Source organism: Clostridium sartagoforme AAU1, assembly GCF_000401215.1.
GTDB lineage: Bacteria > Bacillota > Clostridia > Clostridiales > Clostridiaceae > Clostridium > Clostridium sartagoforme.
On record NZ_ASRV01000213.1, the window covers coordinates 1 to 48,175 of the forward strand.

The 48,175-nt window shown below is 27.6% G+C and carries 42 protein-coding genes, 1 tRNA gene and 1 pseudogene; 8 read left to right on the top strand and 36 right to left on the bottom strand.

What is annotated here, in order from left to right; genetic code table 11:
• Positions 1-165 precede the first annotated feature (165 nt).
• The 13 genes and pseudogenes from A500_RS16850 to A500_RS16910 form a co-directional block, all read right to left on the bottom strand.
• Positions 166-915 carry a response regulator transcription factor gene (locus tag A500_RS16850; protein ID WP_016208776.1) on the bottom strand — a complete coding sequence of 250 codons (750 nt, stop codon included), beginning with the start codon at positions 913-915 and terminating at the stop codon, positions 166-168.
• Between the two features lie 11 nt (positions 916-926).
• Positions 927-2,678: a cache domain-containing sensor histidine kinase gene (locus A500_RS16855; RefSeq protein ID WP_016208777.1), complete on the bottom strand. Its 1,752-nt coding sequence runs from the start codon at positions 2,676-2,678 to the stop codon at positions 927-929.
• A gap of 677 nt (positions 2,679-3,355) precedes the next feature.
• Positions 3,356-4,957, bottom strand: coding sequence for a CTP synthase (locus A500_RS16860; protein WP_016208778.1), 1,602 nt, complete (start codon positions 4,955-4,957; stop codon positions 3,356-3,358).
• 167 nt (positions 4,958-5,124) lie between these two features.
• On the bottom strand, positions 5,125-5,427 hold the full coding sequence (locus A500_RS16865) for a hypothetical protein (RefSeq protein ID WP_016208779.1): 303 nt from the start codon (positions 5,425-5,427) through the stop codon (positions 5,125-5,127).
• A gap of 188 nt (positions 5,428-5,615) precedes the next feature.
• Positions 5,616-6,032, bottom strand: coding sequence for a YwiB family protein (locus A500_RS16870; RefSeq protein WP_016208780.1), 417 nt, complete (start codon positions 6,030-6,032; stop codon positions 5,616-5,618).
• A gap of 196 nt (positions 6,033-6,228) precedes the next feature.
• Entirely contained in the window at positions 6,229-6,891 is a 663-nt protein-coding gene (gene spoIIR / locus A500_RS16875) for a stage II sporulation protein R (RefSeq protein WP_016208781.1), read from the bottom strand.
• Between the two features lie 58 nt (positions 6,892-6,949).
• On the bottom strand, positions 6,950-7,792 hold the full coding sequence (ispE, locus tag A500_RS16880) for a 4-(cytidine 5'-diphospho)-2-C-methyl-D-erythritol kinase (RefSeq protein WP_016208782.1): 843 nt from the start codon (positions 7,790-7,792) through the stop codon (positions 6,950-6,952).
• A gap of 118 nt (positions 7,793-7,910) precedes the next feature.
• Positions 7,911-10,538, bottom strand: coding sequence for a cyanophycin synthetase (cphA, locus tag A500_RS16885; RefSeq protein ID WP_016208783.1), 2,628 nt, complete (start codon positions 10,536-10,538; stop codon positions 7,911-7,913).
• Positions 10,519-11,354: pseudogene (locus A500_RS16890) on the bottom strand (cyanophycinase). The gene cphA and the pseudogene A500_RS16890 overlap by 20 nt, the downstream one beginning before the upstream one ends.
• Before the next feature lie 150 nt (positions 11,355-11,504).
• Positions 11,505-13,088 carry a DUF3794 and LysM peptidoglycan-binding domain-containing protein gene (locus tag A500_RS16895; protein WP_016208784.1) on the bottom strand — a complete coding sequence of 528 codons (1,584 nt, stop codon included), beginning with the start codon at positions 13,086-13,088 and terminating at the stop codon, positions 11,505-11,507.
• Between the two features lie 374 nt (positions 13,089-13,462).
• Complete coding sequence (locus A500_RS16900; protein WP_008676552.1) at positions 13,463-13,699, bottom strand: Veg family protein; 237 nt, start codon at positions 13,697-13,699, stop codon at positions 13,463-13,465.
• Positions 13,700-14,105: 406 nt separating this feature from the next.
• The gene (gene yabG, locus A500_RS16905) at positions 14,106-14,996 is read right to left on the bottom strand and encodes a sporulation peptidase YabG (protein ID WP_016208785.1); all 891 of its coding nucleotides are present in this window, start codon (positions 14,994-14,996) and stop codon (positions 14,106-14,108) included.
• 175 nt (positions 14,997-15,171) lie between these two features.
• A complete protein-coding gene (locus tag A500_RS16910; RefSeq protein ID WP_016208786.1) occupies positions 15,172-16,173 on the bottom strand; it encodes a CotS family spore coat protein in 1,002 nt (333 codons plus the stop codon).
• Positions 16,174-16,278: 105 nt separating this feature from the next.
• On the opposite strand from A500_RS16910, the gene A500_RS16915 reads away from it, so the two are divergent.
• Positions 16,279-17,397, top strand: coding sequence for a glycosyltransferase family 4 protein (locus A500_RS16915; protein ID WP_016208787.1), 1,119 nt, complete (start codon positions 16,279-16,281; stop codon positions 17,395-17,397).
• Positions 17,398-17,541: 144 nt separating this feature from the next.
• Here the strand turns inward: A500_RS16915 and A500_RS16920 are convergent, their stop codons facing one another.
• Genes A500_RS16920 through A500_RS16930 form a run of 3 tightly spaced genes read right to left on the bottom strand, consistent with a single transcriptional unit; the run spans position 17,542 to position 20,272 of the window.
• On the bottom strand, positions 17,542-18,498 hold the full coding sequence (locus A500_RS16920) for a CotS family spore coat protein (protein WP_016208788.1): 957 nt from the start codon (positions 18,496-18,498) through the stop codon (positions 17,542-17,544).
• A 15-nt stretch (positions 18,499-18,513) separates the two neighbouring features.
• Complete coding sequence (locus A500_RS16925) at positions 18,514-19,266, bottom strand: hypothetical protein (protein ID WP_040437093.1); 753 nt, start codon at positions 19,264-19,266, stop codon at positions 18,514-18,516.
• A 13-nt stretch (positions 19,267-19,279) separates the two neighbouring features.
• Entirely contained in the window at positions 19,280-20,272 is a 993-nt protein-coding gene (locus tag A500_RS16930; protein WP_016208790.1) for a CotS family spore coat protein, read from the bottom strand.
• 153 nt (positions 20,273-20,425) lie between these two features.
• Here A500_RS16930 and A500_RS16935 point away from each other — a divergent pair, with 153 nt between their 5' ends.
• Positions 20,426-21,547 carry a glycosyltransferase family 4 protein gene (locus A500_RS16935; RefSeq protein ID WP_016208791.1) on the top strand — a complete coding sequence of 374 codons (1,122 nt, stop codon included), beginning with the start codon at positions 20,426-20,428 and terminating at the stop codon, positions 21,545-21,547.
• A gap of 24 nt (positions 21,548-21,571) precedes the next feature.
• Here A500_RS16935 and A500_RS16940 read toward each other — a convergent pair whose 3' ends face one another.
• The gene (locus A500_RS16940; RefSeq protein ID WP_016208792.1) at positions 21,572-22,657 is read right to left on the bottom strand and encodes an ABC transporter substrate-binding protein; all 1,086 of its coding nucleotides are present in this window, start codon (positions 22,655-22,657) and stop codon (positions 21,572-21,574) included.
• 201 nt (positions 22,658-22,858) lie between these two features.
• Between A500_RS16940 and A500_RS16945 the strand changes: the two genes are divergently transcribed.
• Positions 22,859-23,746, top strand: coding sequence for a LysR family transcriptional regulator (locus A500_RS16945; RefSeq protein ID WP_016208793.1), 888 nt, complete (start codon positions 22,859-22,861; stop codon positions 23,744-23,746).
• 8 nt (positions 23,747-23,754) lie between these two features.
• Here A500_RS16945 and A500_RS16950 read toward each other — a convergent pair whose 3' ends face one another.
• The 4 genes from A500_RS16950 to A500_RS16965 form a co-directional block, all read right to left on the bottom strand.
• Entirely contained in the window at positions 23,755-24,720 is a 966-nt protein-coding gene (locus tag A500_RS16950) for a polyprenyl synthetase family protein (protein WP_016208794.1), read from the bottom strand.
• Between the two features lie 121 nt (positions 24,721-24,841).
• Positions 24,842-25,354, bottom strand: coding sequence for a Gx transporter family protein (locus A500_RS16955; RefSeq protein WP_016208795.1), 513 nt, complete (start codon positions 25,352-25,354; stop codon positions 24,842-24,844).
• 9 nt (positions 25,355-25,363) lie between these two features.
• Complete coding sequence (locus A500_RS16960; RefSeq protein ID WP_016208796.1) at positions 25,364-25,744, bottom strand: NusG domain II-containing protein; 381 nt, start codon at positions 25,742-25,744, stop codon at positions 25,364-25,366.
• A 131-nt stretch (positions 25,745-25,875) separates the two neighbouring features.
• Positions 25,876-27,765, bottom strand: coding sequence for an FAD-dependent oxidoreductase (locus A500_RS16965; RefSeq protein WP_016208797.1), 1,890 nt, complete (start codon positions 27,763-27,765; stop codon positions 25,876-25,878).
• 317 nt (positions 27,766-28,082) lie between these two features.
• Between A500_RS16965 and A500_RS16970 the strand changes: the two genes are divergently transcribed.
• Both A500_RS16970 and A500_RS16975 read left to right on the top strand, forming a co-directional pair.
• Positions 28,083-28,517, top strand: coding sequence for an FMN-binding protein (locus tag A500_RS16970; RefSeq protein ID WP_016208798.1), 435 nt, complete (start codon positions 28,083-28,085; stop codon positions 28,515-28,517).
• Between the two features lie 106 nt (positions 28,518-28,623).
• Entirely contained in the window at positions 28,624-29,667 is a 1,044-nt protein-coding gene (locus A500_RS16975; RefSeq protein WP_016208799.1) for an FAD:protein FMN transferase, read from the top strand.
• A 32-nt stretch (positions 29,668-29,699) separates the two neighbouring features.
• On the opposite strand, the gene eutH is transcribed toward A500_RS16975, so the two are convergent.
• The 5 genes from eutH to tsaD all read right to left on the bottom strand — a co-directional run bounded on the left by eutH (position 29,700) and on the right by tsaD (position 34,943).
• Positions 29,700-30,788, bottom strand: coding sequence for an ethanolamine utilization protein EutH (gene eutH / locus A500_RS16980; protein WP_016208800.1), 1,089 nt, complete (start codon positions 30,786-30,788; stop codon positions 29,700-29,702).
• Between the two features lie 119 nt (positions 30,789-30,907).
• Positions 30,908-31,318 (bottom strand): hypothetical protein, encoded by a 411-nt coding sequence (locus tag A500_RS16985; RefSeq protein ID WP_016208801.1) that lies wholly within the window; start codon positions 31,316-31,318, stop codon positions 30,908-30,910.
• A 189-nt stretch (positions 31,319-31,507) separates the two neighbouring features.
• Positions 31,508-32,764: a S1C family serine protease gene (locus A500_RS16990; protein ID WP_016208802.1), complete on the bottom strand. Its 1,257-nt coding sequence runs from the start codon at positions 32,762-32,764 to the stop codon at positions 31,508-31,510.
• Positions 32,765-32,849: 85 nt separating this feature from the next.
• Entirely contained in the window at positions 32,850-33,878 is a 1,029-nt protein-coding gene (locus tag A500_RS16995) for an alpha/beta fold hydrolase (protein WP_016208803.1), read from the bottom strand.
• A 54-nt stretch (positions 33,879-33,932) separates the two neighbouring features.
• Positions 33,933-34,943, bottom strand: coding sequence for a tRNA (adenosine(37)-N6)-threonylcarbamoyltransferase complex transferase subunit TsaD (tsaD, locus tag A500_RS17000; RefSeq protein ID WP_016208804.1), 1,011 nt, complete (start codon positions 34,941-34,943; stop codon positions 33,933-33,935).
• Positions 34,944-35,168: 225 nt separating this feature from the next.
• Here tsaD and A500_RS17005 point away from each other — a divergent pair, with 225 nt between their 5' ends.
• On the top strand, positions 35,169-35,801 hold the full coding sequence (locus tag A500_RS17005) for a RusA family crossover junction endodeoxyribonuclease (protein ID WP_016208805.1): 633 nt from the start codon (positions 35,169-35,171) through the stop codon (positions 35,799-35,801).
• 15 nt (positions 35,802-35,816) lie between these two features.
• The gene (locus A500_RS17010) at positions 35,817-36,404 is read left to right on the top strand and encodes a GDSL-type esterase/lipase family protein (protein ID WP_016208806.1); all 588 of its coding nucleotides are present in this window, start codon (positions 35,817-35,819) and stop codon (positions 36,402-36,404) included.
• Positions 36,405-36,504: 100 nt separating this feature from the next.
• Here the strand turns inward: A500_RS17010 and A500_RS17015 are convergent, their stop codons facing one another.
• Entirely contained in the window at positions 36,505-37,458 is a 954-nt protein-coding gene (locus tag A500_RS17015) for an NAD(P)/FAD-dependent oxidoreductase (RefSeq protein ID WP_016208807.1), read from the bottom strand.
• Positions 37,459-37,734: 276 nt separating this feature from the next.
• On the opposite strand from A500_RS17015, the gene A500_RS17020 reads away from it, so the two are divergent.
• The gene (locus A500_RS17020) at positions 37,735-39,528 is read left to right on the top strand and encodes an LTA synthase family protein (RefSeq protein ID WP_083935718.1); all 1,794 of its coding nucleotides are present in this window, start codon (positions 37,735-37,737) and stop codon (positions 39,526-39,528) included.
• A gap of 79 nt (positions 39,529-39,607) precedes the next feature.
• Here the strand turns inward: A500_RS17020 and A500_RS17025 are convergent, their stop codons facing one another.
• From A500_RS17025 to A500_RS17065, 9 genes are all read right to left on the bottom strand, one after another.
• Complete coding sequence (locus A500_RS17025; protein WP_016208809.1) at positions 39,608-40,204, bottom strand: hypothetical protein; 597 nt, start codon at positions 40,202-40,204, stop codon at positions 39,608-39,610.
• Positions 40,205-40,333: 129 nt separating this feature from the next.
• On the bottom strand, positions 40,334-41,677 hold the full coding sequence (locus A500_RS17030) for a TldD/PmbA family protein (protein ID WP_016208810.1): 1,344 nt from the start codon (positions 41,675-41,677) through the stop codon (positions 40,334-40,336).
• A gap of 14 nt (positions 41,678-41,691) precedes the next feature.
• A complete protein-coding gene (locus A500_RS17035; RefSeq protein WP_016208811.1) occupies positions 41,692-43,071 on the bottom strand; it encodes a TldD/PmbA family protein in 1,380 nt (459 codons plus the stop codon).
• Position 43,072: 1 nt separating this feature from the next.
• Positions 43,073-44,029 carry a hypothetical protein gene (locus tag A500_RS17040; protein WP_040437090.1) on the bottom strand — a complete coding sequence of 319 codons (957 nt, stop codon included), beginning with the start codon at positions 44,027-44,029 and terminating at the stop codon, positions 43,073-43,075.
• Positions 44,023-44,556: a hypothetical protein gene (locus tag A500_RS17045; protein ID WP_040437092.1), complete on the bottom strand. Its 534-nt coding sequence runs from the start codon at positions 44,554-44,556 to the stop codon at positions 44,023-44,025. Before A500_RS17045 ends, A500_RS17040 begins: the two co-directional genes overlap by 7 nt.
• A gap of 1 nt (position 44,557) precedes the next feature.
• Entirely contained in the window at positions 44,558-45,886 is a 1,329-nt protein-coding gene (locus A500_RS17050) for a sensor histidine kinase (RefSeq protein ID WP_047000218.1), read from the bottom strand.
• A gap of 56 nt (positions 45,887-45,942) precedes the next feature.
• Positions 45,943-46,623 (bottom strand): response regulator transcription factor, encoded by a 681-nt coding sequence (locus A500_RS17055; protein WP_016208813.1) that lies wholly within the window; start codon positions 46,621-46,623, stop codon positions 45,943-45,945.
• A gap of 90 nt (positions 46,624-46,713) precedes the next feature.
• Entirely contained in the window at positions 46,714-47,799 is a 1,086-nt protein-coding gene (locus A500_RS17060) for a polysaccharide deacetylase family protein (RefSeq protein WP_016208814.1), read from the bottom strand.
• A 204-nt stretch (positions 47,800-48,003) separates the two neighbouring features.
• Positions 48,004-48,078 (bottom strand) — tRNA-Asn (locus tag A500_RS17065).
• Positions 48,079-48,175 lie beyond the last annotated feature (97 nt).

Consider the following 48,175-nt stretch of genomic DNA (forward strand, 5'->3'; position numbering starts at 1 on the left):
ATAATTATACAATAAATTAACCTTTACTTATATAGAGAATTAGTTAGATTAATTAAATTATTAATTTATTTGGATTATTAATTTTATTTATCAAATATGTTTTTTTATATCTATTTATAAAATATTGATTTTTTATAATTTATTTGACATTTAGTTATAAACTTATCAATACCTATCTTCTTCTGGAGAAACTCCAGTGTATTTCTTATAATTCTTAGAAAAATACCCTGCATTAGAATATCCTACTTCAGATGCAATCTGTGATATTTTCATATCTGTATTTTTTATTAATTCTTTTGCTTTTTTAATTCTATATATTGTTAAATAAGTACTAAAATTTTCTCCTACCTCTTCTTTAAAAAGTCTTGAAAAATATTCATGAGATAGATATATATGTTTAGCTACATCCATTAAAGAAATATGATTCTTATAGTTATTATCTATATACTTCAACGCCTTATCAATTGATCTAGAATAAGATTTGTTTTTATTTATATCTTTTTTCTCTAATCTTTGCTCTTTAGTATTATCTCCTATAGCTTTTATTTTATTATTTATCTTAGTTAATATTTCGCTTAATTCCTTGGGTCTAATATCTGATTTTATTAAATACTCATAGACTCCGCAACTTATTGCTTCCTTTGCATATGAGAATTCAGCAAAATTAGTTAATATTATTATATAAATTTCCGGAAATAACTCTTTTATTTTTTTAGATAATTCTATTCCATCCATAACTGGCATTTTTATATCCGTTATTATTACATCAGGCTTAGAGTTTAAGGCTAATTCGTAAGCTTCCTTACCATTATTCACGCTACCTATAACATTAAATTCTTCCGATATATTTTTTATAGTATATCCTATCCATTCCCTTATTGGAGCTTCATCCTCTACAATTAATACATTTAGCATAAAAACCCTCCTTATTTAGGTAATTTAAATATAACTTTAGTTCCGATTCCCTCTTTGCTACTTACTTCTATTCCATATTCTTTACCATAGTTTAACTGTATTCTCTCGTGAACATTTATCAACCCTACTCTATTTATAGATTCTTTATTATTAAAAACCTTGTCTATTTGGCTACTGCTCATCCCCTTACCATTATCGCTTATTTCTATAAGTATATTTTGATTTTCTATATATCCCTTTATTTTTATTTCACCTTTTCTATTCTCACCTTCCATGCTATAAAAAATTGCATTTTCTACAATTGGTTGTAATATTAATGCTGGAACCATTGTATGTTTTATTTCATTATCTATATCTATATTTACAACAAAACTATCTGGATATCTTATTTTCTGAAGATCCGTATAAGTCTTGATCATTTCTATCTCATCTTCTAGAGAGATTAATTCACTAGCTTTTGGTAATATACTTCTTAAAAGCTTAGAAAACTTATATAACATCTCTTCTGCTTCTTCATTTTTATTCATTGATACAAGAAATCTAACGCCACTTAATGTATTATATAGAAAATGTGGATTAATTTGAGCCTGAAGAAAACTCAATTCTGCAATACGTTTTTGCTTTTCTTTTTCCTTTATCTCTTCTATAGAGTCATCTAGCCATTTAACCATATTATTAAAAGATTCCTCTAAATCACCTATTTCATCATTTCTATCAATTTCAACTTTAACTTTTAAGTTTCCTTTCATTACTTTTTCTATTGTATTTTTTATATTAATTACAGGTTTAGTAACCCAAACAGAAATCTTATATACTACTACTGATGAAACTATTATTACTAAAGCTAAAGTCAAAAGAAACTTTTGTGTTATTTGTTTTATAGGTTGTCTAACTATATGTAATGGTATTTCCTCTATTATAGACCATTCATATCTATCTAATGTATCTATTAACTTCATATAATCTGTATTATCTCTTTTAAATATAGAGTACCATTCTTCTGTTTTTAAATAATCTCCATAATCCAATTCTTTATAGTAATTTTTTCCTATAAGTCTTTTATCTCTTCCTGATATTATATTTCCTTCTTTGTCTATAATATAAATACTTCTTCCATCTTTGATAATTCTATTATATCTATCATATAACATTTTTTCACTTACATCCATTATAAGTACGCCTAAGGTTTCATCTGTAATCAAATCCTTAATTAATCTTCCCATTCTAAATATGCATTTGTACGGACCTATTCCATCTTCATCTTCAAATGTACTTATAAGCACGGTATTTCCATTAGCTTTTACTATTTCATTATACCAGACTTCATTTTTTATGGATTTCATTGTGTACTTATTTTTTGAATAAGTTCCAAAACTAAAACCGTTTTCAGAAATTACATATAGCTCAGGCTTCATATTATATTTTCCATATCTCCATACTTGCTCATTTAATAGACCTTCTACATATTTATCAGCATCTATTGCTTCTTGAGTATTGTTCAAAACATCTTCCTTTTTAATAGATAAAATACTTACTAACTTATTGTCTTCCACAATATTATTACCTATTTCTTCAATATTAGATAAAAGTATTGAAATATTATCTGCTACCTCTTCCAATATTTCATTATTCATTTTCCCTATTTCTATTTGAACTATATTATTAGTATCTTTTATAGACCAAGTTCCTATAATTATTGAAACTACAATTATAAATGTTACTAGTAGTAAACATAATTTTAAAGTTATACTTTTTATTTTCATTATTTAATACCTCAATACTTATTTTAGTTCACAAGGCACAGTTCACAGTTATTTTCATTTTATAGGTAACAAGGAACAGATAACAAGTAATAAGTGTAAAATATATAACAAAAATTAAGAAACATCTGTCTCTGAGCAAGTTTCAGTAGATAGGCTTTCATACTAAGTTCAATTGTAACTGCGTTCAACTTCACTAAGTGTATTCGTCAAATGAACATCTACTTCAGACAAGCTTCAGTAGATGGGCTTTCATACTAAGTTCAGTTATCGTTACACTCAACTTCACTAAGTATTCAATGCCTGCTATTTAAAACTTAAAATTTACTTGACATAAGGTAGATTTTATTTAAAAACAAATTAAGCTTTTCCTTGTATATCTAGTCATTATTTCGCCTTGAAAAATCTAATATTTCTTTCATCTTCCCTCACACCTGTTACCTGTTACCTATTACTTCATTCTAAAAACTGTGAACTGTGAATTGTACACTGTGAACTAACTAAAATTACTTCGCAATTTATTATTAATTTTACTAAACTTCTATTATCTATGTCTATGATTATTGTAATAATATTTTAATTTTCTAAATTTTCAATTTTAAGAATTAAATAAATTAATTAATATATACTGAAAAATATAAGCTAAGAACATAAAATTCTTAGCTTATTTATATTACACTTTATTTTTTATTTAATGAAGCATTAATTAATCCTATGAATAATGGATGTGGTCTGTTTGGTCTTGATTTTAATTCCGGATGGAATTGTACTGAAACGTACCACGGATGATCCTTCACTTCCACAATCTCAACTAACCTTCCATCCGGGCTTGCTCCTGTAATACTCATGCCTGCATCTGTTATAACTTTTCTAAATTCATTATTAAATTCATATCTATGTCTATGTCTTTCATATATTAATAAGTCATTATAAACATTATATGAATTGCTATTTTCATCCAATTTACATGGATATAATCCTAATCTCATAGTTCCCCCTAAGTCTTCTATATCCTTTTGATCTGGCATCAAATCTATTACTGGATATTTAGTTTGAGGATCAATTTCAGCGCTATTAGCACCTTCATACCCTAGTACATTTCTTGCGAATTCAATTACCGAACATTGCATTCCTAAACATATTCCAAGGAATGGCACATTATTTTCTCTTGCAAACTTTATAGATTCTATTTTCCCTTCAATTCCTCTATCTCCAAATCCACCTGGAACTAATATTCCATCACAATCTCCTAAAACTTCTTTACTATTATCTCTACTTACACCTTCTGCATTAATCCATTTTATTTCAACTTTGCAGTTATTAGCTAATCCTCCATGATTTAGTGCTTCTACTATTGAAATATATGCATCATGTAATTCAACGTATTTTCCTACTAACGCTATCTTTACACTTTCTTTTAGATTTTTAACCTTATTGACCATTTCTATCCATTCAGTATTGTCTATATCTCTACATCCTAGTTCTAGTTTTTCACAAACTAATCTATCTAATCCCTCTTTATGTAACATTAGTGGTACTTCATATAAATGTTCTGCATCCAAATTTTGTATAACACATTTAGCTTCTAGATTACAAAACAATCCTATCTTCGATTTTAAATCCTCTGACAATTCCTTTTCTGATCTACAAACAATTATGTCTGGCTGTATTCCTATACTTCTCAATTCTTTAACGGAATGTTGTGTTGGCTTAGTTTTTAATTCTCCTGCTTTACCTAAAAATGGAACCAATGTTACGTGAATAAAGCATACATTTTCTCTACCAACTTCATATTTAATTTGTCTTATCGCTTCAAGAAAGGGTTGTGATTCTATATCTCCAACAGTTCCACCTATTTCTGTAATTACCACATCTACTTCTTTTTCTTTAGACACTCTATAAACTCTTTCTTTTATTGCATTTGTAATATGTGGTATTACTTGAACCGTTCCACCCAAGTATTCCCCTCTTCTTTCTTTAGATATTACTGACCAATATATTCTACCTGTTGTTACGTTATTATTTTGGCTTAAATTTTCATCTATAAATCTCTCATAATGACCTAAATCTAAGTCTGTTTCTGCTCCATCATCAGTAACAAATACTTCTCCATGCTGATATGGACTCATTGTACCTGGATCAACATTTAAATATGGATCAAACTTTTGTATAGAAACCTTAAGTCCTCTATTTTTTAATAACCTTCCTAATGATGCTGCTGTTATTCCTTTTCCTAAAGAAGATACTACTCCTCCTGTTACAAATACATATTTAGTTTTCATAATTTTCCTCCAAAAAATAAATTTTTTTATTTATTCTCTTGACACTAAGTTCCCTACTTGATATAATCATAATTACCTCACTATTTATGATGGGTTCATAATGTCTAAATTCAATAAGTAGTATAATAACATAAATAAATAAATAAATCTATATATTTTTTATTTATTTATATTATTTTATTTAACCCTTCTTCTATTTTAAAATACATTTCTCTAAATTCTTTATTCACCAATATCTTTTCTTGAGCCTTATTAATATTATAATTTATACTCTTATCACTAATAATTTCTAGCATTTCTTTTACTTTTTCCCTATCTAAGCATTTATAATTTTTCAATAATAATAAAAACATATATTTATTTTCTCTTTTTTTCAACTTTTTATTTATATCACTTGCATCAATTCCTAAATGTGTACATAAAACATTTATAACTATTGCCGTTTTATCTAAATTATTTGTACTACTCATTATATCACCTCTTATTCTTTATATTATTACCAATATTTATGACATATATTCAGACGGCAGTTTATATATAATATTAATTATTCTAATTCTCCTATTAGGATTAAAGTAATTTATATATAAACTTAAAATTAAATACAAAAAAATCCTAGTAAAAAGGAATTTGTTTACCCTTTACTAAGATTAAAATTTTAATTTATTTTTACATTCACCGCCAATTTAGTTGTTATAGGCGGTTGCCCTGCAAGTTCCATTGAATATTTAGCAACGATGTCTCCACCATTTTCATCAATATCCACTTCTAAATACTCAGTATGTATTTGTAAATCCAAAACACCATATGGGGTATTGTATAAAGATATAGATGTTTCTCCTTTTTTAAAGTCCATTTTTGCGCTTGTACTACCTTCCCTCTCAAGTAATAAAGCATCATCTAGCATTGTTAATGTAGTTGTTGTACCGCTCATTCCTGATATCTCTGTTTCTTCATAAATGGCTTTAAAACCATTTTCAGTTACAAGAAATTCTCCAGGTGTTACTACTTCAATTACATCTTGCTCATCTAAGTCATTAAAACTTTTTAATGATATAATTGCTTTTTTCTTCATATTCTGCCTCCATCTACTCTATAATAATTCTTTTAAATCCTCTTATATTTGCTACTACCAATATCTTTTATAATTTCTATATTTTTGAGTTTAGCTTGTCCGATTACATCTTTTCAACTTATATATTTTTCTTTATATCATATAGTTTAAATTTATTAATAAAAATTATCAAGTTTTATATTTTTACTTTTATAGTTTATTTCTCCTTATTTCCAAATAATAATTCAATAAATTTAGATTTAAATTTAATATCACTTTTCGATTTTTTATTATCTTTTTCTCTTGTGATATTTTCTTTAATTTTGCCTGATTCTTCTGTAATCTTTTCTTTAATATCATCAGAGTCAACAGCATCTTTAGTTTCATCTACAAAACACAGCGGAGGAAACATTACACACCACCAATTTTGTCCTTCTGCATTTCCTATAAGTATTCTATAGGCTTCATACTCTCCTTGCGGAAAAACTAAATCTCCATATACTTTATCTGGAAAATTCTCTTTTGAAAGCATACTTGTTACATTATATGAATATCCATTTTCCTTAATAACATCTTCGGCAATTTTTTCTACTGTAGATTTGTTTTCAATTATAAAATCTCTAGCTTCATTTAAATCCTTGCACTCTTCTAATTGATCTGATACATACTCTATAACTCTATCTCTTACTTTTAACTTTAAATTTTGATCCTCTTCACTATCACTGTTAGCTATTACATGGAATCTTATTATTTTATTTACTATATCCTCATAGACTAACTCGTCATTTTCTTGAAAGACTTGTCCTCCGTAATAACTTGAACAGCCTGTCATATTAATAAATAAAATAACTATAAAAAAACTAATAATAATTCTTTTCATACTATAAACCCCCTTATAGCTAAATTATTGCCAAATTTAGGAGGTTTATACTTATATTTTAAACTGTTCTTGTAATAAATACATCATTATATTTTTCTTTCATTTTTTCAAAACATCTTTGAGCCTTTAACATATCATCAAAAAATGCAAAAACAGTAGGTCCACTCCCACTCATCATAGTTCCTATAGAACCATAATACCTCATTTCTTCTTTTATATTTATGAGGATTTTATGTTTTCTTAATGTTACATTTTCTAATAAATTCTTCATATTACTACATACTAGCCTTAAGTCATCTTTTTCCATAGCTTCAATTATCAAATTTGTATCAGGATGATTTCTAGCTTTTTCAATATTAAATTCCTGATATACACTTCTGGTTGACACTCCAAAAGGAGGTTTAACTAGAACTATAATTTTATCTTTAAAATTCTTTAATTCCGTTACTTTCTCTCCAATCCCTTCACATAATGCAGTTCCCCCCTTAATACAGTAAGGAACATCAGCTCCTAATTTAAGGCCCAATTCCATTAATTCTTCATTTGAAGCATTTACATTAAATAATGAATTCATTATTTTTAAGACGGTTGCTCCATCCGTGCTCCCACCTGCCAAACCTGCACAAACAGGTATGTTTTTCTTTATATATATATATACTCCATCATTTATATTATATTTTTCCTTAAATAATTTAGCTGCTTTATAAGCTAGATTTTTTTCATCAGTGGGTACATATTGTTTGTTACACTTTATAGTAATATCTTCTTTTTGTTTTTCTATTGTAATCTCATCATATAAGTCTATTGATTGCATAATCATTTCTAACAAATGATATCCATCTGCTCTTTTACCTATTATATCTAATGATATATTAATCTTAGCATAAGCCTTACTTCTCATACTTTTATTTCCTTTCACTATAGTACAAATATTTCAAAATAAACTTCAGAGTCTAACTCTGAAGTTTATTTTATTATATATTTTTTTACTTATATAGTAAACTAGGAATATCGAAAGCTTAATTTGAAATACTTTTATCTATATAACTATTCTCATCTTTGTATATAGAAAATTCATTTATTATATTAACTAATGGGGCCATATCTTCAAAAAACATTACTATAGTATCTCCTTTTTGAGAAATATTGAGAGCTTTTATTAATGCTTCTTCTTCTCTTAATACAACTTCATATTTTTTCTTAGTATCTCTTTTTTTCACCCCATCAACTATTAATTGTGCGATTTCCCCTTGTTTTCTGCCTCTTAAATCTTTATCTTCTTTTACTATTATATAATCTAAATGATGTGATGATATTTTACCTATTTCTAATGCCATATCATCACTTCTATCTCCTGGTATTCCAACTATTCCATATAACTTACCTTTATTTATATATTTTACAGCTGAAAGAACAGCATTATATCCATCTATATTATGTCCATAATCTAAAATAACGTTCACTCCATTAACATTATAACAATTAAATCTTCCAGCATTCTTATCTGAGTTTAATAAATAGCTTGTTATTCCATTTTTTATCATGCAATAATCTATTTTCAGTCCCACTAAAGCTCCACATGTTGCAAGTATATTCTCAACATTGAACATTAATTTTCCACCTAAGGTAATTGGAACCTCATCTATATTGCATATAGTATGTTTTTTGCCCTCATTAACCACTACTATATTCTTATTTTCTAAATAAACACATATATTGCTTAGCTTATTTTGTTTTAGTAACGGATTATTGCTATCCTTACTAAAAAGTATTATATTAGCTTTTATTCTATTTAAAATAGACTTGCTCCAATAATCATCAGCATTTAATACTACATAACCATCTTCTTTAACGGCTTCTCCAACTAAAGATTTTACATAACATAATTCTTCCATAGTATTTATTCCATCAATACCTAGGTGATCTTGTGTTATATTAGTTATTACTGATACATCAGCTAAATCATATGCTAACCCTTTTTTTATCATTCCACCCCTTGCAGTCTCTAAAACTGCCACATCTACATCTTTATTTATTAGTATTGACTTAGCACTTTCAAAGCCTGTATCATCTCCTGAGTCAATACACTCATCGTTTATATATATTCCACTAGTGCTAGTCATCCCCACACAGTATCCCATTTTAGATAAAGTATGACTTATAACTCTTGTAACTGTAGTTTTTCCATTAGTTCCTGTTATTGATATAACCGGTATATTATATGGATTATTGTTGTATAGCATATTTACTATTTCTTTTCCTAAATCTCTCGCAGCTCCTTCACTTGGGGATAAATGCATTCTGAGTCCTGGTGCTGCATTTACCTCCATTACTATACCATTATTATGTATTATAGGCTTCGATATATCTTCTGTGCATATATCTATACCACAAATATCTAGTCCTAGCATCTTAGCTGCCCTTATACATAAATTTATATTTTCATTACATATTTTATCCGTATAATCTACCGCTTCCCCTCCAGTAGATAAATTAGCATTTTTCCTTAAATATAATTTTTCTTTTTCTTTTAAAATATCATTTATTTCTTTACCTTGCTCATTTATATACTTTATAACTTCAGCATCTATCTTAATCTTAGTTAAAGACCTTTCATGATCCTCTCCTCTCTCCGGACTTTCATTTAGCTTATTTATAAGTTCTAATATTGTATTAATTCCATTTCCCTCAATATGCGGAGGTCTTCTGAGAGATACTGCTACTACCTTATAATTAATTACACAAACTCTAAAGTCATTTCCAACATAATATTTTTCTATGATTAAATCCTTAAACTTATCTTTTACAGATTTATATGCAATTAGTAACTCTTTTTCATTTTTTATGCTTAATATTACACCTTTTCCTTTATTACCGTATTGGGGTTTTAAAACAACTGGATATCCTATTTCCTCAGCACATTTTAATAAATCTATTATATTTCTAACCTTAAATCCTTGTGCAACAGGAATATTTTGTGTTTTTAAAAGTTCCTTTGTTAACATTTTATCGCAAGAAATATCTACAGATACACAACTTGTATTAGTACCTATTGATGACTCTATTATTCTCCCCTGCTTCCCATATCCTATTTGATAAAAGTCTCCATTTCCAAATCTTATAATTGGTAAACCAACCTTTTTAGCATAATCACATATTGCCTTTGTACTTGGTCCAATCATTTCATCTTTTAAAATATTCTTTAAATACTCTATTCTTTCATCATAATTTATTGGAATTTTATTTATTAAAGCATTTATTATATCTATTGCAAGCTTTGCACTTTCAATAGCCACATTTTCGTATAAATATTGATAAATTATATAATAATGATTTCCTTTAACTTCTCTGGACTTTCCATAATGTACATCTATACCAAGTTTATTTTGTATTGCTATAGTTATATGCTCGCATATATGGGCTAAATAAGTTCCTTCAATTAATCTTTTTACAAATCCTCTTTCTTCATCAATTCCGCATCTATGAGTATTCAATTCAGGAATCATATTAATAAGATTATCATTAAAATCTTCTATATCTTTACTTGGAGTTTCACTATAGCCTTCTAAATCTACATCCATCCTTATACACATTTTATGAGAATAGATATTTTTCCCTTTAAAGACTTTAGTCTCTATTATTTTCATTTCTACTGTTTTCCTCCTCAAAAGGTAACTTAGTAAGAAGATTAAATCTATCTCCTTCTTTTAATACATGTAAACTAACATTAAACATACTTAATACTTCATCATAATATTGCTCAGATGCATTACTATGAGTTATATTTCTGGCATCTAAAAAATAGACAGCTCCACTTCCTACAACTTGAGCTTCTCCACTGTCTTTAACTACTATAGCAGTATCTTCATCAATTCCAATTCCTAAAACTTCTGGGTTTTGAGCTATACCTGTAAGAAGCCTTCCAATTCTCCCTCTTTGAGCAAAATGTTGATCTATCATTATACCTTTTACTAAGCCTAATCCAGGCGCCATTTTTAAGGTGCATTTTCTTGGAGATTCATCATCTTCTCCTTTAACCACCATAGTATCACTCATAACTGAAGCTCCTGCTGATGTTCCAACTATTATACACCCATCTGAACTTGCTTCTTTAATAGCATCATAAATAGGTGTTCCTCCTATTAAGCTAGTTATTCTTAATTGGTCTCCTCCTGTAAAAATATAAGTGATGCTTCTTCTACAAGTTTTATATTTTCTTTATTTAAAGAATCTGCTCTTTCTTTTATATTTAATCCTTTTATTTTATTAACTCCTAATTTATTGAATATCCTAGTATATTTTTCTAGTGCTTCCTTTGGATATTCTGTTGCTATTGTAGCTATTAAAATATTATCTTCTTCTTTATTTATTGAACTACAAACTTTTTTTAGAATTTCCTTATCTCCTTCTTTATCTTCTGCTCCTCCAATTATTATTAAGTCGCCTTTAATTTTTTCTGACATTTTCTCACCTCTTATCATGCATTTCTTATTTTATCCAACCTTCCTTAATATTATTCACAAAAGTCCAAATGAAACCTTCTATAATAAAGCATAAAAAATATAGCGGCTATAGAATAAATTCAAAGAATCTATTCTATAGCCGCTAAAAAATTAGAATAATGCTCTACCTGGTATTATTAATTTATCTCCTGATTTTATGTTTTCATTTCCCTCTAATTCATTTAATCTATTCAATTCATCCATTGTAGTATTATATTTTTTAGCTAAATCCCATAATGTATCATCTTGTCCAACAACATATATAGTTACTGATGATTTCTTTTCTTTAACTTCTGAAGGTCCTTCTATTACATCTGTTACGCATTCTTTTTTCACTTTATAACAAACTTTTATAGTAAGACCAACATTAGCCTTCACTGATATGGAATTACCTTCTATACTTGCATCTATGCTTTCTAAGGAAACTTTAACTAGCGCGTTCATGCCCTTTTTAGCGCCCTTTACATCAGCTGCTGTAATAAATGGAATTTCACCTGTTATAATTCCATATCCTGATTCTTCTCCAGCAACCTTGTAAATTATAGCTGTTTTAACTACACCTTCAACTTTAACTTTATCATCATCAACCATTTTATCTGTTATTATAGGGTTTCCCATTACTGATATTATTTGCTCTATTCTATCATCTGAATTTTTTAATTCAATATTATCTTTTGCTGTAGCTTCTACATTGTTTACTGAATGTATAGCTCCAAATTCTTTCTCATCCTTTGAAATATCAATATTCATAGTAGGTGAATATGCATCTTTTAACATTTCTATCTTGTCTTTAGAATACACCTTAACGTTTCCTCTTATTACAAATTCTACATCTACTACTCTATTTTCCCCTAAATCATCTAAATTAATTGCATATTGTTGATCCTTAATATTAAGATTTAATGAGCTAATCATATCTCCTGAAATTCCTAGCATTTCTTCTTCTTTTGAAAGATAGACATCATCTTGCAATGTTATAAGCTCTTTGTTTTCTTTGCCTTTATATAAAATTTCTATTTTACAATAGCAGCCTATATATACTTTATCTTCTACAAGTTTTATTTCCTTCTTATGAACATTCATAGAGCACTTCAATATTTCTTCTATTTCTGGTTTATCCATTGTTACCTTAAGCATAGATTTGCCCATTAAATCTATCTCTTTTTCTCCCTTTACACTATTCAACATTTCATCTTTCTTCTTGATTTGTATATCTTCCTTACCTTCAATATCTTTTACATATTCAAATTCGCCATTTTTATACATTTCCCATTTTAATGTAAGAACTCCATCAATGCCTACTTTTCTTTCATTCATCCAATTAGCTTCAATATGTTCTATCTCACACTCAACATCGCATATTATATTATGTTCATCACTATTAAGATCAAGATAGTTAGCGAATTTATCAGTAAAAATAACTGAATGTATTTTATTTGTTGGTGAATCTGTTATGACTTCATCTTTAGGTAAATAAAATACTATATAAACTAGCTGACCTTCTACCATAACCTTATCACCAAGTACTTCTTTATTTGTTATAGTAGCTTTAGAATCTACTCCTAATACCTCTTTCATATCAGGATATTGTGAATCTCTTATTAAGTATTCTCCCTTTAGTACATGATTAGTTGAATTTTCCCTAAGTAATTGTTCATACCGAACCACTTCTTTTATTACATCTATCTGTGACATATAACCCCTCCCATACAATACCTATTACTAAATATATTTCTAACTGTATATATTTATTCATATTACTTTGGAATGTTTCTAAAATAAAAAGTTTAAATTTCAACAAATTTATTACTCTTATTTACAATATAGGATTTAATATCTAAAAAAATGTCGAATTTTAATTATCATTTAAAGTTTTTTGTGTTTTTTTTTAATAATATGTTGACATACAATAAAATATGTCGTATTATAAAGAAGGTTATTGACCATATAACCTCTCATAAATTCTCAATACCCTTTTATACCATAGTTGAAAGATGGAAACCCACCATCTTTCTTTTTTTATAAAACTACAAAAAATATAGAGCCTCGTTTTTTCGAAGCCCTATTCTCTATAAAGCAAAATATAACTGTACTGTCTTTGTTAATACATCTGAATAGCTGTATGTTACCGTCCTTTGAATATCATTTTCTAGCCTTACTACAAAAATGCTTGGATGAGCACTTTCTATAACTCCGTTGTTTACTAGGATCTTTTTTCTTCCACCGTTTGCCTTTAGAGTTACTTTATCTCCTATATGATCTTCTATATCCCTCTTTATAGCGGCGATAGTCTTTACTTTTTCCACATAAACACCTTCTTTCTCCTTATATTATACTCTCAAACCCACTTTTTGTCAAGTAAAATTTATATTTTATCACCTTTAATATAAGATGTCAATGTAAACTTTTACCTTTTTAACGCTATAATATACATTTATTATTATACCTATATATTGTTTTTTTATACATTTTGTTTATATATTTAATAAATTAGTAACATTTGTAGAATTTTGCAAAGAAATTTATTCAGTTCACAGCGCACAATTGACGGTTCCCAGTTTATGATGAAACCACTTCGTAGTTTCTGAATTTTAAGTTATTTTAACTCCTTTATTTTTGATATAACAATTTCTTAATTCAGCAGAGCTGAATTATTTACATAACTATGAACCGTCCCTTATTAACTGTGAACTAAAAATCTTAATTACCAATTTATATATACGGTGATCTCGGATATCCTTCTCTATATTTTCCTCTTGTTTGTAAACCACCTATTCCCTTTGTCCCTGTTATTGTATTATCTATAACATCTGTTATAGATACCACCTTATCTATTCTAGTATAGGCTATTTTTTCACATACAAATACAGGATCTAAACAGTGAATTAATACCCTATTAGGTGAACTTGCAAAATTAGCACCTGCATCTAACATACATTCATAACAACTTTGGCAGGCACCTGCAAAGATAACTAACTCATCATAACTTGAGTTATAATTTCTTAAAGCTTTAACAGCATCTATATAATATCTTGAATTTCTATAATTGTCTAAGTTTAAAAAATCATCTGTTATTCTTAAAACACTATCGTGCCCAGTTAAAACTACTATATCTGGCTTTATTTCTTTAACTAAATCAACTATAACCTCTGGTTGATTTTTTTCTGGTACAGCCCTTCCTACTGCCTCTAAAGACAACTGTTTATAAACTTTAAGGCACATTTCTAAATATTCTTTATCACCATCTATATGCAATATTTTCCCTGGCCTTCCAAACATTAATTCTTTATTTTGTTGTGCTTTAGAGGACTTACTCCCCCTTGATAAACTACCTATTTTGCTAAGAGCTTCAGTATCCCCTCTCATAGATACAGCCTTCTTTATTGCCTCATCCACTCTTGTATTTAATATTTTTTCTTTTGTTCCTACATATTGCCCATCAACCTCTTCTAAATCCTCTTTTTGAGAATCTGCTATTATTCTAATACTAATTCCTTTTAGCACATAAATAGGATTTCCATTTTCGTCTTCCTTAATATCTATTATTCTAAAGGTAATATCTTTATCATAGGATTTCCTAACTACTAAATCACCTATTTCCATTTTTCCCTCTTAGTTAATTATTTTATATTATCTTATGTCGAATTTTAATCATTTGTACATAAAAAAAGGTCATATGTAATTTTTCTTATTCAGTCGTTCCACTCTAAGTCAACGTAAACTTATATATCACCTTTCGCAAGATAGAAGAATAAAAAAAGTGCTCATAGCACTTTTTTTATTCTAAATTATATACATTTTTAAATTCTTCTAAAAACTTTAACATAGATTCTTGCTCATTTATTATTGATTCAATTTTGTTTCCAAAAGTATTTTGTCCCCAGTTGACCTCATTATAATAATATCTATTAGCAAGCCTCCAATACCGTTGAGGAAATTGTAGGTATGCATATAGAACTTTATATTCACTATCTAAAAATGGTGAAACATCATTGTATGACTCTATTATCGCTTTAGCAAAATTTATATCCCAGTCTACTCTCTTTAAAACCTTTATCATAAAATTGGATATATCAAATGTTCTTACTTCTCTTTTGCAATAATCAAAATCAATTACATTGCAATCATTGTTTCCATCTAAAATTATATTGTGATAGGTAAAATCATGATGGCAAAAACTTTTTTCATTTTCTGCTATCTCACATAATTTCATATATTCTGATTCTTCTAAAGTTTTTAAAGCTTTTTTACCTATTTCTTTATAAAACTCCATTGATTTTAAATATAGTAAATCAAAATTATTTTTATTATTTTTCTTCCTTACCATATCCCTCATTTTATCAAAGGATTTTATCCTTTTATTCATAAGGTGAGTCCATCTACCTAAATCACTTTTTAGTTTAGAATTTTCTGGAGGGTCATATCCTTTTGATGCTTCATGCAGTCTAGCAAGAGTTCTTGCTGCTAATTTCACCTCTTCTATATTATGAAAATCACATTCTCTGCCATCTATCCATTCTGATAATGTATAAAGATCTTCATTAACTAGAGCGTATGGCTCTCCATCTATGTTTAAAAAATACTTATCTACACCTTTAAACCCATTGTTTATCAGATGTTCCTTAGCTCCATAAACAAATAATAGCTTTTGAGGGCCATAATTTATCTTCTTTAAACATCTTTCTCCCTTATTAGTTTTTAAATAATATACTCCTTTATTTGCTTTTAAAACTTCAATTTTAACGTTAAATTGTCTTTCTATTTCAAATTCTCTCATCATAACTCTCACCCCCTTTATATTTATATGACTATATGTATTCTTTTATTAACATTTTATTCCTATCTTTAATATAATAAATTAAAAACAATATGAAAGGATTAAATCATGAAGATAGGCATAGATGGCAGAGCTGCAAAATGGTATAGAGGAACTGGAATTGGCACATATACTTATCAACTCATAAATAGTATAAACAAAGTTGATAAACTTAATGACTACTTAGTTTTTCTACCTGAAAACTCAGCTCTAGATTTAAGTGGCAATTTTAATGTTGAATCAGTTAAGGCCTCTTCGAATTCTAGTTTTTGGGATGAAGTTAGAATTCCTAATATTTTAGATGATACTAATATAGATATCTATCATGTCCCTCAGAATGGCGTTGGTCTTTCCACTAGTATAAATTGTCATAAAACCATTACTTTGCATGATATAATCCCATTGAGAATGCCAGAAACCGTTAGTGATCGTTATTTATATATATTTAACAACGAACTTCCTAAGATAATAAATAGTTGTGATGGTATTTTAACAGTTTCTGAATTTTCAAAGCAAGATATATCAAAAGAATTTAATTTTCCTAAGGATAAAATTTTTGTTACTCATCTTGCTGCTGAGGATATATATAGACCTTTGAATAAGCGTCAATGCAAAAAAATTATTGAAGACGAATATAGTATAGAAGATGATTTTATATTATATGTAGGTGGCTTTAGTCCTAGAAAAAATATAGTAGGTTTAATAGAATCCTTTTCTCGTCTTCCTAAAAATGCAAAAAGAAATTTTAAGCTAGTTATAACAGGGAAAAAAGGTATTTCATATGATATTTATAAAAAACGTACTATAGATCTTAATATTGAAAATGATGTTATTTTTACAGATTTCATTCCTCTTGAGAAATTACCTATTTTTTATAATGCATGTGAATTATTAGCGTATCCATCATTTTACGAAGGATTTGGTTTACCTCCATTAGAGGCAATGGCTTGTGGTACTCCCGTAATAACTTCTAATGTGACATCACTTCCTGAGATCTGTTATGATTCCGCTTTATTAATTAATCCTTATAGTATAGATGAATTAACCTGTGCTATAGATAGAGTTTTAAATGACAATTCTCTTAGGTTAAATATGATTAGTCAAGGAATAATAAAAAGTTCTAACTACTCATGGAATATAACTGCTAAATCAACTCTAACAGCTTATGAAAAAATTATACAAAATTGATATAGGAAAAATAAAAGGACATCACTATTAATTAAATAGATGTCCTTTTATTTATTTAGTAGAAATATTGATTCATTTCTACTATAAAATTTTCTATAAGGTCTTTTCTGTAATTCTCGTTACTTATTTTATCATTCAGTCTATTTAGAAATACTTCATAATCCCATTTTTTTGCTTATAATAGTAATCTCTGACTATTGTAACAAAATCTCTTGGAAAACTTATTATTGAATATATAAGTTTTATTTCTTGTTTGCTTAATTTTTCTATTGAATTATAAGAATCTAATACTAGTTTAAATTTACTAATATCATAATAACTATTTTTTATTACTCTTATAACATAATTAGCTACATCTACAGCTCTAGTATCTATTTTACAATAATCAAAATCTATTATCTTCACTCTATCCCCATCAATAATAAAATTATGGTGCGCTAAATCGTTATGACATAAAACTCTTTTATTAAAATCTTCAAGCATTGAATTATATTCACACATAGCTAAAAGTTCTATAGCCTTTTGTATTTGATATATATTATTATCAACGTTTTCTAAGAATATTTTATCGAATTCATCTTTATGTCTGAATCTTTTTACATATTCTTTAATATTATCCAAATCTTCTTTAGCTTTATTAAATTGATAGGGTAAGTATTCGCCTAAGTTTCCTTTTACTATATCTCCATTAAGCTTATTAAATATACCCTTTGATGCCTTATGCATATTTGCTATGCTTTTAGCACACATCTCAATTTCTATAGGATTAGTAAATGTAGCTTCTCTTCCTTCTATCATATCTAGCAATACATAAGTATTTTCCCTAAAATGATGAACTATTTTACCATCTTTATTTACATAATAACTAAGAACATCATTATATTCTTTATATATATAATTTAAAGCTTCATTTATAAATAATATTCTTTCTTCACTTGAATCTGTAAGCTTTAATATTTTCTTACCTTCATTTGTCAATAAAACAAAAACTTTTCTTAATGGTATTATATCTTCAATTTCTAGAGATAACTTTGCAAAAAATTCTTCACTTAAATCATACTTACATAATATATCTCTATCAATATATCTAAATTTATTCATCTTCAAACTCCCCCACTAAATTAATAAACATCTACTATCCATTTTTCTTGCCTTATATAGACTTTCTATAATTTCCTCTTCTTTTAAATTTAATTTTCCTAATATATATCTCTCCATAATCTTAAATTCTTCATTTGGATATGCACTTAATGACCTTAAATATTCCTTACTATCTTCTTCTAAATTTGATTTAGTAACATAAAAATTTATTATCTCTTCTATATCTATATTTGTGTCTTTCCTCTTTATTTTCTTTATATATGAATATATATCATGTTCCTTAATGTTATATGTTAAATATTTTATTGTTCCTATAAAAATTTTATTATCTCTAGATACAATTAAATTATTCTCATCAACTCTACCTAAACAAACTTCATAGTTTTTCATACTTCTCTCAATTAAACTTCTATAATTACTTGAGTATAAGTTGTTTAAGGCTTTTTTACCCTTATTTAATAGATATTCACCATTCTTTATTAAATAGAAATCAATTAAATTTAAGTGACTTTTATTTTCTATTTCTTTAAGATACCTCCCTAGTAAAATTATTTGAGAATTATAATTATTAATTTCTCTCCCAATAGATCCTCCGATTCTAGGTAATAAATTTTCTTTATAAGAATTAACTTTACTTTGAAATAGAACTATATTTTCAATTTGAGTAAATATACTTTCCCAATTCTTATCTATTGTTTTGCTTACTTTTTCATTTAATATATAAATCTCTCTTTCTTCTAAATATGATTTTAGTTCAAATTTTCCCATCTTATCACCTCTATCAAAAAAAGCTATCAACAAACTTTTCTCTATTATTCCTATCCCTTAGGTATTTATTAAGCTTATTAACTAAAAATTCTTCTCCCCAAGGCTGCTGTTCCCAATAGTATTGAAGTCCAATTTGCCAAAATCCTTGTGGGAATCTAATAAACCCTTTTATAAGTTCTAGTTCATCATCATATATTGAATGAGTTTTAGAGTAACTATCTAACACCAAGGTGGCTCTGGCATTACTCCAATTTCCATCTTTCATACTTCTAATTAGTAGTGATGATAAATCATGTATATGGGAATCTAATATGCAATAATCAAAATCTATTATATTTAAATTCCCACTTTTATCTATTAATACATTGTGATTAGCATAATCATGGTGACAAAATCCCCTTTTCATGACTTCTCTATCCATAACTTCTATATATTTATTTAATTTTAATTCCTCTATTGATTTCCTTCCCCTTTGTAATTCATCTTCTATAGCCTCTAGATATATTTCATCAAATATAGATCTATATGCTTTTTGATAAATCCTTTTTTTAAAATCTAATATTTCTTCACATCTTGTTTCAAAAACCTTTATCCATGAATACCAAGCTATTCTTGGCTTCATACTTCTACTAACTGTAAACCCCTCACTACATTTATGAAGTTCTCCTAATTTGGCTGCTGCCAACTCTAGTTCATGCAAGTTTTTATAATTACAATTTCTACAATCTATCCATTTATTTAAATATGCATAACAATTACCAAGCTTTATATATCCAGAATTATCTTTAGTTTCTATAATTGTGGGGATCTTATTAAATCCACGTTTTTGTAAATGATTAATAGCTGAAAATATAAAATAAAAATGAGAAAATTGATATTTAATAACTTTAATACCATAATCCTCATCCTCAGTTCTAATCTTATAGCTATTTTTGATCTTTTCTATACTTAATATATTTAAAGAATACTTAGATTCAATTTCTTTCTTTATATATGAAATATCCATAGAATTCTCCTTAAGACTTATTCTATGTCATTATATGAAAATATATATTTTATTGTGTTTATTATCACAGAATTAAATTATTAATAATATTTTGTTATATAAATAAAAATACCTAATATTTATAATATATAGGATAATTTTAGGAGGATTAGTATGAAAATATCTATAGATGCAAGAGGTATAAACTTATATAATGGTACTGGTATTGGTACTTATACCGAAAACCTTGTTATTGAACTTCTTAATATAGATAAACAAAATGAATACTCATTATTTTGGACAGGAACTGATTATGAAAGATTTAAAAAAGACAATAGTAAAATAATTTTCACCTCTAAAAAGCATGGTGGATTTTACGAAAATTATTATTTTCCTAATTTTATAAATAATAATAATATTGATATCCATCATATTCCACAAAACGGAATTGGCCTTTGTGATAATTATAAAAATAATTGTATAGTAACTATACATGATCTAATTCCATATATTTTACCAGATACAACTGGCAGGAGATATCTTGAAAGATTTTTAAAAAATATGCCTTCTATAATAGATACCGCCAAAGGAATTCTTACTGTTTCTGAATATTCTAAGAAGGATATTTTAAAATTTTTTAATCATATACCTGAAGAAAAGGTTTTTGTTACGCCTTTAGCTGCTAATTCAAATTTTAAACCTTTAGATAAAAACTACTGCAAAAATTATATTAAGGAAAAGTTTAATTTAAATACTCCTTATATATTATACATAGGTGGATTTAGTGTACGTAAAAACGCTAAAGAACTTATCTTAGCTTTTGATAAAATTTTTAAAGACCTTAAAGAGCCACATACATTGCTTTTAGCTGGATCTCTTAAAGATGAAGGTATGAAACTTGCTCAAATGGTAGAAAATTTACCTAATAAAAATAATATAATTTTTACTGGATTTATTGAAGACTCTCTTCTTCCGGTTTTATATAACGGAGCTGAAGCTTTTGTATATCCTTCTTTCTACGAAGGTTTTGGGCTTCCACCTTTAGAAGCTATGAGCTGCATGACTCCAGTCATAACCTCAAATGTTACCTCTATTCCTGAAGTTGCTGGAGATGCTTGTATATTAATAGATCCTTCTAGAAGGCAAGATCTAGAAGAATCCTTAGTAAATTTATTGAATAATAACAGTTTAAAAGAAACCTTATCAAAAAAGGGGTATGAAAGAAGTCTTAAATTTTCTTGGAGGGAAACAGCAATTAAAACTCTGTCTGCCTATGAGAAAATATATCAACTCTAATTATATAAATCGTATATTATATAATTAAAATTTATTATAATTCTTTATTTTAGGAGCCCTTTCAACTATATTACTTAATATTAAGAAGGGGCTACTTCCTTCCAAAATTTTATTACTTTTATCTTCATACTTTATTCTTAAAGAATATAATGAACTAGGTACAAAATTATAATTTAATAACTCTTTAGATAATAACTCCTTATGAGTTGCTGAATAAGCAATAAAACTTTTGATAACTTCTTTATTATCATCAACTTTTAAAGCCACTAAATTTTCTCCACCTAAATCATAAAACCTATTTTCACCAATATTAAAGCTTGGAGGATTCTTACACTCCCACTCTCCATTTATTTCATTTGTATTTATATCTTTATAAAAATCTATAGAAGCTATTCTACAAATATAATTATTGTCATTTATAAAGTTATTATTATATACCTCATTTATAGTATCTTTGATTTCTGCTTCAGAATACTCTTTACTTTCTAAATCAACTAATTGCGCAGTTATTAAAAGATTTATATTATCTTTATCCTTGCTTGAAAAGATATTTATTTCTCCATTGCTTTTATTATATATATCTTTTCCTATACTTATTAACTCACTCCATGTGTTTATATCTTCTACTTTATACCCATAAGTCTTTAAAATATCACTTCTTAAAAATAAGCCTATAGGATTAGATGTAAATGGAACTGCATTATAATTTTTATTTATTATAACTTCTTGAAGTCTACTTTCATTAAAATTTTTACTGTAGGTTTCAATTATTTCTTTATTTTCTTCTTTAAAATTCAACTTATCCTTAATTTTATTTAATTCTATAAAATCTAAATAAACTATATTGGGTAAATCTTTAGAATCTGTATTTGAAATCTTTTCTAAATAATTTCCATCATTTATTTTAACAACTTGCACTTTAACCTTTTTATTGTTTTCTTCAAACTCTTTTGCAATAGAAGTAAAATATGAATAGTACTTCTCTTCTGACCATATAACTATATTTCCCTTTAACATTCCATTACTTGGTTTGGCAAAAAACATATTAATGGTTATTATAATAAATATAGCTATTAATAAATATATTATTAATTTCTTTCTTATTTTCATATCAATCACATCCTCATATATATAATAAAATTATACACTATCAAATAGCTTTATTGCATAAATTGTAGTAAATATCCAAACTTAACTAAATTATTGTTAAGAATTATATTATTAAATATATATAATATCAAATAATTTTGATTTTTCTATATTATTATACTATAATATTTAAACATATAGATTATTAGATAGGAGACTATTATGCATATAGATAGTTTAAATTATTTTTTTAAGGTTGCTAAATCAAAAAGTATTTCAACAGTAGCTAAAAATACTCATATATCACAATCTGCACTAAGTCAACAAATACTTAAACTAGAAGATAAATTAAATGTAAAATTATTAAATAGAAGTAATAAAGGTGTTACTCTAACTCCAGAAGGAGAAATTTTATTTAAATATTGCGAATCTATTCTTAGTTCTTATAATAAAATGCAAGAAGAATTATCTAATTCGATTCATAAAAAGACATTTATATCAATTGAAGCTGTTGAATCTATAAGCTTAACTATTTTGCCAGCTTTAGTTTCTAAGCTAAAAAAGGTATATAATTCATATACTATAAATCTTAATACTATAGATTGTTGTTCTAATTTAAATTTATTAAATAATATTTGTGATGTTTATATATGCTATAGAAAACCAGAACGTAATGATAGTATTGTTACAAAACAACTAGGAAATGATGAAATAGTTTTAGTTGCAGATAAAAACTTTCAAATCAATAGTATAAAAAAAGAGCAACTTTTTGAATTGCCCTTAATTTTAGCTTCAGATAAAAACTGCTTAAAACGTTTTTTATGTTCAGAATTAAATTGTGATGAAAATGATTTAGATAACTCAAACATTCTCTATAGAACTAATTCTTATTTTTCTGCACTAAATGGAGTTTTATCAACTAAAGCTGTTACATTTATACCAATGAGTATGTATAACAACTATTGTTCTACTACTAATATAAAAAGGATTAAAATAGAAGACTTTTCTCTATCAATTCCAATTTATATAAATTATTCTGAAGCCTTTTATAAAACTAATTCTGATTTTATAAAATCATTAAAAAATATGTTAAAAGGATACTTAGTTTAAGTATCCTTTTAATATGTTCTTAACAACAACCATTCCGCTATATCTCTTAAAATATACTTATATTCATTTTCTGGAAGCCTATCTATTCCTTTAAAACATTTCTTCATATACTTTTCTGCTAATTCCTTAGCGTTTTCTATTCCATTATTTTTCTTAACTAACTCTATTATTTTACTTACTTCTTCTTCTGTATAAAAATCCTTAGCCAGAATATTATCGAAAGCATTTTTATCTTTTTTGTAAGCATAAATTAATGGAAGTGTGTATATACCTTGTTTTAAATCATTTGCTGCAGACTTTTTAATACTTTCATCATTTCCTTCGTAATCTAATATATCATCTATTATTTGAAAAGCCATACCTAAATTATGCCCTATATTTCTAAGCTCTCTACTAATCTTTGTGTTTGCATTACATTCTGCTGCTCCCAGGTATAATGAAATTGAGAATAATTCAGCTGTTTTACCTGATATTCTGCTTAAGTAATCTTTAACAGATAAATTCATTGAAAATCTAGAATTTAATTGATTTACTTCACCCATACATATTTTAGACATTGCTCTTGAATCAACTTTTATAGCTTGTAATGAAGCATTTGTTGCTAGGATTTTAAAGCATATGCAAAAAAGATAATCACCTATGTAAACGGCATAATCCTTTCCATATTTAGATTGAATAGTTTCTTGACCTCTTCTAAGTTTTGAATCATCTATTACATCATCATGTACTAATGTAGCCATATGTAACATTTCAATTACTGCAGCTGTTGGAATAGATTTTTCTCGATCATACTCTCCAAACTTTGATCCTATTAAAACAAAAGCTGGTCTCAATAACTTACCACCAGATTCTATTAGCTCTATTATTGAATTCTCAATTTTCTTGTCTTTGCATTTAACATTACTTTTCATAAGATTCAATACATCAACAAGTTCTTGCTTTATCTCAGGATACTTATTCCAAATTTTGTCCATTATAATCCACCTTCTTAGTGATAATCTAAATCATAAATTTAGTATTTTCACCTTGTTAATATATATGTTTCAATTAATAATTTAAATGATAAATATACTACAAGTATATTTATCTTTTATATTATCTAAACATTGGTAACTTCCTTAAATGTGCTACTACATAGTTTGCAGTTATACCAATAAAAATCCCAGTAATAATTCCTACAGTTGATAATATAGGTAAATATAGCATAACTCCTATATTTTTAACTATTAAAGAAGCTATTAATAATTGCCCAACATTATGAAATATTGCTCCTGCCGAGCTTACACCTATGATACTAACCTTATCTTTAAATAAATCTTTTACAATAGTCATTGCACCAAAACTTAAAATTCCACCTGTTGCGCTATACATAAAAGATGATAAGTTACCACCGAACATTGTTGATAATGTAAGTCTTAAGAATAATACTAAAAAAGCATCTTTCTTGCTGTCTAACGTATATAAAGCAATAACAGTAATTAAATTCGCTAATCCTAATTTAGCACCTGGTGTTACAAATGGGACAGGAATCATTCGCTCAACAATATGTAAAACTAAGGCTTGAGCCACTAATAATCCTATATATACTATTTTATTAGTTTTTTTCATAGCTCCTCCTTAATAAGATAGTATAACATCATCTTCACTCGTTCCTTTTATTTGTATCATGACTTTATGAGGAAGACATACTAAACTTTGCCCAGGTTTCTCTATATAATCTGGATTCATGCATACCTTATCTGGGCAGTCTGCTTCTATTATACCTATTTTGTTATCCTTTATCTTTATAATATTTATTCCTTCTTTAGTTTTTATTTCTATAGTTTTTTCACCCTTATTTTCTGATAAAGGTATTGTTTTATACAATTTTCCCGAAACTGTTATTTCTGCATATGTATTGTTAAACCCTTTTCCTACTGATGCTCCTAAAATAATTTCTGGTAAAAAGGATAATAACATTAATACTGCTATTATAACAAAATCTAGTTTTTTAAACATAAAATTATCATCTCCATTATAAATAATTGGATGAATTCACAATTTATATATACATATATATATAAGGTAGAGCAAAAACCCTACCTTATATAATTATTATGCAATATGGAAATTATATCCTACCTTAATTTCTATACATTTTTATAAGTTGGTTGCTTCTTTCCGTGCCAGAAATTATCCGCAAGCCTAGTAATCCATGGCATTATATAATAATCTAATCCAAATACTCTACCTGCACCACCCATTAATGCAATTGAGCCAAAGAAATACCAAAGTATATCCCAACCAGCCATAGCACATAAAATAAAGTTTACTACCATACCTGCTGAAACAGCACTAAATATAAATGTAAATAATCCTGCTATTAAACATAATCCCATTCCTATTTCCATTAATACAACAATTCTTTGGAACCATACAGCTACTTCTGGATTTGGCATCATTATTTGCATTATTGATGCATACCAGCCTGGAATTTCCTTAATAATTGGAGTAGCCCATTCTGTTGCTGCTTCTGCATTTGAAGCTCCTGTTGCTGCTGATGCACCTGATGTTGCATCTTGTAACCAAGTAAATGGCATCTTAACGTTACCTGCTTTAGTCCAACTATCAGCACCAATAGTTATTGCCTTAAAGAAATCGCTTATGCTATCAGCTTTCCACATAGCATCCCATGTGCCTTCACCTAATAGCTTCTTTATTCCTTCTATTAACCATAAGCATCCGATATATAATCTTAAAGGTACTAACCATAATCTATTTGCTTTAGATGATACATGACCTCTCATTACAGATCTTCTATCTTCCATTGTAAAGAATTCATGTTGTAAATAATTATATACAGCGTTAATATTATTTACTCCCCATAGGTAATACATATTAACAAAATGTTTCATTATCATTGCAAAGAATCCTGATAATTTCATTCCCATTAAGTTAGCAACGCAATATCTTCCACCAATTGAAACCATAAATCCATGGTACTTACCTTGGAATTTTTCCATTTCTTTATTTTCTATTGAAGCAATTATATTTTTAACTGCTGTATTAGCTGTTTGTTCTGCTGCTTCAACTATTTGTGGAGTACCCTTACCAGCTTCTTCTTCAAAATAAGCCATATCTCCAACAACAAATACGTCTTTCTTCCCTACAGCTTGCATATATTCATTAGTTTGTAATCTTCCTGCTCTAGCTGTTTCTAGTCCATATTCCTTAGCATCTTGGTTTGCTTGTATTCCACAAGTCCATATTAATGTTTTTGTCTTTATTTCTTTTCCACTCTTAAGTACTATTTTATCAGCAGCTACTTCTGTAATAGGAGAATTCTTTAATATCTCCATTCCATGCTTAGCCATATATCTTTCTGCTTTATCAGCTTGCTTTCTATCTAACATATTTAAGATAGTTCCCATAGCTTCAACAACTTTTAAAGTAACTTCACTTTCATCAACATTATGTTCTTTTGATAATTTAGTTTTCCACTCTAAAAGTTCTCCTGCCATTTCTATGCCAGTAAAACCTGATCCAGCTACTATAAAAGTAAGCATTTCCTTTCTTTTAGCTGCATCTCTTTCTAAGCTTGCTTTAGCAAACATATCTTGTATATGCTTTCTTATTTTTAAAGCATCTTCAAATGACCATAAAGTAAATCCATTTTCTTTTACTCCTGGTACTCCAAAAAATGCTGGTTCACTACCAGTTCCAATTACTAAGTAGTCATATGAATATTCTCCACATTTAGTCTTTACTACCTTTTTATCTGTATCTACATTTTCTATAAGATCTGTAACTAAATTAACTTTTGATTTTCCAAAAATTTTAGATAGTTCAACTTGTACAGATTCAGGATGAACTCTCCCCCCAGCAACTTCATGTAATTCGGTCATTAAAGTATGGAATGGATTTTTATCTATTAATGTAATTTCCACATCGTTATTTTTCTTATATTTCTTTGCTAATTTCTTAGCAGCATGAACACCACCGTATCCAGCACCAAGAACAAGTATCTTATTTTTTGACATGTTACACCCTTCCCTTCATTATAAATAATTCTAAAATAGCATATTTAATTCTATACACTATTTTAATATATGTCTATATACATCGCATTATTTTTTTGTGGCTTTTTTAACAATTTTTTCTCTTTAAATAATCTGAAAATTCTTCTTCATCCCTTATAATATCATGTTTTTACTCTATTGTCTATTTTTTAACACGATAATTTTTACTTATACACCATAAGAAAATCGAATATCAAACCAAATTATTATTGTGTATAATAATTTAGTAGTTTAAAGTACTTATTTAATATTTAAATATGTTTAAGGGGGATTTTATTATGAAATCAAAAAGAATTTTAAGTTTAGTAGCTGTTGCTGCATTAGCTACTACAGTATTTGTTGGATGTGGAAGCAAAGATGCTACTACTGATACAGCTAAGGAAACTGGATTAAAAGCTGGTACATACAAAGCTGAATCAGAAAAAGATGAAAGAGGTTATGTTGCATCTATAGAAATCGAAGTTAAAGATGGAAAAATAGCTACAGTTAAATATGATGAAAAAGGTGATAAAGGCAGTAAGTTAGACGATGCTGACTACAACACTAACATGAAAGCTAAGAGTGGTACTAATCCAATCGAAGTTTATCCTAAATTAGAAGCTGCTTTAGTTGAAAAGCAAGATGCTTCTAAAATTGATGTAATAACTGGTGCTACTCACTCAGTTGATTCATTCAAAGCTTTAGCTGAAAAAGCTTTAGAAGGTGCTAAATAACATCACCTATAAAAGGATTTTAGGTTTTTTAGCCTAAAGTCCTTTTTATTTATAACTTTTTTACCTATAATAGATATTGACATATTATTTAGGAGGATTATATTATATGAAAAAACATTTTAAGATTCTTACTTCTTCCCTTTTGTTAATTTTTTTTCTCAGTATTTTGACTGGTTGTTCAAAAGATAACAAAGTAACTGAACCTATTTCTAGGACTGAATTAATGATGGGAACAGTAGTAAGTGTCTCCCTTTATGATAGCAGTGATGAGAAAATATTAGATAAAGTATTTGATAAAGTAAAAGAATTAGAAAATAATTTAAGCATAAACGAAAATGGTACATTAGTAGATAAGATTAATGAATCTGCTGGAGTTCAACCAGTAAAAGTCGATGATGATACATATAAAGTTATAAAACAAGGAATAGAATATTCCAAGATATCTAATGGGTTCTTTGATATTACCATAGGGCCTTTAGTTAAGCTTTGGAGTATCGGACTACCAGAAGCTAAAGTTCCTACTCAAGATGAAATTAATTCAAAGTTACCTCTAATAGGATTTAATGATGTTGAGTTTAACGATGATGATAAGACAGTATTTTTAAAGAGAAATGGCATGATGCTAGATCTTGGAGGAGTTGCAAAAGGATTTACTGCTGATGTTATATCTGACATCCTTACAAATGAAGGAGTTAAAAGTGCTATAATTGATTTAGGTGGAAATATTTTTGCTCATGGTGAAAAAGTTAATGGTGGTAATTGGAATATAGGAATTCAAAATCCTTTCTCTGATCGTGGGGATATAGTTGGAACTATTACTGTAAAAAACAAATCCATAGTTACATCTGGAATATATGAAAGATATATTGAAAAGGACGGTATTAAATATCATCATATTCTAAATCCTAAAACAGGTTATCCTTATGATAATGAAGTTGCCGGATTAACTATAATAAGTGATACATCTACCGATGGTGACGGATTTTCTACATCAGTCTTCTCAATGGGTGTTGAAAAGGGCATCGAATTTGTTCATAATCTAGATGGTATAGATGCTATCTTTGTAACAAAAGATAATAAAGTTTATATAACCGATGGAATAAGAGATATTTTTAAATTAACAAATACAGATTTTACTTTAGCCAATTAATTTAAAAGGAGCTGTCGCACAATTATCAATTCCTAATTGGAATTCCTATGTGACAGCCCTTTATTATTTAGTTTAATAGCAATAATTACTCCTATGATTCCTGATATTAATTTTACTAATATATAAATTAGAATAACTTCTTTTGCTTCTATAGAAACATATCCTAGTTGTCCACCAAATACATATGCACCACCTACTGAAAAAGCTGAGCATATTAATTTCCCTCTATCATCTAGTTCATCAAAATTAGTAAATATTATTACTGCTGAAGCTAAACTCCCAATAAGAGATGTAACAGATATTGAATTAATATGTAATACATTTCCTAACATGCTTATTTCCTTTTTTAATACTCTTCCTATTACCTCTAACATAACATTAGCACCACCCAAGAAAATAGCTATCTTTCCAACTATGGTTAATATCTCTTCCAAAGGAAGTAGATTTTCTACTATTTCTATTCCTGTTATGGATGTAAAACCTTGCAATCCCAACCCTATAACCCCTATCATAACTATTATTTTAGCTATATATTTAAAAAATGATATCATAGCATTAGGTGCTTTATTCAAAACTATTGAAATAATTATAGATATTATTATAATTGGTAAAATACTAATTATAATATTGTATAAGTTAATTTGTAATAGTACTCCCCCAATAAACAATCCTATTGGTAATGCTATTATTCCACATAAAATTCCTTTGCAAAATATATCAATATTATTTCTATTAATTATACCCAGAGCTAATGGTACTGTAAAACTCATAGTGCATCCTAACATTGATGCTATTAGTATTCCAGAAAAGTACATCATATTATGATTGTTAGCTATAGCTTCAGTAATTTTATATCCTCCCATATCAACTGCAATAAAAGAAGAAATTATTACTGATGGGTTTATAAAACTATTTTTAAATATTGGTAAAATATATTTAATTATAATATCTGAAATAATTGGCGTTATTGAAAATATCCCTATCATCGATAAAGCAAGAGATCCCATACTTTTAATTCCATTCTCTATCCCTTTATATAAATTAAATCTTCCTCCAATAATATAATCTACTATTCCTAATAAAAAAAAACCACCTACTATATAAAGCATTATCTTTTCCATATCATATCTCCATTTATATTCGTATAAAGTTAAATTAATTCTATCAAACTTTATTCAATCAAAAAAGCCCCTTAATAGTTAATTAAGAAGCTTTTTTGATAATTAATCATTTAGTCAAATTAGCAATCGCATCCACATGATGGCTTATCTGGAAATGGTTTTGGAACTGGGTTGCCATTATTTTCAGGCTTTCCTATACATTTTCCATTATAAGATGAAGTTTCTAGTTCAGAGTATTTTATTACTATATTGTCTTTATAAATCTTTAGCATATACTTTGTATTTGGACATAAAGGTCCTAATAAGAATTGTCCGTGACAATCTGTAAAAGTATGAGTCAATGGATAAGGATATCTGCATCCATCTACTACTTGTAATAATTTTACTACTGCATCTACTACAGGCATTCTATTACAATCCAAAACTGTTCCAAATATAACTGATCTCTTTTCCTCTGGTAATCTAACGACTGCTTCAATTTGTTCGTTACATCCTGTCTTTAGTTCGCATGATGTTATTCTTCCGCTCATAACTTTGCCTCCTAAGTTTAAAATTAATTTCGTATAGTATAATGTATTCCGTTATTTATAAAATGTTCTTTGTGTTGAGTGGTTTTGACAAAAAAAGACTAGTTATATTAGAGTATATCTTGTTAAAATATACTTATATAACTAGCCTATAAAATTTCAATCTAAATATTTAGATCGAAATAGTATATATTATTCCTTTACTTCCAATTGAATATCAAAACTTTTAGTTTGACCATTTCTAATTGCTTCTACTTTAACTACATCACCTTCTTTTTTGGTATCCCTAATAGCTCTTAATTCATCAAATGTCTTAATTCTTTGTCCGTCAAACTTAACGATTAAATCTCCACTTTTCAGACCTGCTTTTTCTGCTGGGGAAAATTCTGTTACCTCAATTATATATAATCCTTCTTCCATATCATATTGTTTGGCAAGTTGCTCATTAATCTCTCTTATTGATACTCCTAAATTTAATATCGGCTTTGATAATGAATCTATCCTATCTTTTACTTCATTTATAGGAATTGAAAATCCAATTCCTTCTGCTTCACCTGACATTTTTAATGTATTTATTCCTACTACTTCGCCTTTTGTATTAATAAGTGGTCCTCCGCTATTTCCTGGATTAATTGCCGCATCTGTTTGTATTAAATTTAGTTTAACACCAGTACTTGTTTCTACCGTTCTATTAACTGCACTTACTAATCCACCTGTCACAGTTTGATTAAAATCCTTTGAAAGTGGTGTTCCTATTGCTAGAACTTCTTCACCTGGTTTTAAAGCATCAGAGTTCCCTAATTCAACTATAGCCGGTACTTTAATACTATCGTCAGTTAATTTTAACATAGCTATATCTTGATTTTGATCATAATTTACAACTTTTGCTTTTACATCTCTACCATCCGATAAAGTAACAATAACTTCTTTTGCTCCTTCTATTACATGATAGTTTGTTAATATATATCCTTCTTCATTTATAATAAATCCCGAACCCATTCCATCTACTTGTTGTGGAATTATTCCGCTATAATCTGTTACCCCATTTGCTGATACTATTACAACAGCTGGAGCAACTTTTTCAAAAGCTTCGCTCTTTGTTAATGCCTCTCCTGTTGTATTGAAAGTTTGTGGATTTGGTGTAATATTATTCACCTTTTGGTTTGCATTAATATCCTTCATAGCATAATACACACTTCCTCCCCCTATAGCTCCTCCAAGAAGCCCAGTTATAAGTGCTATTACTATAAATTTAAATCCACCACTTTTTTTCTTCCTTATGACCTTGGTATCTTTATTAGGATTGAAATTATTATTTACTTCTATAAATCTATGTTCGTCCGTATAATCTTCTTTTGTATTTTCTTCAACTGAAGTTCTTAAAACTTCAGTTTCTTCATTGCTAACATCCTCATAATTTTCTACATCATATATATTATCATCACTCATCATAAAATCCTCCTAAGCATTTATAATTCCTTCTTACAGTTATTAATATACCCCTTTTATGTGACAATTATATGACATATAGACATTAATTCTTAGTTGCTTTTTTCTGTACTCTTTCAATCTCATTAGCCTGTTTTATAACTTGTCTTATACCGCTTATTACTGAATCAGGTTCATACATCGCAATTATTTTACTATCAGAATTTATAGTATGAACTTTTGTCAGTTCCTCATCTCCAAGTGATGCTAATTGTTCCTGTCCGTCCTTTGCTATTAAATAATATGGTTTTCCACTAAATATACCATCCTCTTGAGTATTACTTTCCCCACTTGTTATATTTTGTAACTCATTATATACAGCGCTTGTATAATTACTTTTTGTTCTATGTACATTAAATTCATTTAAACTAATATCATCTAACTTATTTTTAAAATCCTCTGTGTCACAAGCTAAATTTAATTTATCCATTAATGTAGTTATACCTATGCTTGATCCAATTTTTTCTATATTTCTTCTAACTTTTTCTATCATAAGATTATTTTTAAATTCTTTTGTATTAATATTATCTTCTACAAATGGATTTACTAAAACAACACCTGCTACTAAATCTGGATATTCTTTTGCAAATTCCGCAAGTACTAAACTTCCATATTCTTCTCCAACTAATATATATGGAGCTGACACCGCAGATTTTCTTAGCAATAACCTTAAGTCTTCTGCCTGCTCTTTAGGAGTTCTTAATGATCCACTATCGCTATACCCATACCCTCTTCTGTTATATACAAAAGTTGTTATATCATCATACTCTAAAGTTAACTTATCTGATATAATGTTCCATTGGCTTAAATTAGTTCCAATATTTCCGTCAAATATTATAGTATATTTACCTTCCCCATTGGTCTTATAATCTAATCTCTTATCATCTACTCTAACATAGTCTACTCTTTGTTTTAATGTTTCCTTTGCTATAAAATTACTTATTCTTTGATATATAAAACCTATAGCTACTAATATTATTAACGATAAAAATATATTTCTAATAATATCCTTAGGTTTTAATTTATTTTTCATATTTACTTTATAAAATCCATTTGAATGTGGTAAAAGCTTCACTTTAAACCTTCCCCCTACTTGTTATAACTTTATTAATTTAAATTACTTATTATTTTATAGCTTTAGATTTGGTTTTGCATTTATATTTAATGGTGATTCTAGTCCTTTTATATAATTGAAATATGCTGCACTACCTATCATAGCTGCATTATCTGTACACAATATTGGTGAAGGGAATAATACATCTATACCTTTTTTTGCAGCAGCTTCAATAAGAGATTTCCTAAGTGCTGAGTTTGATGCTACTCCTCCAGCTATTGCAATTTTGTTAATATTCTTTTGCTTACAAGTCTTTAAAACATTTTGCTTTAATACATCAATAACAGCTTTTTGAAATGATGCTGCTACATCCGCTTTATTTATATCTATGTTTTGCATTTTACATTTATTTATATAATTTAATACGGCTGACTTCACTCCACTAAAAGAAAAGTCTAAAGTATCATCATGAAAATTAGCTTTTGGAAATTCTATTGCATTTTCATTTCCCTCTTTAGCTAATTTATCTATCTTAGGGCCTCCTGGATATCCTAGTCCTAAAGCCCTAGCAACTTTATCATAAGCTTCCCCCGCTGCATCATCCCTTGTCTGCCCTATAACTTCATACTCACCATAATCTTTAACATGAACTATAAAAGTATGCCCACCTGAAACTACTAAAGATACAAATGGTGGTTTTAAATCTTTATGTTCTATATAATTTGCACAAATATGCCCCTCTATATGATTTACTCCTACTAATGGTTTCTTTGATGAATAAGAAAGTCCTTTAGCATATTGTAATCCAACTAGTAATGCTCCTACTAAACCTGGGCCATATGTTACTCCAATTGCATCTATTTCTTCTAGCTTTACTCCTGCATCTTCGAGAGCTTCCATTACGACTCCATTTACTACTTCTATATGCATTCTTGAAGCAACCTCAGGAACTACCCCTCCATATTTTTTGTGTGTCTCTATTTGTGATGCTATTATGTTAGATAATACCTCTCTACCATCTTTAACTACAGCTGCAGATGTTTCATCACAACTTGATTCTATTGATAATATTAATTTACTTTCCATTACAACTACCTCTTAATCTAATTATATTTATAATAAACTGTTTTGAATTTATTTTCATTTTTTGTTTTCTTGTTAAAAGTATTTCATTGTTGTATATTAAAATAAGGTTTATATCTTATTCTTAACATTGTTTATTATATAATGAATAAAAAATTATTCATTATTTTTGCTAGAATTAATGGATTTTTAAGGATATATTAATATTATTTTAAAGGAGTTTTCATAATGAGTACTTATGCAAAGGTAATTGTTCCAGGATCACCCATTTCCAAATCTAATTTCAAACTACATAATAAAGATGGCCGAGCAATTCTTCCTTATAATACAGGAAAATCACATGATAGATATGCTCTTTATGAAGAAGAAATTGCATACTATGCTAGGTTGCAAAATCCGGATACTATATTAGATGAATCTCTCATAGCTATTCTTAAAGTTTATTATAAAAGTGAAAAAAGGCATCCTGATACAGCAAATATAACTAAAAGTATTTTTGATGGAATTGAGAAAAGCGGTCTTATTGTTAATGATGCTCAAATAACAAAAATAATAACAGAAGAGTTTTATGATAAAGAAAATCCTCGTTTTGAATTAGAATTTTTTGCTGAAAGTGAATATGAAGTTTCTTATTCAGTTTTACCCAAAAAAGAGCATGGTAGTAAAAAACTTTATTCACCTATAAGAAAATCTAATAAACAAAAAACTATTAAAGATAAAATAGTTAGCAATGAAAATATTAATTCTAGTAATATGCTAATATGTGAATTTTGTAATAAAAAAATTGAAGATTCTAATTTAATTAAAGCAAATGGTGGTAAAACATTTATATGCAGATCTTGTTTTAATAAGTTATTTTAAGAGAGGTGCTTTAAATTGAATAAAGATTACTTTGTTTTTATAGGAGATAGTTTAACTTACGGATATGGAGTTAATAAAACTGATAATTGGGTTGAAAATTTAAAATCATTACAGTCATTAAATATAATAAATAAAGGAATTAATGGCGACACAACTACAAATATGTTAAATAGATTTACAGAAGATGTTATATCCTATTATCCAAAGAAAATTTTTATAATGGGAGGAACAAACGACTTTCTTTCAAATAGACCCTTGAATTCTGTTTTAGAAAATATAGAGTTAATGTTAAAAGAAGCTTTAACTATTACTAGGGATGTATTTATAGGCATCCCCCCAATAATATTAAAAGAAGATGCTAAAAGGCTTTTTATGCCATCTCCTACATACGATTATTGTGAGAATCAACTGCCTTTATTAAGAAAATCTTTAATTAATCTCTGCACTAGATATAATGTTAATTTTATAGATTTTTATAAAATTACTTTAGAAAACTACAAGTCAAATATTTTTATTGATGGTATTCACTTAAACCTTAAAGGCCAAACTTTTTTATTAAATGAATTTATGGTTATATTAGAGAAACTTTCTTATAATAATTAAAAGTGTAAAGTTTATAGTTAATTTATTTTCAGTGATTTTAAATAAATTATACCTATAATTTTACACTCTTAATTTTCAGATAGTAGTACTTGACTAATTTTTAGTACACATATTTTTTCAAGTAATTTGATACCAGTTCTCCAACTGTATATCCATTTTCTCCGCTATTAAATATATTCTTATCCCTTGTTAATAGCGTTCCACAAGCAAATATTCCCTTTGCTGAAGTTTCAAAATTTCTTACTAATGGAATTTCATATTCCCCTAGCTCTATATTTGTTTTTCTCATAAAAGAAATTTCAGGATAATATCCAACCGTTAATATTAAAGAATCACAATGTATAGTATCAATTCTTCCACTATCTATATTTTGAATATCTATATTTTCTATTCTCTCATTACCATCTAGTTCAACTATACGATGATTCTTTATTATGTTTATATTAAAACCCTCTATAATCTCAAGTTCATCTTTTTCTAAAGGAATATCACTAGAAGATTCTATTATTGCATTTACTTTAGCCCCTTCTATTAATAATCTTCTTGCAAGAATCAGCGAACGAATATTTTTTCCTAATATTACAGCTTCTTTTCCTGGAAGAAATCCCTGTAAATTAATAAGTCTATGTGCAGAAACCACAGTAAATATTCCTGTATATTTATGAACAGGTATATTTATATTTCCTGTAAATCTTTCTCTGCAACCAGAAGCTAGTATTATAGCAGTTGCTTGTATTTCCTGTATTCCTTCTACCGGATTCACATATGAAACCATCTTGTTCTTAGTCACTTCTAATACTTCAGTATTAAGCTTATATAGTCCACCTAAATTTTTAAAGTCCTTAATAAGCCTGCTTCTAAGTTCTGGTCCTGTAACATCCTTTTCTAAATAATACTGACCAAATCCATTATGTATAAATAAATTTAAATTCCCACCTAATTCATCTTCTCTTTCTAAAATCAAAACTTTTTTAATTCCATTTTTCAAAGCAGAAACTCCGGCTGAAAGTCCAGCTGCTCCCCCTCCAATTATAATTAAATCATATTGAAGCATATATAACCTCCATTAATGTTAAATAAACCTATATAGATATTATATCATAATGTATTTTTCTTAACCTATTATTTGTTAAATTATCTCTGTTATTGAAATTTATTTTTACATTGGATTAAAAATTAGTCAAAACTAATTTGCTTTATAAAAAGACCTATACTATAATTTAATTATTGTAAAAAGGCCTATCACATTACTATATATATTTGAGGTGGTATATTGGATAAATTTTTAAGAAAATTTAAGAATAATAATAACTTTAGCTTTGATAACATTATGAGAATAATATTATTTTTAATTCCTCTTATAGGGATTACTTTTAAAAGCATTATATTTCAAGGTTTTGTCATTAACCAAGATCCTTATTCATTAGATATTCTTGCTGGATACAATTCGGCAAAACCATTTATAAATTATTATTATGCTTTTACATTGATCTTTATTAGTTTTTCTTTATTATTTAAAGGAAAGGGACGAGTATTATATCTATTTATAATAGATATAATAATAACTTTACTAATATTACTGGATTTAGGATACTTTAGAGGATTCCTAACAATGCCATCAGTATTATTATTGAGTCAAACAGCTAATTTAGATAATATGGGTGGTACTATATCTTCAATGTTTAGTAGTAAAGATTTTTTACTATTCATTGATTTTATAATATTAGGTATATTTGTATTCCTTACAAGGAAATCTTATACTAGGGTTAAAAAGAGAGCCCCTATTACTTTTATAGTTACATTACTATTAGGTATTTTATACATAGGATATGTTCCTTTTAATTTACATGTACTAAAAAATGAAGATGTTAAAAATGGATACATATTCTCAAATTATGATCCTACAAATACAGCTAGATATTTTTCTCCTGTAGGTTACCATTTATTTGATTTATACAATGTTTATAAAGATTCAATGCCTTATAATTTAACAGAAGAAGAAAAATCTCAAATTGAAGAATTTTTTAATAAAAAAGAAAGTCTACCTGATAATGAATATGCTGGTATGTTTAAAGGTAAAAACTTATTAGTTATACAAGTTGAATCATTAGAAAGTTTTGTAATTAATAAAGAAATAAATAATCAAGAAATAACACCTGTTTTAAATGAATTAGTAGATTCAGGTTTGTACTTCCCAAATATCCATGAGCAAGTAAATGAAGGTACAAGCTCTGACTCGGATTTAATGATTAATACTTCAATGTTTCCATTAAGAAGGGGTAGTACTTTCTTTAGATATCCAAATGCTAAATATAATTCTCTACCACTTTTATTAGAAGAAAATAACTATGATACTATAGCAATACATTCCGATAAAGGTTCTTTCTGGAATTACGCTGCTGGGTTAAAGGGGATAGGTTTTGAAAAATTTGTTGATTATTATTCATTTGATATTGATGAAGAAATAGGACTTGGATTATCAGATGAAAGTTATTTTAGACAAGTTACTCCAATGTTAAAGGAATTAAGCAACCCATTTTATGCCTTTACAGTTACCCTAACAAGCCATGGACCTTTTGATTTACCAAAAGAAAAAAGAGCATTAACTTTAGATAGTGCATTAGACAGTAATGAACTTGGAGGGTACTTCCAAAGTGTAAATTATACAGATGTTCAAATTGGAAAATTTATGGAAACATTAGATAAAGAAGGTTTGCTGGATAATACTGTTGTGATTATTGAAGGTGATCATACAGGTGTTCATAAATATTATAATAGTTCAATTGAAAAACTTTCCCAAAAAGAAGATTGGTATTTGGATAATGGAGATCATACTGTACCATTTATAATCTGGTCAAAAGACATTAAAGAAGCAAAGACATTTGATACTATAGGCGGACAAGTGGACATTATGCCAACACTTTTATATCTTATGGGAGTACCAAATGATAAATATATAAATACATCTTTAGGTAGGAATTTATTAAATACAAACAAATCTTTTGCTATTCTTACAAACTTAGATGTAGTTGGTAACTTAACACAAGAAGAAAAAGAAATGTATAAAAATATTGTTGATTTATCAGATAAAATGATTCGTAGTAATTACTTAGAAGATAATTAAAGATACTAATTTTGAATGTTTATTGTTATTAGTAAAATAGGCTAACTGATCAAATTCAGTTAGCCATTTATTTTAATAATTATTCTGCTTTTAATTCTTGTACTCCAGTTATACTTGTCTTTGTATCATCTTCTTTATCTGCTATTTTAAATGTATCTTTAGCTTCTTGATTTAAGAAGTAAATATTTCCTTCAATTACTTGGTTTACTAATTTAAAGTTTTTACCTGAAACATAAACATCACCTTTAAAAGTTCCATGTTCAAGACTTCCATTTATACTATTGAAAGTTATCTTTGGAGCTGTTAAGGTAAATCTATTTGTAACCTTTTTGTTTTCATCTTGAGTATATAAAGCTATTTTACGTTGATATGTTTCTTCTCCAGTAGTAGCATCTTTTTTACCATTCTTAAAATCTCCATCAACTACTAATTCCTTGTCAAAAGTCAAATCATTTAGTAATGCTACTATCCAAGTTCCTTCTTTGCTTATTCCTTTTTCAAAAGCTGAGTTGTCATTTACTATTGAAGCTGTTGTAACTACATCAGTTTTTTGCTCTTCTGTTGTTGATGGTTTTTCTTCTGTTGTTTTGTCTGCGTCCTTATTATTTCCACAAGCTACAAATGCTGTAGTAGCTACTGCTAGTGTTAATGCTAATAAAAGTGATTTAGTTTTCATATGTGCACCTCCATAATGCTTGAATCTTTTGTTTTAATTAACCAAATAAAGTATATCATATTGATAAAGTCTCAACAATAATATTTTTTGTTTTTATTTTTATATTATTCATTATTAATTAAATTCTATTTACTTTCCTGCTATAGATAATCCATTGACCTTAACTGATGGACTTCCTACACTACTCATTGGAAACTTCAAGTCATTACCTATTTCCTCTATATTCTTTAATAAATCAAAGAAGTTTCCCGCAACTGTTATTTGTTCAACTGGATATTCTTTTTTACCTTCTTTTATATAAAAGCCCTTTGCTGCTAATGAAAAGTCTCCTGTTATTGAATTTGCTCCTGAATGTAAACCAGCAAATTCTGTTATTAATAAGCCTTCTCCAATTTCTTTTAATAAATTATCAAAACTTTTTTCGCCTTTTTGAAGATATAAATTTGTTGGTGAAACTCCCACTGGTGATGCATAAGAATTTTTAAATCCATTTCCTGTTGATTTAGTATTTCCTTTATGCGCAGTTTTTAAATTATGCAATAACGTTATAAGCTTCCCTTCATGTATTATATCTTTTTTCTTCGTTGCAACTCCTTCATCATCAAAAGGAACTGACGCTAGGCCATTTTCTAAATGAGGATTATCTAATAATGTTACTTTTTTATTTGCTATTATCTCTCCTTCTTTTCCTTTCAATAAACTTAATCCTTTTTGAGCTGCATCCCCACTAAATACTCCAGCAAATGTTGATAATAACGACACCATGGCTTCATTATTTATTATTGTATTATATTTTCCTGATGGAATTGACTTTCCACCTATTCTAGATAAAGCTTCATTAACCCCATCTTGTGCTAAAAGTTTTGGATTTACCTCATCTAATGAAGTAGCTATAATATATCCCATACCATCATGCATATCTTCTTGATTTTTTATTATTGGAACTACATAAGCACTTAATAAGTTTGATTTGTTTTCCAAATTTAAGCCTTTAGAATTTATTATTCCATACTTAGCTTTATTATAGCCTATTCCACATCCTCCAAAACTAACTACTCTATTATCTAAAGTTTTTGCTTCTTTTTCCATGTTTAAAGCTAGGTCTATAAGTTTATCTGCTGGAATATTTTCTAGCGTATTATAATAAGTATTAACTGCTGAATATTCCTTATCTCCTTCATATATAAATTGAATATCTTCATTTTCTATAGTCAATGCACTTTCCTTTGCATTTTTTACAAGCATTTCTATTGCATATTCATCTAGTATTTCTGTATATGAATATCCTATTTTACCATTTATTTTCCCTCTAAATGATAATCCATAAGAAGTAGTTAAATTATATTTTTCAACTTCCTCATTATATACATTTATACTTAAGCTTTCTCTATCTACGTAATAAACTTCATACTCATCAAATTCGTTATTTTTAGCTTCTTGAAATAATTTATTTATAAATATATTTAATTCCACTTTTATATTCCCCCTTATCTTCCACCTACTGTTATTTCTTTAACTCTAATCATAGGTTGACCTACATTAGTTGGAATACTTCCTGAAACAGATCCACACATTCCTTGTCCTTGTGCTAAGTTCTTGCCGACCATATCTATATTCATTAACACTTCACTACCTTTACCAATAAGGCTAGCACCTCTAACCGGCTCTTGTATTTCTCCATTTCTTACTATATACCCTTCTGATACTGCAAAATTAAATTCTCCTGTTACTGGATTAACTGAGCCACCACCCATCTTCTTAGCATATAACCCATCTGATATTGATTTAATAATTTTATCTTCATCATCATTTCCTGCTGCAATATATGTGTTTGTCATTCTTGAGGTAGGTGAAAATTTATAATTTTGTCGTCTTGAGCTTCCAGTTGCCTCCATACCCATTCTTCTTCCATTTAATTTATCAATTAAGTAGCCCTTTAATATACCATTTTCTATTAGTATATTTTTCCTTGTTTTATTACCTTCATCATCTATATTTAGTGATCCCCATGCATTAGGTATAGTTCCATCATCAATTGCAGTAACTTTTGATGATGCTATTTGCTTTCCTAACATATTAGTAAATACTGAATTTCCTTTTGCCACGGCAGTTGCTTCTAATGAGTGCCCGCAAGCTTCATGAAATATAACTCCACCAAACCCATTATCTATTGCTACAGTCATCTTGCCAGCTGGACAATTTTTAGCATGCAACATAGTATGTGCAACTCTTGATGCCTCTCTTCCGTAATATTCTGGATCAATGTCATTAAATAATTCAAATCCCTTATGTGCTCCAGGACCTTCAAAACCTGTTTGATTTTCTCCATTTATAGATGCTACAGAACTTATTGATAATCTTGTTCTAACTCTTTTATCCTCTGTAAGTAATCCTTCCGTATTAGCTATTAATATATTTTGTTCCTTATCTAAATATCCAACAGATACTTGAGTTATTTCATCATTATATTCTTTTGCAGCTTTATACCCAGTTTTCATTACCTTTATCTTCTTTTCAATGCCAATTGAAGAAGGCATATATATTATTGGATTATTATTATATATAGATTTTTCGTTTAAAACTATGCTTATATCTTCTTTTAATTCCCCAAGAGCCAATGCTGCTTTTTGTGCTGTGTCTAATAAAGACTCTAGATTAGTATTATTTGTATAAGCATACACACTTTTTAATCCTTTAAAAATTCTTATACCTATTCCATGAGTCCTTCCAGATATAGAATTCTCTACTTTTCCATTTAAAATACTTATAGACGTATCTAAAGTATCTTCTTCAAAAATTTCTGCAAAATCCCCGCCTGTTATTAAACATCTAGCTAATACACTAGATAATATATTTTTTGATAACATATTATTCATCCTCCATACTTGTTTGTTTTCCATCTTTAAATGCCTTTGCCCATGAGTCTACATAACTTCCACTTGCCCATTCGGCCATTATTACCTCTTCCCCATCACTTAATTGTATATTCATGAGAGGACTACCCTTTATATTTCTATCTTCCATTTCATAAACTGATATTTTATCGCTAAATACTATAATAGCTATTCTACCTGTAGGCGCTGTATATATATCTTTTATGAAAGGAAAATCATCTATCAAATCTCTCCACGAAACTAATAAAGTATCATAATTTAATATTTTTTTACTTGGACTTATTGATATTCTATATTCTATTCCATCATTATTATTATCTATAGCCGGAATATTACCTACTAAACTCCATTTTCCTTCAATTCTCTTTATTGTAAAATTACTATAGTTTATATTTATATCTAATAAATTCTTTTTTTCATCTGGTAAAGTATCTATAGTTTGATTAAATTCTTTTTTATATTTTTCCTTAGAATCAATATTATATATTTCCTCGATATTAAGTCCATTTCTTGAATTTATATTATCTATAGGTACAGTTTGATATATAGGAAACTTATTTTTAAAATTATCTCCTTCATATTTCTCTATGGATATATAGTCATTTGAAACAAAATTAATGTTCTTATAGACATTTGTAGTTTCTCTCTCCAGTAATTGGTCTTCTTCTCTTCCATCTAATGGTTTAGCTGTAAGGTATTCAATATGATGATTAATGTCATTATTTATAATTTCACTACTAATACTCCATATTCCACTCATCCTTGGAAAAATTATATTATTTTTTTCTATTATAGGTTGTAATGTACCATTTTTAAATGATATCCATAATGTTTTATATTCCTCATTAGTATAATTTCCATCATCCATTAATCTTCTTGGTGTTTTCATTCCTAACATTACCCCTACTGCACTATTATAGTCCTCTAACACTTCATCTTCTTTAACTTCACTACTAATAATTTCAGTTTTTTGGGGCTACTATCTTTTTTAATTAATTTTAATATTAATCCATCATAAAACAAATATCCATTTGACTCATCTATTAAAATGAATTCTCCTATTATTGTATTGGAGTCAATTATAGATATTACATCAAACTTAGATCCTTCATCTACCAAGTCCTCTAATTTTAAATTAAATTCATATGATAAAGTATATGTTTTATCAACAATCTTTAATTTATATTTAGGATTTATATATGTTTTATTTAATATAGTAATATCTTTATTGGATATATTAATTTGTGAATCTTCTAAATCTAGAACTTCATTCTTATTTTCAATCTCATTATCTATTATATTAATATAATCAATATTCCATATCCCCTCTATTTGAAGATCATTATTATAAGGTGCTTTTATTGCTTGTGTATCTTTTCCATTTACCTTACTACAACCAGTAATTATTGTAAATATAAATATAATCCCTAATAATAAAACTTTTTTAATTATATTCATATCATTCCTCCTCATTTATTGGAATAATAATTTCAACTTTAGTTCCTATTCCTATCTTACTATATATATTAAGTACTCCTTGATGTAATTTAATTATTTCATCACAAATAGATAATCCTATTCCATTTTGAGATTTAGAATTTTTCCCCTTGAAAAATTTTTCTTTTATTCTAGGTAAATCTTCTTCTGATATACCACATCCATCATCTTCAATTATAAATTTTACTTTATTATTAATTTTTATAGTAGTAAATTTTATATTTCCATCTTCTTCTGTAAATTTTAATGAATTATCTAATATATTTATGAATACTTGTTTTAATCTGTTACTATCAACATACATGTTCCCATTAGCTTCTGTTCTGAACTGCAAATTTATTCTCTCTTTTTTTGCTCTTGGACCCATGAAAGATTGTATGTGATTTATAAAATCAACTATGTTAATACTTTTTAAGTCTATAGTTACCTTTTCATTAATGAGTCTTGAAAAATCTAATAATTCTTCTACCATTAATGATAATCTATCTGTTTCTTTTTCTATTATTTCAAAACCAAGTTTCAATGTATCTTTATCTGTTTTATCATTGTTTAATGTTATAGTCCACCCCTTTATCGCTGTTAACGGAGTCCTTAATTCATGTGAAACCGACGATATAAATTCATTCTTTAGTTGCTCTCTTTTTGATATTTCATTTGCCATGAAATTTAAGGTGTTTGATAGTTGCCCGATTTCATCTTGACTACTAATGCTACTTCTTATATTTAAATTCCCGCTCCCCATCTTTTCTGCAATCTCTTTTAAATATTTTATAGGATTTATTATACTATTTGCAAGAAATACTCCTAAAATCATTCCTATTATCAAAACTGCTATTGATATACCTGAGAAAATAACCATAATGTTAGTTATTACTGCATCAATGGCTTCTAATGATGTTATAAATCTAATTAATCCTATTATATCTCCATCTATAATTAGTGGATATGATACTGCCATTACTTTATCATCATAATAATCTACTTTTCCAATCCACCTTGCAGCTTCGCCCTTTAAAGCCTTTGATATATCTGGAGTACTAATTAACTTGTCATCCTTAATTCCAATAGAATCCATTAAAAGATTTCCATTAGAATCAAAAATTTCAACTTGAACATTATTTTCATTCCAAAAAGTATCTATATTATCATAAATAGTTTCTGACAAGGATCTTGATGAAAAATACTTGTTATAAAAATTAATAGATACTTGAATTCGACTTTTCAATAAATCTTCTGTATTGTCATAATAATATTTTCTAACAAAAATAAGTAAAAGAATATTTAAAAACATTACTGTTGAAAAAATTATTACAAATATTCCTTGAAGCAATTTATTTCTTATACTTTTTACTCTTCGGATTTCCACCTATATCCTATCCCCCATATCGTTTCTATATACTTTGGCTCAGAAGCATTTTCTTCTATTTTAGATCTTAATCTTCTTATGTTTACATCTATTATCTTTGCATCACCAAAATAATTTTCTCCCCAAACCAAATCTAATAGTTCATCTCTTGTAAATGCCTTGTTAGGATTTTCTAAAAATATCTTCATAAGTAAATATTCTTTTGGGGTTACATCTATTTCTATACTGTTCTTTAATATTTTCTGTGAATATAAATCTATTATAAATTCTCCTAATTCTAGTTTTTCTTTATCCTCTTCTCCAAGTCTTCTAAGAAGCGCCTTTATTCTTAAAACCACTTCCAATGGATTAAATGGTTTTATTATATAATCATCCGCACCATACTCTAATCCCATAATCTTATCCATATCTTGACCCTTAGCTGTTAGCATTATTATTCCCATATTAGGAAATTCATCTCTTAATTTGCTGCAAACCTTGAACCCATCTATCCCCGGTAACATAACATCTAAAATTGCAATTTTAGGTTTTTCTATAGCTGCAAGTTTTAAGCCTTCTTCTCCTGTTGCCGACTCTATTACTTGAAGATTATTTCGTTGTAAGTTTATTTTCAAAAATCCCCTTATACTGTCTTCATCTTCTACCAATAATATTTTATTCATTCTATCACCTCTAACTATAATAGTATTATTAACTATTTTAATTTCTTATAATCTTTAAAGACAAATAAGAGACGGATACCCGCCCCTTTATTATTTCAATGTTCTAAACTCAAATCCTTCTTTTTTTAAATGATCTATTGCACTTTGTAAATATTCAACAGTCCCTTTTTTAGAATCTGTATCATGCATTAATATAATTATAACATCTTTATCTCCAACAGTTTCTTTTAATTTATCTAATAGGTATTCCTTTGGGAAATCTTTTCCTTCTGCATCACCATTTAAAGAATTCCAATCCATTTGATATATCCCTTTACTCTCTAATACCTTGTCCAATTCAGCTGTTCCATTCCAACTAGCATGTCCGCCAGGCATTCTTATTAAACGTGTTTTAAAGTTTTTTCCAAGAATATCTTTTAATATCTTATTATTCTTCTCTATATCTTTCATAAATGCTTCAACATCTACTATTCTATTTGGATAAAGTATTGAATAATTATGTGAATATCCATGATTTGCTATAGAGTGTCCTTCTCTTGCCATCCTTTTCAATAAATCAGCTGCTTTATCATTATTCTCTATTGAAGTACCTAATGTAAAAAATGTAGCTTTAATAGAGTTGTCTTTTAGAATATCTAATATTTTCCTTGTTGAGTGCCTAGATGGCCCATCATCAAATGTTAAATATGCAACTTTTCTGTTGTCATCTCTATAAAAATTCCACTTATACATTGTTTCTGGAAGAATAACTGAAGCATCATCTGCATTAGAATCATTTTCTAATGTAAGATATTCTCCATTCTCTATTTTATTAGAATCTTCATTAACTGATTTTTCTTCCTCCATTGTATTTCCTACATCCTCTTTATTCTCCTGATTTAAAGTTTCCCCATCAGCCACAAAACTTTCTTCTTGCCCTTGCTTCTCATAATTTTCCTGATTTTTTTCAATATCAGAGGTTTCTTCTTCTAAATAACTATTTTTATCATTAAAAGGTTGTGTACCATCCTTATTTGTATTATTAAATACCTTATTAATTATTGTTTGAGCATTAGTATAAATCAAGTTTTCTCCAAAGTCGCTTATCCCTACTGATATTATAAATATAGATATTACTAACACAAATGTAAATAATATGAATCTCTTCTTATTTCTTATTCTAGTTTTTTTACTCATAAATTTTACTCTTCCTACTCATGTTTTATTGTTTGTCCTTATAATTCAATTATATAGGAGTTTTTTCGCCAAATCATTACAATTTGTTAAACAATAGTTACGAAAAAGTTACATTATTATACATCTTATTACATTCAGTATATAAAAATAAAAGAGTTTTATAACAATAGACTTAATCTACTCTTATAAAACTCTTATTTTTAATGGCTCCGTGGAGAGGATTCGAACCTCCAACCTATCGGTTAACAGCCGAGTGCTCCACCATTGAGCTACCACGGAATATTATAATATTTCAGATTGTTCTCTGAAAATTGCACATAAATGACAATCAAAATCTTTGATTTTGCTCTCTATTTTACAAACCTTCTTTGTTTTG

What these genes read in the sequence shown, in the direction of transcription:
- A500_RS16985 (WP_016208801.1), bottom strand. Translation starts at nt 31,318, where the DNA reads ATGAGCGGAAGAATAACATCATGCGAACTAAAGACAGGATGTAACGAA.
- yabG (WP_016208785.1), bottom strand. Translation starts at nt 14,996, where the DNA reads ATGGAAATAGGTGATTTAGTAGTTAGGAAATCCTATGATAAAGATATT.
- cphA (WP_016208783.1), bottom strand. Translation starts at nt 10,538, where the DNA reads ATGAAAATAATAGAGACTAAAGTCTTTAAAGGGAAAAATATCTATTCT.
- A500_RS16960 (WP_016208796.1), bottom strand. Translation starts at nt 25,744, where the DNA reads ATGTTTAAAAAACTAGATTTTGTTATAATAGCAGTATTAATGTTATTA.
- A500_RS17005 (WP_016208805.1), top strand. Translation starts at nt 35,169, where the DNA reads ATGAGTACTTATGCAAAGGTAATTGTTCCAGGATCACCCATTTCCAAA.
- A500_RS16915 (WP_016208787.1), top strand. Translation starts at nt 16,279, where the DNA reads ATGAAGATAGGCATAGATGGCAGAGCTGCAAAATGGTATAGAGGAACT.
- A500_RS16895 (WP_016208784.1), bottom strand. Translation starts at nt 13,088, where the DNA reads ATGTCACAGATAGATGTAATAAAAGAAGTGGTTCGGTATGAACAATTA.
- ispE (WP_016208782.1), bottom strand. Translation starts at nt 7,792, where the DNA reads ATGAGAAGTAAGGCTTATGCTAAGATTAATATATCATTAGATATAATA.
- A500_RS16935 (WP_016208791.1), top strand. Translation starts at nt 20,426, where the DNA reads ATGAAAATATCTATAGATGCAAGAGGTATAAACTTATATAATGGTACT.
- A500_RS16955 (WP_016208795.1), bottom strand. Translation starts at nt 25,354, where the DNA reads ATGAAAAAAACTAATAAAATAGTATATATAGGATTATTAGTGGCTCAA.
- A500_RS16910 (WP_016208786.1), bottom strand. Translation starts at nt 16,173, where the DNA reads ATGATGAGAGAATTTGAAATAGAAAGACAATTTAACGTTAAAATTGAA.
- tsaD (WP_016208804.1), bottom strand. Translation starts at nt 34,943, where the DNA reads ATGGAAAGTAAATTAATATTATCAATAGAATCAAGTTGTGATGAAACA.
- A500_RS17045 (WP_040437092.1), bottom strand. Translation starts at nt 44,556, where the DNA reads ATGAATATAATTAAAAAAGTTTTATTATTAGGGATTATATTTATATTT.
- A500_RS17015 (WP_016208807.1), bottom strand. Translation starts at nt 37,458, where the DNA reads ATGCTTCAATATGATTTAATTATAATTGGAGGGGGAGCAGCTGGACTT.
- A500_RS16920 (WP_016208788.1), bottom strand. Translation starts at nt 18,498, where the DNA reads ATGAATAAATTTAGATATATTGATAGAGATATATTATGTAAGTATGAT.
- eutH (WP_016208800.1), bottom strand. Translation starts at nt 30,788, where the DNA reads ATGGAAAAGATAATGCTTTATATAGTAGGTGGTTTTTTTTTATTAGGA.
- A500_RS16870 (WP_016208780.1), bottom strand. Translation starts at nt 6,032, where the DNA reads ATGAAGAAAAAAGCAATTATATCATTAAAAAGTTTTAATGACTTAGAT.
- spoIIR (WP_016208781.1), bottom strand. Translation starts at nt 6,891, where the DNA reads ATGAAAAGAATTATTATTAGTTTTTTTATAGTTATTTTATTTATTAAT.
- A500_RS17060 (WP_016208814.1), bottom strand. Translation starts at nt 47,799, where the DNA reads ATGAGTAAAAAAACTAGAATAAGAAATAAGAAGAGATTCATATTATTT.
- A500_RS16865 (WP_016208779.1), bottom strand. Translation starts at nt 5,427, where the DNA reads ATGAGTAGTACAAATAATTTAGATAAAACGGCAATAGTTATAAATGTT.
- A500_RS17025 (WP_016208809.1), bottom strand. Translation starts at nt 40,204, where the DNA reads ATGAAAACTAAATCACTTTTATTAGCATTAACACTAGCAGTAGCTACT.
- A500_RS17050 (WP_047000218.1), bottom strand. Translation starts at nt 45,886, where the DNA reads ATGTTTTTAAATATTCTTTTACTTATTTTTGTTAGAAAATATTATTAT.
- A500_RS16855 (WP_016208777.1), bottom strand. Translation starts at nt 2,678, where the DNA reads ATGAAAATAAAAAGTATAACTTTAAAATTATGTTTACTACTAGTAACA.
- A500_RS16975 (WP_016208799.1), top strand. Translation starts at nt 28,624, where the DNA reads ATGAAAAAACATTTTAAGATTCTTACTTCTTCCCTTTTGTTAATTTTT.
- A500_RS17035 (WP_016208811.1), bottom strand. Translation starts at nt 43,071, where the DNA reads ATGTTATCAAAAAATATATTATCTAGTGTATTAGCTAGATGTTTAATA.
- A500_RS16970 (WP_016208798.1), top strand. Translation starts at nt 28,083, where the DNA reads ATGAAATCAAAAAGAATTTTAAGTTTAGTAGCTGTTGCTGCATTAGCT.
- A500_RS16850 (WP_016208776.1), bottom strand. Translation starts at nt 915, where the DNA reads ATGCTAAATGTATTAATTGTAGAGGATGAAGCTCCAATAAGGGAATGG.
- A500_RS16930 (WP_016208790.1), bottom strand. Translation starts at nt 20,272, where the DNA reads ATGGATATTTCATATATAAAGAAAGAAATTGAATCTAAGTATTCTTTA.
- A500_RS16945 (WP_016208793.1), top strand. Translation starts at nt 22,859, where the DNA reads ATGCATATAGATAGTTTAAATTATTTTTTTAAGGTTGCTAAATCAAAA.
- A500_RS16860 (WP_016208778.1), bottom strand. Translation starts at nt 4,957, where the DNA reads ATGAAAACTAAATATGTATTTGTAACAGGAGGAGTAGTATCTTCTTTA.
- A500_RS16940 (WP_016208792.1), bottom strand. Translation starts at nt 22,657, where the DNA reads ATGAAAATAAGAAAGAAATTAATAATATATTTATTAATAGCTATATTT.
- A500_RS16950 (WP_016208794.1), bottom strand. Translation starts at nt 24,720, where the DNA reads ATGGACAAAATTTGGAATAAGTATCCTGAGATAAAGCAAGAACTTGTT.
- A500_RS17055 (WP_016208813.1), bottom strand. Translation starts at nt 46,623, where the DNA reads ATGAATAAAATATTATTGGTAGAAGATGAAGACAGTATAAGGGGATTT.
- A500_RS17020 (WP_083935718.1), top strand. Translation starts at nt 37,735, where the DNA reads ATGAGAATAATATTATTTTTAATTCCTCTTATAGGGATTACTTTTAAA.
- A500_RS16925 (WP_040437093.1), bottom strand. Translation starts at nt 19,266, where the DNA reads ATGGGAAAATTTGAACTAAAATCATATTTAGAAGAAAGAGAGATTTAT.
- A500_RS16990 (WP_016208802.1), bottom strand. Translation starts at nt 32,764, where the DNA reads ATGAGTGATGATAATATATATGATGTAGAAAATTATGAGGATGTTAGC.
- A500_RS16965 (WP_016208797.1), bottom strand. Translation starts at nt 27,765, where the DNA reads ATGTCAAAAAATAAGATACTTGTTCTTGGTGCTGGATACGGTGGTGTT.